Raw genomic sequence first — 57,671 nt, forward strand, 5'->3', positions numbered from 1 at the left:
GAAAGGGCCGGAGGGGGGGGGAGACCCCAAGGGGACAGGGGGGGGGGGGGGGGGTTCCCACTGTCTCCCTTGGACGGGTCGTTGTGGGGGGGGGGGGGGGGGGGTGGTTCGGCCCCCCCGCCCCCCCCGCCCGCCCCCCCACCGAAGTGCCGTCTACTTGGCGGCGGGGGTGCCGCCGCTCAGCGCGATCAGCGCGTTGACGAGCCGGCTGCCGTTGTCGTTGGCGCTGCCGATCAGGGTGCCCAGAGTGTCGGTGACCGATCCCATGTGTGCTCCTCAGGTGTGAACGTGCACGGCGCGCGCCGCGCACGGGTGAAAGAGTGGGGTGACGTTCGCGGTGCGGCGCGCGAGTGGTGGCCGCAGCGCTGAGAACTACGCCGGCGGGGCGCCGACGCTGCCCTCGGCGGACCCCATGAACAGCTCGAACAGGCCATCGGCCGCGATGACCGAGCCGAGTCCGGGGATGATTGCACCGATGACGCCTTCGAGTGAACCCACGTGTGCCTCCTAAGCGTTGAACTTCGGGCGGCGGTGCCGGGTCTGCAGGACACAGGCTCGTGCTCCGCTCATTCGTTACGACCGGTCGGTTCGCAACATCGGCACGGTAACAACTGTCTGTATGCAATGTAAGGAAAAACACACTATTCGTAGGGGTGTTTCGTCCGAATTATTCCGCCGCGGCCGCCGCCAGCTCGCCCAATGCCGCCGTGAGCAGGCGTTTGTACTCCTGTGGGTCGGGCATCATCGCGGTGTCGGTGCTGAAGGTCAGGTCCACCGCACTCGGCTCCGAGGACACGATCAGGTGACGCAGCCCGGATCCGTCGACGACGCCGAGCACGCCGAGGATGCGCACCACCGGCGCCCCCGCGAAGGCAAGGTCGGTGCCCGCCCACGGCACATTGCTCACCATCGTGTTGTACCCGGACACCGTCTCCCCGGTGTGCTGCTGCAGTCGGCGGGCGTAGCCGGTCAGCCGCAGCAGCCAGGCGGGCGAGGTCTCGATGCGGCGTGCCGCCCGCCGGACGTGCTCGTTGCCGTGCCGGGTCTTCTCGGCGCGGGCGGAGGACGCGATCGCGCGCAGCCGCTCGACCGGGTCCGCGACGTCGGTATGCAGGTCCACCGACAGCAGGCCGACGTGGGTGGCCCGCGGGCCGTCGGTGTCCGCGCCCGCTCCGGTTCCGGTGCCGCGCAACGACATCGGCACCATCGCGGCGAGTGACCCGGTCGGGGTCTCGCCGTGCCCGTCGAGGTAGCCGCGCAGCGCGCCCGCGACGGTGGCGAGCAGCACGTCGTTGACGGTGACGCCGGGCACCGCGGCGCGCACGGTGTCGATCGCCTCCCTCGGCAGCCGCACATGGTCGAACGTCGGCTCGGCGGCTAGGGCGCCGTTGAACCGGCACCGCGGGCGGGTCGCGGGTGGGGTGACGAACTCGCCCGCGGCGGACACCTCGCGGGCCCGGCGGTCGGCGTCGCCGGTGGCGCGCAGACCGAGGCCGAACCGCGTCAGCCGCAGCGGCAGGGTGGCGCCGGCCACCGCGAACTCGACGAGCGGATGCGGTGCCCGCACCGGCTCGGGCAGCCGGTCCGGGGCGGCACCGAACAGGCGGCGTCCGAGGTCCCGGGTGGCGATGCCGTCGCCCGCGCTGTGGTGGAACTTGAGCACCACCGCGGTCATCCGGTCCGGCGAGGCGTCGACGCCGGTGACCCCGGTGAGCACGTGCAACTGCCACGGCGGCCGCGTCAGGTCGATCGGCTCGGCGACGATGCCGGAGACGCGGCGCCGCACCGGCTCCCAGCCCGGTCCGTCGACGGCCTCGAGGTGCACGTGCCGGTCGAGGTCGAGGCGCGGGTCCGGCTCCCAGCTCGGCAGGTCGAGATCCAGTGGTACCCGGCGGATCCGGTGGGTGAACATCCGGGCCTGACCGAGGCGCTCGCGCATCCACCCGGTCACCGCGGGCCGGTCGGGGTCATCGCCGCCGGTCGCGTCGAACAGGTACACCGCCACGACGTTCGAGCGGTGCCGCTCGCTCTCGTTGTAGTAGTACTCGGCGTCCTGCGGGGCCAGGCGCGCGGGCGCGGGCCCCCCACGTAGAACGGTCACAGTGCTCCCCTTCCGGTTCCCGGTCCGGCAAGGGTAGATCCCGGACCGCTGACCGCGGCGCGAAAAGGGGAATGCCGGACGGCGGAACCGAACGGCCGCGGGTCGCGTCTGGGTAGGGGGAATGGATCGTTCGTGGAGGGGGTGTCCGTGCGCGGCATGATCGGCGCGACAACGGCTCAATGGCAGGTTGCCGCAGTGGAGTTCGACATCCTGTGGCGGCTGCATGGCCGGGACCGGTTGCCGTATCCGCTGCGGTGTCGCGGAAGCGCGGACACCGCGGACCGGCACCGCCGCGATCGCCGGGCCGCGGCGGCGCGGATGCGGGCCGTGCTCGACGAGGACCTCCATGAGGCGCTGACGATCCTGCTGGACCCGGCCGTGCGGGTGGAGGTGTGCGGATTCCACGGCGTCCGGCTCGGGTCGGTGACCCGGCTGCACGCGGGCATCCGGGGCGGGGTCGGGGCCCTCGCCGCGCAGGCGCCCGGCACCGACGCGGTGCGGATCTCGCTGCTGCCGGACCGGGCGGTCCCGGCAGCGATCGCCGGTGCGCTTCCCGCCGCGCCCCGAGGAACCGGGGGCGGGGTCACCGGGCGTCGGCGGGTGCCCGCGCCAGGAGCGGTGCTTCGCCCGATCGGCGACCGGGAGGCGGCGCTGGCGGCGTTCCTCGGGCTACCGCGGACCGGGATCGGGGAGATCGGCGTCCACCCCGGACCCGCGGTGGACTGGCGGCCCAGCCCGGATGGTGCCGTCGTGCACTGGATGGACCACCCCGACGGTCGCTACCTGGTCCGCGGATCGGACGCCGCCGAGGTGCTGCCGGTGTCGGAGGCGGAGCTGGCGGCGCAGTTGCGGGCGCTGATCGCCGCCGTCGGGTGACTCGCCGCGATCAGGGGAACACCACCAGCCACACCGCCACGTAGTGGCACAGGGCGGCAACAACCGTTCCGGCGTGGAAGAACTCGTGGTGGCCGAAGGTCGCGGGCCACGGATTCGGCCACCGCGTCGCGTAGAGGACCGCGCCGACGCTGTAGAGCACGCCGCCGACGGCAAGCAACACCAGCGGCAGCCACCCGACCTGCCGGACCAGATCGTCGGCGACCGGCACGATCGCCCACCCCAACAGCAGGTAGAGCGGCACCCCGACCCAGCGGGGCGCGGTGGGCCACAACATCTTCAGCGCCACCCCGGCCGCCGCGCCCGACCACACCACCGCCAGCAGGGGGCGGCCGGTGGCCGGGGGGAGGGCGAGCAGCGCGAACGGGGTGTAGCTGCCCGCGATGAACACGAAGATCATCGAGTGGTCGGCCCGCTTCATCCGGGTGCGCGCGCGGACCGTCGGCCAATGCACCCGGTGGTAGACGGCGCTGACGCCGAACAGGCCGCAGACCGTCACCGCGTACACCGTCGTCGCGGCCGCTGCCGTCGCGGACGCCGTTGCGGCGGCGGCAACCAGCACGGCGCCAGCGGCGACCGCCACCCCGAACGCCCACGCGTGGATCCACCCGCGCAGCCGCGGCTTCGCCGGTGCGGTGGTGTGGTCGAGGACGGTCATGGGTGCTCCCCGGGTCGGCGGACACCTAACCTACGGAACCGTAGGTTAGGTTGCGGGGCGACTGTACCCCGGCCGGACGCCCGCGCGACCGGGGTGCGACGGCGGTCACGTCCCGCCGGACAACCGGTGCCCGCGGACGCCGACCCGGCCCGGCGTAATGTGGCCTCTCGTGGTGCTCGGGAACTTGGCGGAGAAGACGCTGGTGATGTCCAGGTGAAGGTCTCGAACCTGCTGTACAGCCTCTACGAGCGCCGTCTTGCCCGGCAGCTCGGTGGTGTGCAGCGGCCGAGGCATGTCGCCGTCATGTGCGACGGCAACCGGAGGTGGGCACGGGAGAACGGCTTCACCGATGTCGCGCACGGACACCGGATGGGTGCCCTCAAGATCGCCGAACTGCTCCGCTGGTGCGACGAGGCGGGCATCGAGATGGCCACGATCTACCTGCTCTCCACCGAGAATCTGCGCCGCGACCCGGAGGAACTCGACACCCTGATCGAGATCATCACCGACGTCGTCGAGGAGATCTCCGGCCCCGACCAGAACTGGTCCGTCAAGATCGTCGGCACCCTGGACCTGCTGCCCGAGGACTCGGCTCGCAGGCTGCGGGAGGCGGCCGATCGCACCGCGGGGCGCACCGGCACCCATGTCAACGTCGCCGTCGGTTACGGCGGTCGGCAGGAGATCGCCGACGCGGTGCAGTCCCTCGTCCGCCGGAAGCAGGCGGAGGGTCTCGCCGGCGCGGACCTCGTCGAGGCGATCACCGTCGAGGGCATCAGCGGCAACCTGTACACCTCCGGGCAGCCCGACCCGGACCTGGTGATCCGCACGTCCGGTGAGCAGCGGCTATCCGGTTTCCTGCTGTGGCAGAGCGCCTACTCGGAGATCTGGTTCACCGAGGCCTACTGGCCGGAGTTCCGTCGCGTCGACTTCCTCCGGGCACTGCGGGATTACGCGGCCCGGCACCGGCGATTCGGAACCTGAGCTACAGCTTCCGCAGGCGCAGCCGGTTGATCGAATGGTCGGCGTCCTTGCGCAGCACCAGCGTCGCCCGCGGACGGGTCGGCAGGATGTTCTCCACCAGGTTCGGCCGGTTCGTCGAGTTCCAGATCTCCGACGCCGCGATGGTCGCGTGCTCGTCGGACAGATTCGAGTAGTGGTGGAAGTGCGCGTTCGGATCCGCGAACGCCGTCTTCCGCAGGGTCAGGAACCGTTTGATGTACCAGCGTTCGATGTCCTCGACCTTCGCGTCCACGTAGATCGAGAAGTCGAACAGGTCCGAGACCATCAGCCGGGGACCGGTCTGCAGGACGTTCAGCCCCTCCAGGATCAGGATGTCGGGCTGCCGGATGAGGTGATATTGGCCGGGCACCACGTCGTACAGTCGGTGTGAATACACCGGTGCGGCAACCTCTTCCGCGCCCGACTTCACCTCGGTGACGAAACGCAGCAGCTTCCGGCGGTCGTAGCTCTCCGGGAACCCCTTGCGGTGCATGATGCCCCGCCGGGTCAGTTCCGCTGTCGGATACAGGAACCCGTCGGTGGTCACCAGATCCACCCGGGGATGGTGGTCCCAGCGGGCGAGCAGCGCCTGCAGCACCCGGGCGGTGGTGGACTTGCCGACCGCGACCGACCCGGCGACACCGATCACGAACGGCACCTGCCGGTCCGGGTGCTTCTCGCCGAGGAACGTCGCGGTCGCGGCGAACAGCCGCTGCCGGGCCGCGACCTGCAGGTGGATCAGACGCGAGAGCGGCAGGTACACCTCCGCGACCTCGTCGAGGTCGATCTGTTCGCCGAGGCCGCGCATGCCCTGAAGTTCTTCCTCGGTGAGCACCAGCGGAGTCGACTTCCGCAGGGTCCGCCACTGTTTGCGATCGAACTCGACGTACGGACTGCTCTCGCTCACCTTCGCCATGCGCGCGTCCCGACCTCGTCCTGCACAGCCTCGATCTGCATAGGGGAATTGTGCGCGCCCACACACCGGCGCGCCGCGCCGGGTCCGGACACTAGGCTGCCCAGGTATGGACGCCGCCGCATTCGTACGTGAATATCTGCTGCTCGGGCTCGGTTTCGACCGGATCGAGGAGGGATTCGTCGACGCGTATACCGGCGACCCGGCCTTGCGTCGCCAGGTGGAGAACGCCCCGGCGCCCGAGCCGCGGGACCTGGCCCGCCGGGCGGCGCAGCTGCGCGCCGAGCTGCGCAGTGTCGAGCTGCCCGCCGACCGCGCCGAATTCCTCGACGTGCACCTGCGCGCCCTGGAGTGCTCGGCGCGCACGTTCGCCGGCGAGCGGATCGGATTCGTCGACGAGGTGCACGCCTACTTCGACGTTCGGATCGAGGAGGGCAATGTCGACGACTACCGGGACGCGCACCGGGCGATGGACGAGGTGCTCGCGGGCGGCGGCACCCTCGCGGAGCGGCTGCAGGCGCACCGCGCCGCCGACGAGATCCCGCCGGAGCGGCTCGCCGAGTGCGTCGACGCGTTCTCCTCGGCGCTGCGGGACCTGGTGCGCGCCCGCTACCCGCTGCCCGAGACCGAACGCGTCGAGTACGAGGTGGTCGGCGACAAGCCGTGGTCGGGCTTCAACTACTACCTGGGCGACTATCGCTCCAAGGTGGCGATCAACTCGGATCTCAAGCAGCACATGGCGAATCTGCCGCACCTGATCGCCCACGAGGCGTATCCGGGTCACCACACCGAGCACTGCCGCAAGGAGGCGGGCCTGGTCGATGCCGGGCAGGTCGAGCACACCCTCTTCCTCGTCAACACCCCGCAGTGCCTGATGGCGGAGGGCCTGGCGGACCATGCGCTGGGTGCGATCGTGGGGGACAGGAGCGGAGCCGGCGGAGCGACCCGGGGGGACAGGAGCGGAGCCGGCGGAGCGACCCGGGGACAGGGCTGGGGGAGGTGGGCGGAGCAGATTTATGCGGACCTGGGACTGCGGTTCGACGGCGAGCGCGCCGAGGCGCTGTCGACCGCGTCCGCGAAGCTGCTCGGGGTGCGGCAGGACGCGGCGCTGCTGCTACACGACCGTGGCCGCTCCCACGACGAGGTCGCGCGGTTCCTGCAGACCTGGAACCTCAGCACGCCGGAGCGGGCGCGGCAGTCGCTGCGCTTCCTGTCGTCGCCGCTGTGGCGGGCCTACACCTCCACTTACGTCGAGGGCTACCGGCTGCTCGGAGGCTGGCTGGACCGGGCCGTGGACGCCGACGACCGCGCGGACCGGTTCGGGCGGCTGCTCGACGAACCGCTGATCCCGTCCGCCCTGCGCTGACCGGCGTCGCCTACACTGGTCGCAGCTTCACGAGTGCCGTCGCCAAGCCCCGACTGGACGGCCGCCAACCCCACGCTCGCGGGTGGCTCGGGTGACGAAGCGGCCCGCACCGACCGGTGCAGGCAGGAGCGCCCCCGGATTCCGGGCGGCCCGAGGAACTCGGGAGTACCCCATGAACCAGTTGCCCACCGCCGTCCCCGCCGCGCCGCACGGCGTCGACGACACCGCCGTCGACGTGCTGGTCCTGGTGCAGTCCGACGATCGGATCCGGCTCGAATGGCCGGACGGGGTGGCGGTGCGCACGCATCCCGATCCGCGTCCGTTGCGGGCCGCGCTGCGGTCCACGGGCGGTTTCGCGCGGTGGCGGCCCGGCAGGCAGCTGCTGGCGGTGCCCGCAGGCCCCGGACGCAGCCTGCTGTTCGGGCTCGCCGCCCCCGCACCGGTGGTGCCGCGGTGACCAGCGGATTCGTCCGGTCCGGTCGCCCGGGCCCGGCGCCCTCCGCACCCGCGGCGAGATGCCACTGACCTGGCCCTAGAATGAGGGTGCCCCCTGCCCGGCCTTTCGCTTGGAGATCCCTCGATGACCGCTGTGCCCAGCACCGACGTCAACAACGCTTCGCTCGCCGAACTCGACCCCGAGGTCGCGGCGGCCATGAACGGTGAGCTGGCCCGTCAGCGCGACACCCTGGAGATGATCGCGTCGGAGAACTTCGTTCCCCGCGCGGTGCTGCAGGCGCAGGGCAGTGTCCTGACCAACAAGTACGCCGAGGGCTACCCGGGCCGTCGCTACTACGGCGGCTGCGAGCACGTCGATGTGGTGGAGAACCTGGCGCGCGAGCGCGCCAAGGCCGTCTTCGGGGCCGAGTTCGCGAACGTGCAGCCGCACGCGGGTGCGCAGGCCAACGCCGCCGTCCTGATGGCACTGATGAACCCGGGCGAGAAGCTGCTCGGCATGGATCTCGCGCACGGCGGTCACCTCACGCACGGCATGAAGCTGAACTTCTCCGGCAAGCTGTACCAGGTCGCGTCGTACGGGGTCCGTGAGGACACCCACGTCGTCGACATGGACAAGGTCCGTGAGATCGCGCTCGCCGAGCGTCCGCAGGTGCTCATCGCGGGCTGGTCCGCCTACCCGCGGCACCTCGACTTCGCCGCGTTCCGCGCGATCGCCGACGAGATCGACGCCAAGCTGTGGGTCGACATGGCGCACTTCGCTGGTCTGGTTGCCGCGGGCCTGCACCCGTCGCCGGTGCCGCATGCCGACGTCGTGTCCACCACCGTGCACAAGACCCTCGGCGGTCCCCGCTCCGGCATGATCCTCGCCAAGCAGGAATGGGCGAAGAAGCTGAACTCCGCGGTGTTCCCCGGTCAGCAGGGCGGGCCGCTGATGCACGCGGTCGCCGCGAAGGCCGTCGCGATGAAGATCGCGGGCACCGACGAGTTCAAGGCCCGTCAGGAGCGCACCCTCGCTGGCGCGAAGATCCTCGCCGAGCGTCTCGGAGGTTCCGACGTCGCGGGCAACGGCATCTCGGTGCTCACCGGCGGCACCGACGTGCACCTGGTGCTGGTGGACCTGCGGAACTCCGCGCTCGACGGCCAGCAGGGCGAGGATCTGCTGCACGAGATCGGTATCACCGTGAACCGCAACGCCGTTCCGTTCGATCCGCGCCCGCCGATGAACCCGTCCGGCCTGCGCATCGGCACGCCGGCGCTGGCCACCCGTGGTTTCGGCGACGCCGAGTTCACCGAGGTCGCCGACATCATCGCCACCGCCCTGGCGAACGGCACGAACGCCGACGTCCCCGCGCTGCGCGCGCGGGTGTCGAAGCTGGCCCTCGACTTCCCGCTGTACGACGGGCTCGAGGACTGGGGCATGCTCTCCAAGAACGTCTAGGCGACAATTGACGACGGCCCACACCCCGCGGGGTGTGGGCCGTCGTCGTGTTCCGGCGCCTATTTCATGGTGGCGAGCTGGATCAGATTCCCGCAGGTGTCGTCGAGAACGGCCGTCACGACCGGGCCGAAATCGGTTGCCTCCTGGGTGAACTCGACTCCGAGTGCGCGGAGGCGTTCGACCTCGGCGTATACGTCGTCGACGGCGAACTGGGTGTACGGGATGCCGTCGGCGACCAGTGCCTCCCTGAACGGGCGCGCCGCCGGGTGCCCGGCCGGTTCGAGCAGCAGCTCGGTGCCGTCCGGGTTCGCGGGGGAGACGACGGTGAGCCAGCGGGCGTCGCCGGTGGGCACGTCTGTCTTCTTCACGAAGCCGAGCTTCTCGGTGTAGAACGCGAGCGCCTTGGCCTGGTCGTCCACGAGCACGCTGGTGATGTTGATGCGGATCACGGGGTCGGTTCCTCTCGGTTGATGGGCCACCGTTCGACGATTGCGCGGAGCGGACCGGTGTCGATGTGGTGGAACTTGTATCGGCCCTGACGCCGGGTGTGCACCAGGCCCGACTGTTCGAGGACCGCGAGGTGCTGCGAGACCGCCTGACGGGATGAGGTGAGGCCGTGTTTCATCGTGAGCCTGCCGCAGATCTCGAACAGGGTCTGCCCGTCGCGGTCGATCAGCTCATCCAGGATGGTGCGTCGCGTCGCGTCGCTGATCGCCTTGAATAGGTCGGGTTCTGCGTCCACGAGCCAAGTATATGCAAGTCGGCACTTGCCTATCAAGCGTCGGCCCCGCCTTAACGCAACGTTCACCGTGTTGCTCACGGTGCGGCGCCCGCGGTGGACGTAGCGTTCGGATCAACGGGTGACAGGGGAAGTCGCCCGTCCGGGAGGTTCGAGTCGTGACTGACTTGTTCGGTGCGAGGGGACCGGCGCCCGGTCCCTGCGGGGCTCGGGCCTCGCGCGGACCCACCGGCCCAGCGAACCGCCGCCTGCGCGGGCGCCGCGTCGGCGTAGGAGCCACCGTGACCGCAAACCGCTCCGTCCGCACCTACGTTCTCGACACCTCGGTCCTGCTCTCCGATCCCTGGGCGGTCGCCCGGTTCGCCGAGCACGACGTGATCCTGCCGCTGGTGGTGATCAGTGAACTGGAAGGGAAGCGACACCACCACGAGCTGGGATGGTTTGCACGCGAAGCACTTCGGTTGCTCGACGACCTTCGGATCGAGCACGGCCGACTCGACCAACCCGTCCCGATCGGCACCGACGGCGGCACCCTGCAGGTGGAGCTCAACCACACCGACCCGTCGGTGCTGCCGGTCGGCTTCCGCACCGACTCGAACGACTCTCGGATCCTGGCGTGCGCGCTGAATCTCGCGGCCGAGGGGCGGGACGTGACACTGGTCAGCAAGGACATCCCGCTGCGGGTCAGGGCGGGCGCCGTCGGGCTCCCCGCGGACGAGTACCACGCCCACGACGTGGTGCCGTCCGGGTGGACCGGGATGACGGAACTCGACGTCGCCTCCGAGCGGATCGACGAGCTGTTCGCCGACGGTGTCGTCGAGCTCGACGAGGCGCGGGAGCTGCCGTGCCACACCGGGATCCGGCTGCTCGGCACCCGGTCCAGCGCGTTGGGGCGGGTCACCCCCGACAAGCGGGTGCAGCTGGTGCGGGGGGAGCGGGAGGCGTTCGGCCTGCACGGCCGGTCCGCGGAACAGCGCATCGCCCTCGACCTGCTGCTCGACGAGAGCGTCGGCATCGTGTCCCTCGGCGGCAAGGCGGGCACCGGCAAGTCGGCGCTCGCCCTCACCGCCGGGCTCGAGGCGGTGCTCGAACGGCGCAGCCACCGCAAGGTGGTGGTGTTCCGGCCGCTGTACGCGGTCGGCGGGCAGGACCTCGGCTACCTGCCGGGCAGCGAGAGCGAGAAGATGGGGCCGTGGGCGCAGGCCGTCTTCGACACCCTCGACGGGCTCGCTGGCCCCGAGGTGATGGAGGAGGTCATCGCCCGCGGCATGCTGGAGGTGCTGCCGCTGACGCACATTCGCGGCCGCTCGCTGCACGATTCGTTCGTCATCGTCGACGAGGCTCAGTCGCTCGAACGGAACGTGCTGTTGACGGTGCTGTCCCGGCTTGGCAGCGGATCCAGGGTTGTCCTTACCCACGATGTCGCCCAGCGCGACAACCTGCGGGTCGGTCGGCACGACGGCGTCGCCGCGGTGATCGAAAAGCTCAAGGGGCATCCGCTTTTCGCGCACATCACGCTGACCCGCAGCGAGCGGTCGCCGATCGCGGCGCTGGTCACCGAGATGCTCGAGGAGTTCGGCCCCACCCCCTAAGCGGCTCCACCTGTGAGTCCTTGTGGTCCCGTCAGGGACCAGAAGGACTCACAGGCGGCGGAGCCGCCTCCAGCGTTTGACGGCACGGTGCCCGTTGGTCAGGATGTGGTGTGCGCACTGTGATGCGGGTCATCTACGCGACCGTGGTGGCGACGGTACTCGCCCTGGTTGCGGCGCCGCTCGCGGCCGCGCAGGGCCCGTGGTTCGCGGACCGGGTCGGCGGAGCCAGCCAGGTGATCGCGGTCAACGGAACCGGTGGCACGCACGCGACACTCGAGGCGTGGCAGCGCTCGCCGGTCGGGTGGCACCGCATCACGCCGTCCCTTCCCGCGACGGTCGCCGATGATGGTGCCCTTGCCGCCGCGCGCGGGGTGTTCCGCCTCGAGGAGCAGGCAGGGGCAACCCCGTCCCCGGACGGCGGTCTGGCCTACCGCACGGCCGCGGCGGGCGGGGTTCCGGACGGCGCGGGAGAACCCGCCCTTGGCCGGGTCGCGGTGGACGCGACCGCCCTGCAGTGGCTGACCCGGTGGCTGCAGCCGGGCGCGGTGATCGCGATCGGGGCCTGACCGACCCGCTCAGCGGGCGCCGAGGACGCGCCGCAGCTCCTTGCGGCTGGTCTTGCCGACCCCGGTCTCCGGGAATGCGTCGAGCACCCGCACCCGGTCCGGGATCTTCCACGCCGCGAGGCCGCGTTCGCGCACGAACGCACGGATCTGGCCGGTCGTCGGCGGGTTCACCGGGTCGGCGGCGAGGACGAACGCGCAGGTGCGTTCGCCGAGATACTCGTCGGGGATCGCGACCACGACCACGTCCCGCACCGCGGGGTGCGCGAGCAGATGCTCCTCGACCTCCTCGGCGGACACCTTCTCGCCGCCGCGGTTGATCCGGTCCACCGCGCGACCGCACACGGTGATGTTGCCTCCGGGGTCGACCCGGACGACGTCGCCGGTGCGATACCAGCCGTCCGGGGTGAACGACCGCGCGTTTGCGTCGGCGTTGCGGTAGTAGCCGCGAATCGTGTAGGGGCCCTGGGTCAGGAGGGCGCCCTCGGTGCCCGGCGGGACGTCCTCGTCGTTGTCGTCGACGACCCGGATCCGGTCGAACGGCGACATCGGCCTGCCCTGGGTGGTGGTCACGACGTCGTCGGGGTCGTCGAGCCGGGTGTAGCAGACCAGGCCCTCCGCCATGCCGAACACCTGCTGGAGTCGGGCGCCGAGGGCGGGACCGATCCGGGCGGCCAGCTCGTCCGGGCAGCGCGCCCCGCCGACCTGGACCGTGCTCAGGGTGGCGATGTCGTGCGGATGCCCGCGCTCGGCGGTCTCGACCCACAGCCGGGCCAGCGGCGGCACCAGCCCGGTCATCGTCACGCCAGCACGGGCGATCATCGCGAACGCGGCGGACGGGCTCGGTGACGGGGTGAGCGCGATCGTCCCGCCCGCGGCGATGGCGCCGAGGATGCCGGGGGAGCTCATCGGAAAGTTGTGTGCCACAGGGAGAGTCGCCATGTAGACGGTGTTTGCGGTGACGCCGCAGAGCTCGTTGCTGCGGACCACGCTGTAGAGGTAGTCGTCGTGGGTGCGGGGGATCAGCTTGGGGACGCCCGTGCTGCCGCCGGACAGCTGCAGGAACGCGACCGCCCCCGGATCGGCGGGGGGGAACGTGCGCGGCGCGCCGCGGGTCTCGCCGAAGTCGACGGTGCCCTCCGGTGCGGCGGCGCCCGGATCGGGAATGCAGACGATGGTGCGCAGCGCGGCCGAGCCCGCCGCGACCTCGACGGCCAGTGCGGCGTGATCGAAGCCGTCGTGGTGGTGGGCGACGACGATCGCCACTGCCCCGGACGCCGCGGCGAGCGCGGTCAGCTCCGCGGACCGGTGCGCGGGGAGGCAGAACACCGGCAGCGCACCGATCCGGAAGAGCGCGAACACGGTCGCGACGTACTCGGCGCGGTTCGGCAGCTGGACGAGCACCCGCTCGCGCGGCGCGACACCGAGATCGGCGAGACCCGCGGCGAGGCCGTCGACCCGCGCGTCGAGCTCCCGGTAGGTCCAGCGGGTGTCGGCGTCGACCACCGCGGGGGAGTCCGGACGGGCCGCGGCGGACTCCCGGAGCACCTGGTCGAATGTCCTTCCGGCCCAGAGTCCCTCGGCGCGGAAGCGGGTGGCGTCCGGCGCGGGCCACGGGGTGAACTCGACCGGACCGGGCGAGGTCGTCGACACCACTGCACACTCCCCTCTCGGTGACTCGTCGGCACGAGGCAACGGGCATTAGGATAGCCTAGGCTCATGGCAGTGGAGGGAGTGGCCGGACGGTCCGTGCTGGTGACCGGCGCCGCGGGCGGCATCGGTGCCGCCGTCGCCCGGATCTTCGAGGAGGCGGGCGCGACGGTCGCCCGGTGGGACACCGCGGGCGTTGCCGGGGCCGACCTGCGCGCGGGCGGGACCCTCGCCGTCGATGTCACCGACGCCGACGCGGTCGCCGCCGGATTCACCGCCACCGAGGAAGCGGTCGGTCCGGTCTCCATCCTCGTCCACGCCGCGGGCGTGCTGCGTACCGGCTCCGGACTGGACCGCGGCGGCGACTGGGACACCTGCATGGCGGTCAACGCGACCGGCACCCGCAACGTGGCTGGCGAGGCAGCCCGGCGGTTCGTCGCCGCCGTCGCCGCAGGCGCCGACCCGGGCGTCATCGTCGGGGTGTCCTCCAATGCGGCGGCCACCCCGCGTGCCGCGATGGCCGCCTACGGCGCATCCAAGGCCGCGGCCACCGCCTACCTGCGCAGCCTCGGGCTCGAGCTGGCCCCGCACGGGATCCGGTGCAACGTCATCTCGCCCGGGTCCACCGACACGCCGATGCTGCGCGGCATGTGGGCGGCGGGGAGCGACGAGTCCGCGTCCGTGATCGCCGGCGACGCATCGGCCTTCCGGCTCGGCATCCCGCTCGGCCGGATCGCGCACCCGGACGACATCGCGCGCACCGCGCTGTTCCTCTGCTCGGACGCGGCCCGGCACATCACGCTGCACGACCTGCGGGTCGACGGCGGCGCAACCCTCGACATGTGACACCTGTAATCCCAACGCACACCGACGACCCCGAGGAGCAACCGGATGGCCATCCCGCCGATCGCGCCGTACGCACTGCCGAGCCGCGCCGAGGTGCCCGCCGACCGGGTGGACTGGGCGCTGGACTCGTCACGCTGCGCGCTGCTGGTGCACGACATGCAGCGGTACTTCATCGACGCCTACGAGCCGGGCACCGAACCGATCACGTCGGTGGTCGCGAACATCGCCGCGATCCGGGACGCGTGCGCCAGGGCCGGGATCCCGGTGATCTACACGATGCAGCCGGGCGACCAGCATCCGTCCCGGCGCGGCATCCTCGCCGACTTCTGGGGGGTCGGGATGGCCACCGGCCGCGACACCGAGGTGATCGACGAGCTGGCGCCCCGCGCGTCCGACATCCAGGTCACCAAGTGGCGGTATTCGGCGTTCCAGCGCACCGACCTGCGGCAGCTGCTCGGGCACTTCGGGCGCGACCAGCTGATCGTGACCGGGGTATACGCGCACATGGGGTGCATGCTCAGCGCCACCGAGGCGTTCATGAGTGATGTCGCCCCGTTCCTGGTGGTGGATGCCACGGCCGACTTCACCCGCGACGAGCATCTGATGGCGCTCGAGTACGTGGCCAAGCGCGCGGGCCGGGTGCCGACCACCGCGGAGGTGGTGTCCGCGATCGACGCGACGACCGCGGTGCGCGACCCCGAGGAGCGGGCCTCGACCACCGCATGAGCGGTGCGGGCCTGCGTCAGCGGGTGACCCCGAGCGCGGCCATGATGGTGCCGAATTTGGTTGTGGTTTCGTCGAGTTCGTCGGCGGGGTCGGAGCCCTCGACGATGCCACCGCCCGCATGGGCGATGACGGTCCTTCCGTCGGCGGCGATCTGCGCGCAGCGGATGGTCACCATCCATTCGCCGTCGCCGGAGGCGTCGGACCAGCCGACCGCGCCCGCGTAGAAGCCGCGGCCACCCTCGACCTCGAGAATCGTGCGCATCGCCTCGGCGGTCGGGGTGCCGCACACGGCCGGGGTGGGGTGCACCGCGAGGGCCAGGTCCAGCGCACCGATCGACCGGTCGCGCAGGGTCGCCCGGATGGGGGTGCCCAGATGCCAGAGGTGCGGTGTCGTGGTCAGGATCGGGGCGTCGGGGGCGTCGATGTCGGTGCACAGCGGTGCCAGCGCGTCCCGGAGTGAGGCGATCACGTAGGCGTGTTCGGCGAGGTCCTTCGCGGACGCGGCCAGCGCGCGTCCGCGGGCGGCGTCGGTCTCCGGGTCGTGGTGGCGCGGCGCGGATCCGGCGAGCGGGTGGCAGGTCACCGTGTCGCCCCGCCTGCGGATCAGGACCTCCGGGCTGGATCCGACCAGCCGCACACCGCAATGGCCGGGACCGGCAGCGGACAGGTCCACCGAGAACCCGTTTCCCGCGGGGTCCGCCGCGACCAGGCGGTCGAGGACGGCCTCGTGCTCGACCGTGGTTCCTGCGATCAACTCGACGGCGCGGGCGAGCACGACCTTGCGGAGGGTGGAGCTGCGCAGCGCCGCGATCGCGTCGGCAACCCGGCGGGCGTGCTCGGCGGGGGAGGGGAGGCTGCGGGCGATCGCGACGTCCCGCGGCGCGGCACGGTGCCGCTGCACCGGCAGCGGACCGTCGGTGACGTCGAGCCGGTGCGGCACGGTCAGCGCGGCGGGCTCCCGGACGTCGAAGGGCAGTGCCCCGACGATCGCCGGGGCGGTGCCCGCGCGCAGGAGGGCGATCGCGTCGCCGGGGTCGGTGAGGGTGTCGTCGACCCCGTACGCGAGGACCGTCCCGTGCGGGCGGGACAGGACGAAATGCGGTCGGGCCGGATCGGGTTCGTCGGTCGACGTGGCCTGGTTCGCAGCCGTGGCGGTTGTCATCTGTCGTTCCTCGCTGGTCGGCGTCCACCACCAACCCCTGTCGCACTGTACTTCGCTTAGGCTAACCTATCGGACGTGAACCGCATCATGCTCTCCGGGAAGATCCACCGCGCCACCGTCACCCAGGCCGACCTGCACTACGTCGGATCGGTCACCATCGACGAGGACCTGATGGACGCCGCCGACGTGCTCGAGGGCGAGCAGGTGCACATCGTCGACATCGACAACGGTGCCCGCCTCGAGACCTACGCGATCGCGGGCGCCCGCGGTTCCGGCGTGATCGGCATCAACGGTGCTGCCGCGCACCTGATCTCGCCCGGTGATCTGGTGATCATCATGGCCTACCGGCAGGTCGACGATCGCGAGGCCGCCGACCTGGTGCCCCGCGTCGTCCACGTGGACCGCGCCAACGCGATCGTGCAGCTGGGCTCCGACCCGGCCGAGCCGGTGCCCGGCGCGGAGGACCAGCTGGCCACCCGCTGACCCGTTAGGCGTGATCGCGACGTCGGTGATCCAGCGACTCGACGGCCTGGTCCCGCAGCGCCCGCACCCTCGCCAGCGCGCCCGTCGCGGGCAGCCGCCAGTAGCCGGACGCGTCGAGCAGGTCCCGCGGGATCCCGAGTTCCTTTGCCACTGAACGCAGTTCGCGCACAATCGCGGCCTCGCCCGCGATCCACATCCAGCCGTCGCCTGCGGTCGGGGCGAGGCGTCGCACCTCGTCCGCCAGCAGCGTCGCATCCGGGACCCCCGGACGGCGGTGCACCCAGGTGACCCCGGCCAGGTCGGCCTGTTCCTCGGCGGATCCGTCCACGAGGACCACCGCGTGCAGGGCGGCCGGATCGTCATGGGTGTCCACGTAGCGTCCGATCGCCGGCAGCGCGGTCTCGTCGCCCGCCAGCAGCCACCAGTCCGCGCCGACCGGCGGAATCGTCGACACCTTCGGGCCTGCCAGGTGCAGCACATCACCCGGCCGGGCGTCGCGCGCCCAGTTGCCCGCCACGCCGTGGCCGTGCACCACGAAGTCGAGGTCGAGTTCGCCGGTGGCCGGATCGAACCGGCGCACCGTGTATGCCCTGGCGACCGGCGCGGGCTTGCGGGGCCAGTGCAGGTGGCCGTCGTGCTGCTCCGGCAGCACCGGCGCGCTCTCGCCCTCCTCGGGAAGAAAGACCTTCACGTAGTCGTCGGCTCCCTCGGTGCGGAACGCGGTGACCTCGTACTTTCCGGACCGGAACGCCTCGAGCTGCTCGCCGCCGACGGTAATCCGGCGCATCCGTGGGGTTACCTCGGTGGTGCGGATGACCCGCAACTCCCGCAGCACGATCGGCAGGTCGAGCCGCCTGGACGGGGTGGTCACCGGCATGCGCTGGGTCCTTTCGTTGGCCGCAACCCACCTTGGGTAGGGTAGGTAATCCTAACCTGCTGGGGCCGGGGTGGCATCCCCGGGTTGCCCGAGAACGTTGAGGAGTCGTCGGTGGAGTCGAGTGTGCAGCACCCGCGGTCGTCCGTCCGGACCGCGCTGTCGTCCGCGCAGGCAGGCATGTGGTTCGCGCAGCAGCTCGACCCGGCAAACCCCACCTTCGTCACCGGCCAGTGCCTCGAGATCGTCGGGCCGCTCGACCCGGCCGTCCTCGCCAGCGCGGTCGACCGGGTCGTCGCCGAGTCGCCGGAACTGCGCACCCGCATCGACGCGGGCGACGAGATCACCCAGGTGCCCGGCGGATGGACGGTGCCGCCCACCGCCACCGTCACCGTCGCCGGGTGGGACGCCGCACTGACCCACATGCGTGCGCGGCTGCGCGAACCGATGGACCTGACCGCCGCCGCCGGGTTCGGTGCCACCGTCCTGGTGCTCGGCGACGAGCATCACGCCCTGTTCCTGCGCGCCCAGCACACCCTGCTCGACGTCTACGGCTACGGCCTGCTCGGCAGGCGCATCGCCGCCGTGTACAACGCCCTCGACGCCGGAACGCAGCCGCCGCCGCCCCGCTTCGACCCGATCGGGAAGGTCGTCGACGAGGACCGGGCCCGCGCCGGGTCGGACCGGGCCGCGGCCGACCGCGACTTCTGGACCGCGGAACTGCGCGGCGCACCCGACGCGACGACCCCCGCCCTCGCGCCTGCGCCGCCCGCGGCGGCGGTGGCGTCGGTGCTGCGCGCGCGGACCGTCACCGTCGGGGCCGACGTGGCGGACCTGCTCGACGGGATCGGCCGAGGGGTAGGCGGCGGCTGGGCCGACGCCGTCACCGCGACGATCGCGGGCCACCTCGCCAGGGTCACCGGGGAACTCGATGTGACACTGGGCTTTCCGTCGATGAACCGGATGGGCACCGCGGCGGCCAGGGTGCTCACCACGGCCGTCAACGTTGTCCCGCTGCGGGTGCCGGTCGACCCGGCCGCCGGGATCGCGGCGCTCACCGCGGTGGTGCGCGCCGCCGTCGCCAGGACCGCGCCGCACACCCGCTACCGCGGCGAGGACATCCACCGGGACCTGCGGTTGCCCGCCACCGCACCGGGACCGGTCGGGCCGACCGTCAACATCAAGCCGTTCGGCGACTCGCTGCGCTTCACCGGTGCCTCCGCGACGGTGCACTCCCTCGCCCGCGGACCGGTCCGCGACATCGCGTTCGTGGTGCGCAGGCTCGACCGCACCGGGGAACTCGAGATCCAGATCGACGCGGACGCGGCGCGGTACACCGACGCCGACCTCGCGCGGCACGCCGCGGGCCTGACCCGGATGCTGCACGCCGCCGTCGCCGCCGACCCGGCACTTGCCCGGGTGACGCTGCTGGAACCCGATGCGCCGCACGCCGTTCCCCGCGGATGGTCGGGTACGGCCGCGCACGACGAGTGCCCCGACGTGCTGTCCCGATTCGACGCGCAGGTCGCGGCCCGACCCGACGCGCCCGCGCTGGTCGCGGGCGCCGAGCGGCTGAGCTACCGCGACCTCGCCACCCGGGTCGGCGCCCTCGCCGCCGAGTTGCGCGGCCGCGGCGCCCGGCCGGAGTCGCTGGTCGCGCTCGCCCTGCCCCGCACCGCCGACGCGGTGGTGGCACTGCTCGCGGTGCTGCGGACCGGGGCCGGGTATGTGCCGCTCGACCCGCAGTTCCCCACGGCCCGGCTCGACCACATGCTCGCCGACGCCCGGCCGGCGATCCTGCTGGCGGCCGGTGACGTCACCGACCGGGTCGAGGTCCCCGAGACCACCGCGGTCGGCGTGCTCACCGGCGGCGCCCCGGTGTGGACCGCGGACCGCCCCGGCGGCACGGCCGGGGGTGGCGGACACCCGGCGACCACCGCGTACGTCATCTACACCTCCGGTTCCACGGGAAACCCGAAGGGCGTCGTGCTGGACCGGCGGGCGCTGGCCCGATTCGTGCACGCGGCAACCGAACTCACCGGAATCGACACCGCAACACGGCTGCTCGCGGTCACCACGCTGTCCTTCGACATCGCCGTGCTGGAACTGTTCGTCCCGCTGTGCGCGGGCGGCACCGTCGTCCTCGCCGACGACGACACCGCACGCGACCCGGCCGCGCTCGCCGACCTCCTCGCTGCCGAGGCGGTCACCGTCATGCAGGCGACGCCGTCGCTGTGGGGCGCGGTGCTCGACCACCCCGGCGCGGACCTGGCGTCGGTCGCGGTCCTGGTCGGCGGCGAGGCGCTGCCCGCCCCGGTCGCGGCCGGTCTCGCGGCCCGCGCCCGATCGGTGACCAACATGTACGGCCCCACCGAGGCCACCGTGTGGTGCACATCCGCGCCGGTACCGGCGCGCGGCGCGTGGTCCGGGTCCATCGGCGGCCCGTTCCCCGGCACCGAGGTCCGGGTGCTCGACCGGTTCCTGCAGCCCGCCGCGGTGGGGGCGGTCGGCGAACTGTACGTCGCGGGACCGCAACTGGCGCGCGGCTATCGGGGGCGGGCGGACCTGACCGCCGCCCGGTTCGTCGCGGACCCGGTGGGCGGCGGCCGGCTGTACCGCACCGGCGACCTGGTCCGCTGGAACGCGGACGGGCACCTGGACTACCTCGGCCGCGGCGACGACCAGGTCAAGATCCGTGGGCATCGCATCGAACTCGGCGAGATCGAGACCGTCGCCGCGACCCTCGGCGCGGTCGCGGCCGCGGTCGCGCTCGCGCGGCCCGACGCCACCGGTGCCGTGCACCTCGTCGGGTATCTCACCGCGGCCGACGGCGCCGTCGTCGACCCGGACGCCGTGCGGGCACACCTGGCCGCCGCGCTGCCCGGCTACATGGTGCCGACGGCGCTGATCGTCCTCGACGAATTCCCGCTGACCCCGAACCTGAAGATCGATCGGAAGGCGCTGCCCGCACCGGATTTCGGTGCCGTCGACACCGGACGCGAGCCCGCCACCGGCACCGAGCTGGCCCTGGCGGGCCTGTTCGCCGACCTCCTCGGCCAGGGCAGCCCCGGCGTCGACGCGGACTTCTTCACCCTCGGCGGTACCTCGCTGTCCGCGACCCGCCTGCTCGCCAGGATCGCGGCAACGCTCGGGGCGACCCTGTCGCTGCGGGACGTGTTCGAGGCGCCGACCGTCGCCGGGCTCGCCGCGCTGGTCGACGGCTCCGACGCACCGCTGACCGGACCCGCGGCACTGCCCCGTCCGGCCGTCGCCCCCCGCGCCGAACTGATGCCGCTGTCCGCGGCGCAGCAGCGACTGTGGTTCCTGCACACCGCGAACGGGCCCTCCGCCACCTACAACGTGCCGTTCGTGCTGCGGCTGCGCGGCCGGGTCGACGAGGACGCGCTGCGCCGGGCGCTCGCGGCGCTGATCGCGCGGCACGAGGTGCTGCGCACCGTCGTCGTCGACCGTGACGGCGCCGGTGCCGCCCGGATCCTTCCCGCCGACACCACGATCGACCTCCGGGTGGTCGACCTCGCGGACGCGGACCTGGAGGCGGCGCTGGCCGCGGCGGCGCGGGTGCCGTTCGACCTGTCCCACCAGATCCCGCTGCGTGCCCACCTGGTGCGCCCCGCCGCCGACCGGGCGGTGCTGCTGCTGGTGATCCACCACCTCGCGGGCGACGAGTGGTCGGCCCGTCCGCTGCTGTCCGACCTGGCCGCGGCCTACTCGGGCGCCGCGCTCCCGGACGCACCGGATCGCATCCAGTACGCCGACTACGCGGCCTGGCAGCACGGCACCCCGACCCGTGCGGAGTCGCTCGACTTCTGGCGGGCAACGCTGTCCGGGGCACCCGAGGAATCGGCGCTGCCCCGCGACCGGCCCCGGCCCGCCGTCCCGACCCACCGCGGCGACGACGTGTGGTGCCGCGCCGGCGCCGACATCGTCGCGGGCCTGCGCGGGCTCGCCGCGGCAACCGGAACGACGATGTTCATGGCCGCCCACGCCGCCACCGCGGTGCTGCTCGCAAAAGTCGGTGCGGGAGAGGACATCATCCTCGGTGCCCCGGTCGCCGGACGCGGCGTCGCCGGCGTCGAGGACCTCGTCGGACTGTTCGTCGACACCGTCGCGCTGCGCGTCGACCTCGCGGGCGACCCGAGCCTCGCCGACGTCCTGGCCCGGGTGCGGCGCACCGACCTCGACGCCCTCGCCCACCAGGACGCGCAGTTCGACGACGTCGTCGACGCGGTGGGCGGCACCCGATCCCTGGCCCGGCACCCGCTGTTCCAGACCCTCGTCCAGCACCGCACCCCGCACCGCGCCCCCGCCTTCGCCGGACTCGAGGTCGAACCGTCCTACCTCTCGACCGGCACCGCCAAGTTCGACCTCACCTTCGAGTTCGTCGAGTACCCGGACCGGCTGGACGTGCGGATCGAGTACGCCCTCGACCTGTTCGACCGGGCCACCGCGGAGGCGCTGGCGCGGCGGCTGCACGCGGTCCTCGCCGCGTTCGCCGCCGACCCCGCGGCGAGGCTGCGCGAGGTGGACGTGCTGCTGCCCGCGGAACGGGACGCGCTCACCCCGACCGCGACGCCCGGCGGGTCGACGCCGCTGCCCGCACTGCTCGACGCCGCCGACGCCGAGTTCGGCGAGCGGGTGGCCCTCGTCGCCGCCGGGGTCGAGCACGGCTACGCCGCCGTCGCGGCGCGGGCGAACCGGGCCGCACGGGACCTGATCGCCCGCGGCGTCGGCCCCGGCGACATCGTCGCGGTCGCCGCGTCCCGGACCGCGGCGACCGTCGTTGCCCTGCGCGCGGTGCTCGCCGCGGGCGCCGCCTACCTGCCGATCGACCCCACCTACCCGGCGGCCCGGATCGAGCACATGCTCACCGACGCGGCGCCTGCGCTGGTGCTCGTCGACGCGGGCAGCGCCGCGCTGATCGCGGCGCTGGCGGGCGCCGCACCGCTCGTTGCGCTGCCCGACCTCGAGGACGCCGCGGCGGGGCGGGCCGCGGGCGCGCTCGGCGACGATGAGCGGATCCGCCCCGTCACGGGCGCCGACCTCGCCTACGTGGTGTACACGTCCGGATCCACCGGGACCCCGAAGGGGGTCGCGGGAACCGCTGCGGCCCTGGCCAACCGGCTGCGCTGGCAGCGCGACCTGTTCGCGCACGACGGCGCGGACGTGCGGCTGGCGAAGAGCTCGCTGAGCTTCATCGACGGATCCACCGAACTGCTCGCGGGCCTGCTGTCGGGGGCGCGCCTGGTGCTTGCCGACGACGACACCGCTCGGGACGCCGCCGCGCTCGCCGCGCTGATCGCCGAGCACCGCGTGACCGGGGTGACCGCGGTCCCCGGGCTCGCCGCGGTCCTCGCCGAGCATGCGGCCGGGCCGACGGGTCTCGGCGTGCGGACCTGGTTCCTCAGCGGGGAGCCCCTCGAGGCGCGGGTGGTGGACGCCCTGGCGGGCGACGGCGTGACGATCCACAATTCGTACGGCTCCTCGGAGGTTGCCGGCGACGTGAACGTGTGGGCCGCGACGGGCACCGAGCGGGTGCTGATCGGCGCCGCGATGCCCGGGGTCGACGAGTACCTGCTCGACCCGTACCTGTGCCCGGTCCCGGACGGTGTGGTCGGGGAGCTGTACGTCGGCGGCGTCCAACTCGCCCGCGGCTACCTCGGCAGGCCCGACCTGACGGCGTCCCGCTTCGTCGCGAACCCGTTCGGTGGCGGCGACCGGCTGTTCCGCACCGGTGATCTGGTGCGCCGCACCGCCTCCGGTGCGCTCGCCTTCGTCTCCCGCGCCGACAACCAGGTGAGTCTGCGCGGGTTCCGGATCGAGCCGGGCGAGGTGGAGGCGGCACTGACCTCCCACCCCGCCGTCGACCGGGCGCTGGCGATGGTGCGGCGCGGGGCGACCGGAGCCGACCAGCTCGTCGGGTACGTGACCGGGGCCATCGACCAGGCGGCCCTGCGGAACCACCTGCGGAACCTGCTGCCGGACTACATGATCCCGTCGGTCTTCGTCGTGCTGGACGCGGTGCCGACGCTGCCCAACGGGAAGGTCGACCGGGACGCGCTGCCCGCACCGAGCCGGTCCGAGCAACGCCGCGAGCCGGCCACGGTGGCCGAGCGGGAGTTCTGCGCCGTGGTCGCGGACCTGCTCGGCCTGCCGGCCGTCGGCCCGGACGAGGACTTCTTCGCGCTCGGCGGCAACTCGCTGCTCGCCACCCGACTGTCGGCGTCGCTCCGGTCCCGGCTGGGCCGGGAGGTGAGCATCCGGGAGGTCTTCGACCTGCGCACCCCGGCCCGGCTCGCGGCGCAGACCGGTGCCGCGGCGACCCGGCCCCCGCTGGTGCCGCGCGAGCACGGCGACCTGTCCCCGATGTCCGCCGCGCAGGGCAGGCTGTGGTTCCTGTTCCAGCTCGAGGGGCCCAGCGCGACCTACTCCATCCCGTTCGCGATGCGGCTGCGCGGCGGGGTGGACGTCGAGGCGCTGCGGGGGGCCCTCGGTCATCTGCTCGCCACCCACGAGGGGCTGCGGACCGTCTTCACCGCGGGCGACGGCCACATCGGGTTCCAGCGGGTGCTCGAGGTCGACGACGTCGAGGTGCCGCTCATCGTCGCCGACGTCGCCGCCGCCGACCTCGACGCGCGCCTGGTCGCGGAGACCGGGTATCCGTTCGACATCACCACCGAGCTGCCGCTGCGGGCGGTGCTGCTGCGCACCGCCGCCGATGACGCGCACCTACTGCTGCTGGTGCACCACATCGCCGCCGACGAGTGGTCGGCGCGGCCGCTGATCGCCGACCTCGCCGCCGGGTACTCGCACCTGCGCGGCGCGGACACCGCGCTGCCGCTGCCGCCCCCGGTGCGGTACCGCGATGTCAGCGTGTGGCAGCCCGAGGTGCTCGGCGACCCGGATGACCCGGGCTCGCTGGTCGCCGCGCAGCTCGACCACTGGCAGTCGGTGCTCGCCGGGCAACCGGAGGAGCTGACGCTGCCGTACGACCGGCCCCGGCCCCCGGTGTCGAGCTACCGCGGCGGCGCGGTCCCGTTCGAGGTGGACCCGGGCACCACGCGCGCCCTGGACGCGGTCGCCGCCGCCGCTGGCGTCACCCGGTTCATGCTCGTGCACACCGCGGTCGCGGTGCTGCTGCGGGGTCTCGGTGCCGGGGACGACGTGGTGGTCGGCTCGCCGGTCGCGGGCCGCACCGACACCGCCGTCGAGCGGGTCGTCGGCTTCTTCGTCAATACCCTGGTGCTGCGCACCGACCTCGGCGGCGACCCGACCGTCACCGACCTGCTGGCCCGGATCCGCGCAACCGACCTGGATGCCTATGCGCACCAGGATGTTCCGTTCGATCAGCTGGTCGAGCGGATGGCGCCCGCCCGGTCTCTCGCCCGGCAGCCGCTGTTCCAGGTGCTGGTCCAGTACCGCGACGAGATCGACCCGATCACGATGGCCGGACTCGACGCGGCACCGGTGTTCGTCGAGACCGGCACCGCGAAGTTCGACCTGACCTTCGAGCTCGCCGCCGCGGACGGCGGCGGCCTGCGCGGGCGGGTCGAGTACGCGGACGACCTGTTCGACCACACCACCGTCGAGGCGTTCGCGGCCCGGCTGCGCCTGCTGCTGCGCCGGATCGCGGACCGTCCTGGGGCGCGGCTGTCGGCACTCGACCCGCTCACCGACGACGACCACACCGCGCTCGCCGGAGCGGAATCCGGTCCTGCGGTATCGGTCTCGGACCGGACGCTGCCGGAGCTGTTCACCAGGCAGGTCGCCGACACCCCGGATGCGCTCGCCCTGATCGTCGACGAGACCGGGCAGGAGCTGACCTACGCGCAGCTCGACGCGGCGGTCGCTGCCCTCGCCGGGCAGCTGACCGGCGCGGCGGGCGGCGTCGTCGCGGTCGCGGTGCGGCGCAGCGCCGCCCTGGTGGTCGCGCTGTTGGCGATCCACCGGGCCGGTGCGGCCTACCTGCCGCTGGATGACAGCTACCCGGCGGAACGGTTGTCCTACATGGTCTCCGACGCGGACCCCGCCCTGGTGCTGCGCGGGCCCGATGTCGCCCCGCTCGACGTCACGGCGCCGGTCCTCGAGATCGACGCGGACGGGCGGGTGCTGCGCGAGGCCCGGACCGGGGGCGGTGCGCGGCGCCCGGTGGTGCACCCCGACGCGGCGGCCTACCTGCTCTACACCTCCGGCTCCACCGGACGACCGAAGGGCGTGCTCGTCTCGCACCGCGCGATCGGCAACCGGCTGGCGTGGATGCAGGCCGAGTACGGGCTGGCCGCGGGGGATCGGGTGCTGCAGAAGACACCCTCCGGATTCGATGTGTCGGTCTGGGAGTTCTTCTGGCCGTTGATCACCGGCGCCACCCTCGTGGTGGCCCGGCCGGACGGGCACCGCGACCCGCGCTACCTGCGCGAGGTGATCGACCGCCGCGCGGTCGGCACCGTCCACTTCGTGCCGTCGATGCTGGCGGCGTTCCTCGACGAGCTCGCCGAATCCGGCGGACCGCGGCCGCGTCTGGCGCGGGTGCTGTGCAGCGGTGAGGCGCTCACCGCCGACCACCGGGAGCGGTTCCATGCGCTGGTCGACGCGGAACTGCACAACCTGTACGGGCCGACGGAGGCCGCGGTCGACGTCACCGCCGCCGCACTGGAACCCGCCGGAGCGGGCTCGTGGGTGCCGATCGGGCGGCCGGTGTGGAACACCCGGGTCGTCGTCCTCGACGACCGGCTGCGCCGGGTGCCGCCCGGGGTGGTCGGCGAGTTGTACCTGGGCGGCGTGCAATTGGCGCGCGGGTACCACGACCGGCCCGCGCTGACCGCCGACCGGTTCGTCGCCGATCCGGACGGCACGGCGGGGGAGCGGCTCTACCGCACCGGGGACCTGGTGCGGTGGCGGCCGACGACAACGGCGGGCCGGGAGCCGGTCCTCGCGCTCGACTACCTTGGTCGCACCGACGGCCAGGTCAAGCTCCGTGGCCAGCGCGTCGAACTCGGCGAGATCGAGTCGGTGCTGCTCGGCGACGAGGCGGTCGGGCAGGCGGTGGTCGTTGCCCGGGCCGGGCGCCTGTGCGCCTACGTCGTGCCCGCCGCCGGTCGCGCGGTTGCGGCGCCGGACCTGCTGGCCGCCGCCGCGATCTCGTTGCCGGAACACATGATCCCGACCGCCGTGACGGTCCTCGACGCGCTGCCGTTGACCGCGAACGGCAAGCTGGACCGGGCCGCGCTCCCGGACCCGGCGCTGCCCGACACCGCGCAGCGGCGCGCCCCGGACGGCCCGGCGGAACAGGCACTGTGTGCACTGTTCGCGGAGGCGCTGCGGCTGGACGAGGTCGGCGCCGACGACGACTTCTTTCTCCTCGGCGGGGACAGCATCATCTCGATCCAGGTGGTCAACGCGGCGGCCCGGCGCGGCATCAGCTTCGGGCCGCGGGAGATCTTCCAGTGGCGGACCCCGGCGGCGCTGGCCAGGGTCGCCGAGTTCGCGCCCGCAGCTGCGGGCGCCGACACCGGGCCCCGCGACGCCGCGGAGACCGGACCGCTGCCGGTCACCGCGCTGGTGCACCGGGCACGGGAGGCGGGCGTTGGCCCGGCCGGGATCGGGGCGGTCCTGACGATCGCGACCCCGGCGGGCGCGGGCCGCGCGGAGGTGCTGGCGGCGCTCGGTGCGCTGATCGACCTGCACGACGCGCTGCGGCTGCGACTGACCCGGGTGGCGTCGGTGCTGTGGTCACTCGAGATCGGGGAGCCGCCGCTCCCGGTGGAGGTGCTCGCGGACGGGGACCCGGCGCACCCCGGCCCGGACGCCCTGGTGGCGGGTCTCGACCCGGAGGCGGGCCGGATGCTGGCCGCCGCGTGGCGGGATGCGGGCGCCGACGGCGGCGAACTGCGGCTCGCGGTGCACCCGTTCGCGGCGGACGACCGGTCGCTGGCGGTCCTGCGCGACGACCTGCAGCGCCTGCTGCACGGCGAACCCGTCTCCCGGCCCGCCGCGACCGCGCATGGGCTCGCCCATCGGGTCAACGCGCGGGCCCAGGATCCCGCGCTGATGGCCGAACTCGCGCACTGGTCGCAGGTGCTCGCCCCCGGCGGTGCGCTGCGGCTCGGCGTGCCCGCGGTCCCGGTGCCCGGCCCGCGCGGCGAGGTCGTCGTCGCGGCGGACGCGCCGGACGTGCCCGCCGCGGACCGGGAGGCGCTGGCGTTGACCGCGCTCGCCGCCGCGGTCGCGGAGTGGCGGGGTGCGGCGGGGGAGCTGACCGTGGAGCTGCGGCGGGATGCGCCAGCCTCCGGCGAGCCGGACCCCGACGACACCGGCACGGTCGGGCCGTTCGAGGTCGGCGTTCCGGTCCGGCTTCCCGATCCGACCGGGCCGTCGGTGCTGGCCGCACTGGACGCGGCGCCGTCCGCCGCGGGTTACGGCATGCTCCGGTACCTGAATGCGCAGACGGCGCCGGTGTTCGCGGCGTTGGCGCGCCCGGAGGTGAGCCTGCGGGTGGCGGACGCTCGCCTGCCCGGGCAGGCGGCCGTCGACCCGCGCCAGCTGGACGTCACGGTGGCCTTCGCCGCGGATGGTTCTGGGGTGACCGTCCGGCTCGACCACGACACCACCGCGGTGCCGGAGGCGGACGCACGGGTGATCGCCGCGGCCGCTGCCGCGCGGATCGGGACGATCGGGACGATCGGGACGCCGGGGAGGGCGGGATTGAGTACCGTGTCCTAGTTTGGTTAGGCTAACCAGAACTTCTGGTGGGTGGTCCGTGCCCGGCGCGGCGGAGATGGTGGAGAGAAATACAGTGCAGTCGGCGTTTCCGGTGACCGCGGCCCAGCGCAGCATCTACTTCGGCCACCAGCTGGACCCCGTCGGGCACCTCTACAACACCGGCATCTACACCGAGACGCTCGGCGACGTCGACATCGACCGGGTGGTCGCCGCGTGCCGGTCCGTCCTCGACCAGGCCGAGACGCTGCACGTGAACTTCGACGTGGACGCCGACGGCGCGCTGGTGCAGATCCCCCGCCCCGGCCGGGACTGGGATCTTCCGGTGCTCGACTTCCGCGGCGAGGACGACCCCGAGGCCGCGTCGCTGGAGTGGATGCGCGAGGCGATGCGGACCCGCGTCGACCTGGCGACTGACCTGCTGTTCACCTTCGCCGTGCACCTGGTCGGCGACGAGACGATGCGGCTGTACCAGCAGTACCATCACATCGTCAACGACGGATACGGTATCTCGCTGGCGCTCAGCAGAATTCAACGCGCCTACGTGGAGGGCTCCGCGCCGGACCTGGCCGCCGAATGGTCCCTCGCCCGGTTCGTCGAGACCGACCTCGCGTACACCTCCGGCGCCCAGATCGGGGCCGACCGCGACCACTGGCTCACCGAACTCGCGGACCTGCCCGCCGTGCCCCGGCTGATCGACGCCGACCACCCGCCCGCGCCGGGTGTCACCCACACCACCGTCACCCTCGACGTCGATCGACGCCGCAGGCTGGAGTCGCACGCCAGGGCACACGGGCTGCGGCTGCCGGTGCTGATGATCGGACTGCTCGGCGGCTACGTCGCCCGTGCCACCGACACCACCGACGTCGTCCTCTCGCTGCCCACCACCGCCCGCGGCACCAGGGAACTGCGCGCCGTGCCCGGCATGGTCGCCAGCGTCCTGCCGATGCGGTTTGAGGTGCCCGCCGCCGCCCGCATCGCGGACGTCGCCGCCACCGTGGACCGGAAGATGTGGTCGCTGCTCAAGCACGGCCGATTCCGAGGCGAGGCGATCGGTCAGGCCCTCGCCGCCCGCAACCCGGACTGGCGCCCGCCGAGCATCGGCATCAACATCATGCCCGCGTCCACCTCCCGATTCCTGATCGGCCGCGAATCGCAGGCGCACATGCTCGCGTCCGGCCCGGTCGGGGAACTTGAGTTCATCGTGCTGCTGCACAAGGCGGGCGATCCGATCGAGATCGGCCTGCGCAGCCACCCGGACAACGCCGACCGCTGCGCCGAGATCGCCGACGACCTCACCGATTTCGTCGACGCGTTCCTCGACGGCGTCGACGAACCGGTGGGTGTGCTGCCCGCGGGCGGACCGGTCTCGACCGCGCCGCACGACGAGGACGGCGCCGGGCCGCTCGCGCTGCCCGCCGCGCTTGCCCGGCGCCGCGACGCGCAGCTCCCCGTCGACGCGACCCTGCGCAGCAGGCGCATCCCGCTCACCGAGTCACTCACCCGAGCGGAGCTGGTCGCCGCGGCCGGGGCCGTCCTCACCCGGCACCCCGCGCTCCGGGCGACGCTCACCGCGCCCGCCCCGATCCTCTGGCTGCTCGCGGTTCCCGACACGGTGGACGCCGAATCCCATGTGCATGACTGCGATCGGAACCCCGGCGTCCCGGTCGCGGACCTCGCGGCGCTCCCCGGGGTCGCCCCGGACCCGGCGACCGGTCACGTGCTGAGCATCGTCCGGGTGACCGGGGGCAGCGGCGAAGTGGTGCTGCTCGCGCCCGCCGGGCTGGTCGACGAGCGGTCCTGGGGCATCGTCACCGAGGACATCCGGACCGCACTGCGCTGCCTGCGCCGCGGTCGCGCCGTGACGCTGCCCGCCGTCCCGGTGTCCCTGAAGACCCACGTCCACCGGTTCACCGCGGAGGCGGCGCAACCGGCCCGGCTCGCCGAACTGGTGACCTGGATGTCGGTGCTCGGTCCGGGCGGCGAACTGGTGCCGCCAGGGACGGCGGGCGAGCAGGCGTCCGCCGCGGTGACGATCGGGGCCGACGCGTTCGCCGCGGCAACGACCGCGGTGCCCGCCCTGGTGAAGGGGGACCCCGTCGACGCCTGGGCGGCGGCGACCGCGCTTGCCGTCGCCCGCTGGGGCGAACGACCCACGGACGCAGGCGAACTGGTGGTCGACCTGTGGCGGGACGGGCGTGATCTTCCCGACACCGGCCGCACCGTCGGACCGCTGGACTGGACCGCGCCCGCGCGGCTGGTGCTTGCCGCCGACCCGCTCGACGCGCTGCGCTCCGCGAAGGAACGGATCCGCGCCGCTGGCTCCGCCGGGTGGCCGATGCTGCGGTACGCGAACGTGCAGGCGGGCCCCGCGCTCGCCGCCCTCCCCGCACCTCAGGTGTCGATCCGCACCGGAGGCGACCGGATCGGGACCCACGTCCTCGACGTGTGCATCCGACCCGACGCGGCGGGCGGCGCGCAGGTGCACTTCGCATCCGATCATGGGCTCGGCGGCGACGCCCTCGATCGGATCGCGTTGCTGTGGCGGGAGGCGGTGACCGACCTCGTCGCGCTCACCGGCACCGCGGCGCGCGGACTGACCCCGTCCGACCTGGCCCACATCGACCTCGGACAGCACGACATCGACCGCATCGTGGCGGTCGCCCCCGTTGTCGTCGAGGACATCTGGCCGCTGTCCCCGCTCCAGCGTGGCCTGTTCTTCCAGTCCGTGTTCGATTCGGGCCGGGACATCTACACCGCGCAGTTCTCCCTCGACTTCGGGCACCGGATCGACATCGCGCGGCTGCGGGCCGCGGCCGCCGCACTGCTGGAGCAGAATCCCACCCTGCGGGCCGGTTTCACCAACGACGGCCTCGCCGACCCGGTCCAGTTCATCGGCACCGGTCTCGAGGTGCCGTTCACCGAGGTCGACCTGTCCGAGCTGCCGCAGCAGGTGCAGGCGGCGCGGGCCGCGGAGCTGATGGCCGCCGACCGGGCACGACCGTTCGACCTGACCGCCCCGCCGCTGTGGCGGATGCTGCTGATCCACCTCGCAGGCGGCGTCGACCGCCTCGTCGTGAACCGTGAGTTCATCCTGTGGGACGGCTGGTCCGGTGCCCTGTTCGTGGACCAGCTGCTTGCCCGGTACGCGGGGGAGGCGGTCGCCGCGCCGGAAGCCGGGTTCACCGACTACCTCGCCTGGCTGGCCGACCGGGACCCCGACGCCGCGGCGGCGGCCTGGCGGGACACGTTCGCCGGGTTCGACACCCCGACCCTCGTCGCCGGCTCCGTCGCGGGCCGCGCCCCGGTCCAGCCGACCCGGATCGAATCCTGGGTGGACGCCGAGCTCACCGCCGCCCTGCGGGAGCGCGCCCGCACGGCGGGGGTGACCCTGAACGCGCTGATGAACGCGGTGATGGGCCTGCTGCTCGCCGCCGAGTCCGGCAGCACCGACGTCGTGTTCGGGTCCACCGTTGCGGGCAGGCCCACCGAGATCGTCGGCCTGGACCGGGTTCTCGGCATGTTCCTCAATACCGTCCCGGTCCGGGTCACCCTCGACCCGACGGAACGGCTGGGCGGGCTGCTGCGCCGGATGCAGGACGAGTACGCAACGCGCATGGACCACGAGTACCTCGGGCTCGGCGAGATCCAGCGCGCCACCGGGCACGGCGAGCTGTTTGACACGCTGTTCGTGCTGCAGAATTTCAAGAACGCCGCCGAGATGGCCGCGCAGTCCGCCAAGCACGACATCATCGCCGAGGACAGCCTCGACCACACCCACTATCCGCTCGCCGTCGTCGTGTCCCCCGGGGAGCGGCTGCACGTCAAGATCGATTACCGGTCCGACGTGGTCGACGCGGCCCGCGCACACGGCCTGCACGACCGGTTCGTCGACCTGCTCGGCATCGTCGCCCGCGACGCGGACCGGGTCGTTGGGTCGATCCCGACACTCAACGTCGCCGAACTCGCCGCGGCGGATGCGCGGTGGCGCCAGCCCCTTCCCTCCGTCCCGGACACCACGATTGCCGAGATGCTGATCGCGACGGCAGCCCGGATGCCGGACGAGGTTGCGCTCGTGTTCGAGGAGCAGCGGGTCACCTACGGGCAGTTGGCCCGTCGCGTCGAGGGCCTGGCCCGACACCTGATCGGCCGCGGCGCCAGGCCGGAGACCGTGGTCGCGCTCGCGCTGCCGCGGACGGTGGAGATGGTGGTCGCGTTGTTCGCGGTGCTGCGCACCGGCGCCGCGTACCTCCCCCTCGAACTGGATCAGCCCGACGAGCGGCTCGCGGTGGTCCTCGGCGACGCCCGACCCGCACTCGCCGTCACCACCTCGACGGTCGCGGCCCGGCTGAAATTGGACGCGGACAGCGCAATCCGGCTCGACGAGAACCACGAGTGGGACGACCGCCCGCTCGGCGCCGCGGACCTCGGTGCGTTCGCGCCGGGCCGCCCGCACCGGCTCGACCATCCCGCGTACGTCATCTACACCTCCGGGTCGACCGGGAAGCCGAAGGGCGTCGTCACCCCGTACCGCGGCCTGACCAACATGCAGCGCAACCACCAGCAGGAGATCTTCGATCCGGTCGTCGCCGCGGCAGGGGGACGACGGATGCGGGTGGCGCACACCGTGTCCTTCGCGTTCGACATGTCCTGGGAGGAACTGCTCTGGCTGGTCGAGGGCCACGAGGTGCACATCTGCGACGAGGACCTGCGCCGCGACGCGCATGCCCTCGTCGGGTACTGCGACCGGGAGCGGATCGACGTCGTGAACGTGACGCCGACCTACGCCGCCGCGCTGTTCGCGGATGGGCTCCTCGACGAGGGCGTCCGGGCCGACGGGGCCGCCGCGCACCGGCCGCCGCTGGTGCTGCTCGGCGGTGAGGCGGTGCCCGACTCGGTGTGGAACCGGTTGCGCGACACCGACGGAACCCTCGGCTACAACCTGTACGGACCGACCGAATACACGATCAACACCCTCGGAGCGGGCACCGCGGACAGCGACACCCCCACGGTCGGGGTGCCGATCCGCGCCACCCGCGGACACATCCTCGACCGGTGGCTGCGTCCCGTCGTGGACGGGGTCGCCGGTGAGCTGTACATCTCCGGCGCGGGCCTGGCCCGCGGCTACCTCGGCCGCGTCGACATCACCGCAGACCGGTTCGTCGCGAACCCGTTCGAGCCGGGCGCCCGCATGTACCGCACCGGCGACATCGTGCGGCGCCGCGTGCACGGCATGATCGACTACCTCGGCCGCATCGACGACCAGGTCAAGATCCGCGGCTACCGCGTCGAACTCGGCGAGGTCGAGTCCGCCCTCGCCGGCGTCGACGGGGTTGCCCAGTGTGCGGTCCTCGCGCTGCCCGGTCCCGGCGGGCTCGCCCGCCTCGTCGCCTACGTGGTGCCCTCCGGGCCCGTGAGTACTTCTGGTCCCCAGGAGGGCCGAAAGTACTCACAGGCGCTGCGGGCCCTGCTGCCGGACTTCATGGTGCCCAGCGTGTTCGTGGAGATCGACGCGATCCCGATGACCGTCAACGGCAAGCTGGACGCGAAGGCGCTCCCCGTTCCGGAGGTGCGGGCCACCGCGGACGGCCGGGCGCCGGAGACCGAGGCCGAGCGGGTGCTGTGCGCCCTGTTCGCCGAACTGCTCGACCTGGAGACGGTCGGCGCCGACGACGACTTCTTCGACCTCGGCGGACACTCGATGATCGCGATGCGGGTGGTCAGCCGGGTCCGCGCCGCGTTCGACGTGCAGCTGACGATCCGGGACCTGTTCGACGCCCGCACCCCGGCGCAGATCGCGCGGCTGCTGCCGACCGCGGCAACCGCGCTGCCCGCGATCACGGCAGGCAACCGGCCCGACCGGATCCCGCTGTCCGCGGCCCAGGAACGGCTGTGGCTGCTCGCCGAACTGTCGGGCGGCGCGACGGGGCCCGTCCCGGAGAGCCTCGGCTACCACTACGCGCACGTCGCCCGGCTCGACGGACCCGTCGACGCCGACGCACTCGCCGCGGCGGTGCGGGACCTGACCGCGCGGCACGAGACCCTGCGCACCGTCATCGAGGTCACCGACGGCGAACCGCACCAGGTGATCCTGCCCGCGGGAGGGGAGCTCGAGGTCGTCGACGCCGCGTCCGACACCGTCGACGCGCTCGCCTTCGCCCGGCTGACCGCGAACTTCGACCTGCGCACCGATGTACCCCTCCGGGTCACCCTGCTGCGGGAGGGACCGGAGCGCGCCGTGCTCGTCGTGGTGCTGCACCACATCGCCACCGACGAGTGGTCCGACGCCCCGCTGCTCGGCGACCTCACCCGCGGCTACCTGGCCCGCGCCGCAGGCGAGGCACCGGACTGGTCACCGCTGCCGGTGCAGTACGCCGACTACGCGCTGTGGCAGCGGGACGTCCTTGGCGAGAAGGGGATCGAGGGCCAGCTCGACTTCTGGCGGCAGACCCTCGCCAGCCTGCCCGAGGAGATCACGCTGCCCACCAGCCGCCCACGGCCCGCGCAGCCGACCGGGCGGGCGGGCAACGCCAGCACCGTCCTCGCGCCGGAGGTGACGCGCCGGCTGCGGGAGGTCGCCGAATCCCGCGGCGGCACCATGTTCATGGCGCTGCACGCCTTGACCGCCGCGGTGCTGTCCCGGCTCGGCGCGGGCGACGACGTCGTGGTCGGCAGCCCGGTGTCGGGGCGGGCCGACACCGCACTCGACGACCTCGTCGGCTTCTTCGTCGGCACCGTCGTGCTGCGCACCGACCTGTCCGGTGACCCGAGCTTCGACGCCCTGCTCGACCGGGTGCGGGAGGCCGACCTGGCGGCGATGTCGCACCAGGACGTGCCGTTCCAGCGGCTCGTCGAGGAGTTCGCGCCGGCCCGCGTTGAGGGCCGCAACCCGCTGTTCCAGGTGATGGTCGGCTACCTGCAGCGCCCCGCGGTGCTGCCGGACCTGCTCGGCGTGCCGACGACCTGGCAGCCGCTGACGAACGTCCGGGCGAAGTTCGACCTGAACGTCACCTTCGTCGAGGCGCCCGACACCGGCGAGATCACCGTCTCCGCCGAGTACGCAGCGGACCTGTTCGACCCCGCCGCCGCGCAGACCATCCTGGCCGCGCTGGTCGCGGCCGCCGCCGACGTGGCCGCAGACCCGGCGGTCCGCCTCGCGGACCTGACGCTGCACGACCCGGACGCCCGTCGGCGGCAACGGGCGATCGGTGTCGGCGCGACCGCGGTGTACCCCGACCTGACCGTCGCCGACCTGCTCGCCGGGCAGGCCGCGCGCACCCCCGACGCGCTCGCGCTGACCTCCCGCGCCGATACCCTCACCTACGCGGACCTCGAGCTGCGCTCGAACCGGCTGGCGCGCCTGCTGATCGCCGACGGCGCCCGGCCCGGCGACCTGGTCGCCGTCGCGGTGCCCCGATCGGTCGACCAGGTCGTCGCGATCCACGCGGTCGTGAAGTCCGGTGCCGCCTACCTGCCGATCGACACCGGGCTGCCCGCCGCCCGCATCGAGTACCTGCTCGACGACGCGGCACCGGTCCGGGTGCTGACCACCGCGGCGACGGTGCTGCCCGATGCCGCGGCCCGCACCGACCTCGACGATCCCGCGGTGCTGGGACGGCTCGCCGACCTGTCGGACGCCCCGGTCACCGACCGCGACCGGCGCGGACGCCTGACCCCCGGCCATCCGGTCTACGTCATCCATACCTCCGGCTCGACCGGCAACCCGAAGGGCGTCGTCGTCGCGCACCGCGCGGTGGTGAACCGGCTGCACTGGGTGCAGGACCGGCTTCCGCTCACCGCCGCCGACCGGGTGGTGCTCAAGACGCCCGCGACGTTCGACGTGTCGGTGTGGGAACTGTTCTGGCCCAGCGTGAACGGTGCCGTGACCGTCGTCGCCGGTCCGGACGACCACCGCGACCCGGCCGCGCTGGTGCGGCTGCTGCGCGAGCAGGCGGTCACCGTCGCGCACTTCGTCCCGTCGATGCTCGATGAGGCGCTGACGCTGCCGGTGTTGGATGAGGCGCTGACGCTGCCGGTGTTGGACCTGCCCGCGCTCCGGCGCGTCGTGTGTTCCGGTGAGGCCCTGCAGTACCGCACCGTGCAACGGTTCGCTGCGGCGCTGCCCGGCGCGGGGATCGACAACCTGTACGGCCCGACCGAGGCGGCGGTCGAGGTCACCCTCGCCGCGGATCTGTCCGCGCGGACCGGCGCCGACGGCGCCTGCGAGATCGGCGGGCCCGGCGCGAACGTGTCCCTGTACGTACTGGATTCGCGGCTGCGGCCGGTTCCGTCGGGGGTGGTGGGGGAGCTGTACCTCGGCGGCGTCCAGGTGGCCCTCGGCTACCTCGGCCGCCCCGCGCTGACCGCGGAACGCTTCGTCGCGGACCCGTACGGGGAGCCGGGCGCCCGCCTGTACCGCACCGGTGACCTGGTGCGCTGGACCGCGTCCGGTGAGCTCGGCTACCTGGGCCGGATCGATGACCAGGTCAAGATCCGCGGCATGCGGATCGAACTCGGCGAGGTGGAGGCCGCGCTCGAGTCGCTGCCCGCGGTGCTCCGCGCGGTGGCGGCCGTCGTCCCCAACGCGAGTGGCGACCCGGTCCTCGTCGGGTACGTGCTTCCCGCTGCGGGAACGGCCGTCGACCCGGCCGCGGTGCGCGGCGACCTCGTCGGGACCGTCCCCGATCACCTGATCCCCGCGCTGATCACGGTCATCGACACCGTCCCCGTCGGCTTCACCGGCAAGCTGGACCGGAAGGCGTTGCCCCGGCCGGTCTTCGACACCGCCGCCGCGTCGCGGGCACCGCGCACCGAGTTCGAGGGACGGGTGTGCGGGGTCTTCGCCGCCGCCCTCGGAGTGGACACGGTCGGCATCGACGACGACTTCTTCGCGCTCGGCGGCCACTCACTGACCGCGATCCGCCTCGTCAACGCGCTGCGCAGCGAGCTGGGGGTGGAGCTGCCGGTGCGGGCCGTGTTCGAGGCGCCGACCGCCGCCCGGCTCGCGCCGCTCGCGCAGCGGTCCGGCCGCGGGGCACGTCCGGCGCTGGCGTCGGGGGAGCGGCCCGACCCGCTGCCGCTGTCGTTCGCGCAGCAGCGGATGTGGATCCTGGACCGGCTCGGTGCGGGTGGCGCTGCCGGCGCATACAACGTGCCGATCTCGTGGCGGGTGGCAGGCGCGGTGGACGTCGTCGCGCTCGCGGAGGCGGTGCGGGACCTGATGATCCGGCACGAACCGCTGCGCACCGTGTTCGCCGAGGCGGACGGGCGGCCGCGCCAGGTGATCCTGCCCGCGGAGGACATCGAGGTGGACCTCGAGCGGTGCACTGTGCGCGCCGAGGACGTCGCGGCCGCCGCGGCTGCTGCCGCGGCGCACCGGTTCGACCTGGAACATCGGGCGCCGCTGCGCGTCACCGTGATCGAGACCGGCGACGACACCGTCGTGGTGCTGGTGATCCACCACATCGCGACCGACGAGTGGTCCACCAGGGCACTGCTCACCGACCTGATGACCGCATACGCCCAGCGGCAGCAGGGCCGGGCCCCGCAGTGGTCGCCGTTGCCGGTGCAGTACGCCGACTACACGCTGTGGCAGCGCGAGATGCTCGGCGACGGCGCCGAACCGGGGAGCGTCGCGGCGCGGCAGGCCGCCTACTGGCGGGCCGCGCTCGCCGGCCTGCCCGAGGAGTTGCCGCTGCCCACTGACCGCGTCCGGCCCGCCCGCGTCAGCCATCGCGGTGGCGCGGTGTACCTCGCGCTCGACGCGGACGTCGTCGCCGGGCTGCGGGAGGTCGCCCGCGCGCACGGGGTGAGCATGTTCATGCTCGTCCAGGCCGCCGTCGCGGTGCTGTTGCACAAATCGGGTGCCGGCGTGGACATTCCGCTGGGCACGCCGGTGTCGGGGCGCACCGACAGCGGGCTCGAGGACCTGGTCGGGTTCTTCCTCAACACGATGGTGCTGCGCGCCGACCTGTCCGGTGACCCGACCGTCGCCGAACTGCTCGGCCGGATCCGGGACACCGACCTGGCGGCGTTCGAGAACCAGGACCTGCCGTTCGAACAGGTCGTCGACGCGGTTCTCGGTGCCGGCGCCCGCTCCCGGTCGGTGCACCCGCTGTTCCAGACGATGATCGTGTACCTCACCGAGCCGCGGCCGGGCGAGGGATTCGGCGGCCTCGTCCCCGAACCGATCGAGGTCACCACCGCGAAGTTCGACCTGTCCTTCGACTTCGTCGAGTACGCGGGCACCGACACCGTCGTCGGGATGGTCGAGTACAGCTCGGATCTGTTCGATCGCCGCACCGCCGAGCGTCTCGCCGCCGGACTCGAACAGGTGCTTCGGGAGTTCGCCCACCGCCCCGGCGAGTATCGGCTGGCGCAGATCGACGCGATCCCTGCCGCGGATCGGGTGGCGATGACCCGGCAGTGGAACACGAACCCGATCGACGCGCTCGCCACGACGGTGCCCGCGCTGTTCGGGGACGCCGCGCAGCGCTACCGAGCCGAACCTGCGCTGCTCGCCGGCGACGAGGAATGGACCTTCGGGGACCTCGCGGATCGCGTCAACCGGCTCGCCCGGCTGCTGATCGCGGGCGGTGTCGGTCCGGAAGTGCCGGTGGCGCTGATGCTTCCGCGCACCGCGGACGCGGTGACGGCGATGCTGGCCGTGCTCACGGCGGGCGGCGCCTACCTGGCGTGCGATCCGCAGGCCCCGGCGGCGCGGACCGCGGCGATCCTCGCCACCACCGCACCGGCGATGGTGCTGACCACCGCGGCGCTGGCCGAGCGGTTGCCGGACACCACCGCGACGGTGCTCGCCCTCGACGATCCCGGCGTCGCCGCCCGGATCGCCGACCGGGATCCGGCGCCGGTCAGCGACCGGGACCGGATCGCGTCGCTGCGCCCCGAGCATCCCGCGTACATCGTCCACACCTCCGGATCGACCGGGACACCGAAGGCCGTCGTCGCGGTGCACCGCGGGCTGGTCACCCTGTTCCACAGTCACCGCACCGACCTGTACCGGCCGACGCAGCGCCGGTCCCGGCGGCAACGCCTCAGGGTCGGCCACGCCTGGTCGTTCGCGTTCGACGCGTCGTGGCAGCCGCAGCTGTGGCTGCTCGACGGGCACGCGCTGTGCCTGGTCGACGAGCAGACGCAGCGCGACCCGCGGAAGATGGTGGCGCAGGCCGCTGCCCAGGGTTGGGACTTCGTCGAGGTGACCCCGTCGCACCTGGCGCAACTGCTCGACGCGGGCCTGCTCGACGGCGACCGGGCTCCGTCGTCCCTCGGCTTCGGCGGGGAGGCGGTGTCCCAGCAGCTGTGGGAGCGGCTCCGCGCGGTCGACGGAACGGAGTCGTACAACCTGTACGGCCCCAGCGAGAGCACCGTCGACGCGCTGGTGGCGCGGGCGTCGGACGCCGGTGTTCCGGTCGCGGGCAGGCCCGTCGGCAACACCCGCGCCCACATCCTGGATGCGACGCTGCGGCCCGTCCCGGTCGGCGTTGACGGGGAGCTGTACCTCGCCGGAGACGGCCTCGCCCGCGGCTACGGCGGCGAATCCGGCCGTACCGCTGAACGTTTCGTCGCCGACCCGTTCGGGGCCCGCGGAGCCAGGATGTACCGGACCGGCGACCGGGCCCGGTGGACCGCCGACGGCCACATCCAGTACCGGGGACGCGGCGACGACCAGGTCAAGATTCGTGGGCATCGCATCGAGCCCGCCGAGGTGGAGGCCGCGCTGCTCGCCGACCCCGCGGTCGCCGAGGCCGTGGTGCAGGCGCGGACCGACACCGGATCCGCGGTGCTCGTCGGCTATGTGGTCGCCGCCGAAGGCGGGGACATCGAGGCGGCCGCGGTGCGGCGCAGGCTGGCCGCGATCCTCCCGGACTACCTGGTGCCGACCTCGATCGTCGTGCTGCCCGCGTTGCCCACCCTGCCGAACGGCAAACTCGACCGGTCCGCGTTGCCGCGTCCGGAGCTCCGGGCGGCCGGTGCTCAGCGCGCGCCGCGCACCGCGACCGAGCGGGTGCTCTGCACCGTCGTTGCCGCGCAGCTCGGTGCCGACCGGGTCGGCATCGACGACGACCTGTTCGCGCTCGGCGTCGACAGCATCGGGGTGATGGAGTTGCTGAGCAGGCTGCGGGCCGCCGGAATCGAGGCCGACGCCGCCCAGGTCTTCGCGGCCCCCTCGATCGAGGATCTCGCTGCCGACCTGGACCGGACCGGAATTCACCGATGAACCACCGCACCACCACACGTCAGGATGAAGGGACTCAGATGAACGCTCGATGGACCAGACGGATCGGGGCCGCGCTCGCGGCGGCGACCGTGATGCTCGGGGTCGCCGCGTGCGGCTCGGATTCCGGCTCCGCCGACACCCCGACCGGTGCGGACACGGCGTCGGCGCAGTTCCCGGTGACGGTGTCCGGCAAGTTCGGCGAGTCGACCATCGAGGCGCAGCCGGTGCGCGCGGTGCCGCTGTCCCCGCAGGACGCGGACATCCTGCTCTCGCTCGGCGTCACCCCCGTCGCGTTCCCCGTCGACGCCCAGAACCGGGCCGCCACCGGCGGATCCGGCATCTGGCCGTGGCAGCGCGAGGCGCTCGGCGGGGCGCAGCCGGAGACCCTCGACATGGACACCGGGGCCGACTCGATCGCCGAGAAGCTGGCCGTCCTGCAGCCGGACATCATTGTCTCCACCGGCTTCTGGGGCCTCGACCAGTCCATCTTCGACCAGCTCAGCACCCAGTTCCCGGTCGTGCACTTCGACACCAAGGCCAACGGGGAGCCGTGGCAGGACTCGACCCGCAAGGTCGCGACCGCGCTCGGCATCCCGGCGAAGGCGGATCAGGTGATCGCGGACGCCGAGGCGCGACTGGACGCGGCGAAGGCCGCCAACCCGGCGATCGCGGGCAAGACCTACAACGCGGTGATCGGCGACACCGGCGGCCAGCTGTCCGTGCTGGCCTCCGACGAGCGCGGCATCGGCCAGTTCCTCACCTCGCTCGGGCTGGTGCTGAGCCCGTACGCGACGACGCTGCCGGTCGACGCCGACGGCCGGGGGGTGCTGTCCTACGAAAACATCAGCGAGATGAACGCCGACGTGGAGGTCGTCGTGTCGCCGACCGGTGACCTCGGCTACCTGACGAAGTTCGCGGCCTGGAACGCGCTGCCCGCCGTCCAGGAGGGCGCCGTCGTGTCCCTGGCCCGCACCACCGGTCTCCCGAACGCGGTCGGGTTCCCGTCGGCGCTCTCGCTCGGCTGGGCCACCGACCAGGTGATGCCGATGATCTCGGACGCCGTCGCCAAGAGCAACGCGGGCTGACGATGAGTGAACGCGGCGTCCTCCTCGACCTGCGGCCGCTGCGCGAGAGCGCACCGTTCCGGCGGGTGTTCATCGCCCGCACCATCTCGATCTTCGGGATCGGGATGCTGATGGTCGGGGTGCCCCTGCAGATGTACGACCTGACCGGATCGACATTCCTGGTCGGGCTCGTCGCCGCGGTCGAGGGCGCCGCGTCCATGGGCGGCATGATGATCGGCGGCACCCTCGCCGACCGATACGACCGCAAAAGGCTGATCCTGTTCGCCCGCACCGTGTCCGGGCTGACGTTCGTCGGGCTCGCCGTCAACGCGATGCTCGCGGACCCGTCGTGGCAGGCGATCATCGTGCTGTCGGTGATCAACGGGCTGATCGGATCGATCAGCATCGCCGCGCTGTTCGCGGTGGTGCCCACCCTGGTCCCGCGGGACCAGCTGGTCGGGGTCGGCGCACTGAACGTGCTCGGCGCCCGCGTCGGTGCGGTCGTCTCGCCCGCGCTCGGCGGCCTGGTCATCGCGGCGTTCTCGGTGTCCTGGAACTACTGGGTAGCCGCGATCGGCACCGCGATCACGATCGCGCTGCTCGCCGGGCTGCCGCCGCTGCCAGCACCGACGGCCACCGAACCGGATCGGCGCGGCGACGCGCCGCAGCCGGTGTCGATGACGCGGTTCATCCTCGAACACAGGGTGATCGGTGGGGTGATGGTGGCGGGCGTGATCGCCATGCTCGGCAGCGGAGTGCTGGTGCTGGTGCCCGGCCTGGTGGACGAACAGTGGGCAGGAGACTCCAGGGCCGCCGGTCTGCTCTACGCGGCCAGCGCGGTCGGAGCGGTGATCGCGACGGTGACCAGCGGATGGCTGAACCGCCTCACCCGGCCGGGGACGGTGCTGCTGGTCGCCCTCGCGGCCGGCTTCGCGGCGCAGGCCCTGGTCGGGTTCACCGGGGCCCTCGTCGTCGCGGTGCTGGTGCTCGTCGCGGTCGGCGCGATCGCCTCCGTCCAGGAAGTGTTGCGGTACGCCCTCATCCAGACCCACACACCCGAACATCTGCTGGGGCGGGTGAACGGTCTCTGGTCGGCGCAGGAGGTCGCCGGTGTCTCGGTCGGCGCGTTGATCGCCGGGACGTTCGGCGGGGTCGTCGCCCCGTCGTCGGCGGTGGTCACCTACAGCCTCACGATGTGCGCCGTCGCGGTGGTCTTCCTCGTCGTACTCGGGTCCCTGCGTCGCACCGTCGCCGACCCGGCCGACGCGGCGACCGCGGTGCCCGCCTGACCCACCCGACCCCCGCCCGACCCCCGCCCACACTGCGAAAGACCCCACCACATGAGCACTGCACTGACCAGGGACCGCGTGATCGCGGACCTCGCCGCCCTGCTGGACCTGCCCGCCGACGAATTCACCGACGAGGCCGATCTCCTCGATCTCGGCCTCGACTCGGTCCGGCTGATGTCGCTGGTCGAGCGGTGGCGCTCCGAGGGCGCCGTCGTCGACTTCGTCGACCTCGCCTCCGATCCGCACCTCGGCGCCTGGGTCGAGGTCCTCGGTGCGAGCTGAGTGTCACCCGTGACACCGCGAGAGGCGGTGCGCCGCATCTGCTTCGGCGGTGGCGTCGGGGCGGTCGCGGTCGCCGCGCTCGGCGTCCTGGTGCACTACATCGGGCCGGAGAGCAACACGCTGATCATCGCGTCGTCGTTCGTGCCGGTGCTGCTCGCGGTCGGCGTGGCCGGGGTGGTGGCGCTGGCAGCGGTGCGAGCCAGGCGGACCCTGCTCGCCGGGCTGCTGGTGCTCCTCGCGGGCATCGTCACCCAGGCACCGCTGTTCGTCCGGAACGCTCCAGCCGCGGCCGCGGCGGACGGGCAGATCCGGGTGCTGCAGGCGAACATTCGGCTCGGTGAGGCGGACCCCGACGCCCTCGTCGACCTGGTGCGGTCGCGCCGGGCCGATCTGCTGACGGTCGAGGAACTCACCGACGCGGCGGTCACCCGGCTGCGGGCGGCGGGACTCGAGGATCTGCTGCCCGTCACGTTCCTGAAACCGAAGGAGTCGGGCGGCGGCGGCACCGGCATCTACAGCCGGTTCCCGATGCACGATCCGCGGATGCTGGGACGCTTCTCGATGGCGAACCTGGTCGCCGGAATCGACGTCGGGGAGGGGCGCCGCGTGACGGTGGTTGCGGTGCACCCGATGCCGCCGTACCCGTCGCCGTCCTGGATGTGGGCGGCGGAGATGTCGAAGCTCACCGGACTGCTGCACCGGATCGGCGGGGAGGGCGACCCGGTCATCGTCAGCGGCGACTTCAACTCGACGTACTCGCACAGCCGGTACCGCAGCATCCTCACCGGCGGCTTCGTCGACGCGGGTGAGCAGGCGGGCGCCGGGCTGGTGCCGACCTACCCGGCGGACCGGTGGTATCCGGCGATGCTCGCGATCGACCGGATCGTGCTGAGGGACGCGGTGGTGGGGGAGTACGAGCGGGTGGACCTGCCCGGCTCCGATCACCACGGCATCTTCGCCACCGTGACACCGCAATTCGACGGGACGGGGTTCGACGGGACGGGGTTCGACGGGACGGGGGCGAAGCGGTGACCCGGGTGAGTGTGGTGGTTCCGGTGTACCGCTGTCTGCCGTACGTCGAGGGCTGCCTGCGGTCGGTGCTCGCGCAGACCCGGCCGGTGGACGAGATCGTCCTCGTCGACGACCGCGGCGGTGACACGTCGATGGCGGTCGCCGAGCGGTACCTGACCGAACGGGGCGCACCGCTGCGCACCGTCGTGCACGACCGCAACCGCGGCCTTGGTCGGGCTCGCAACTCCGGCCTCGCCGCCGCAACCGGGGACCTGATCTGGTTCCTCGACAGCGACGACCAGGCCGACCCCCGGTTCGTCGAACTCCTCGCCGCGGCACTGGAGGACGGGTCCGCGGACTTCGCCTGCACCCGCACCCTGCGGGTCGACGAGGACGGTCGGGTGCTGCAGGTCGACGAGGAGCCGTACGGCGCGATGGTGGTGTCCGGCACCGACTTTGCGCACCGACTGGTCACCGGTCGGGCGAAGGCGTACGCATGCACCAAGCTGTTCCGGCGCGCGGTGCTCGGGGACCGGCCCTGGGACGAGGACCAGGGCTACGAGGACATGGCACCGCTGATGCGTATGTCGTTGGCGGCCGCGCGGGTCGCGCTCGTCGACGAACCGCTGTACCGGTACCTGTACCGGGAGGGATCGATCAGCACCTCGCTGAGCACCCGGACCCTCGACCTGTTCACGGTCGACCGGGACGTGCGGGCCGCGGTCGCCGCCGCCGGGCTGAGCGGGCGCTGGGCTCAGGAGCTGCTCGGGTTCCGGTACCGCGAGGTGCTGCGGTCCGTTGCGCATGTCGCGATGCGCGCCGACCACGTCGCCGCGTCGCGGCCGGAGCTCTACGACACGGCTCTCGGCAGGGTGCGCGGCGTTGTCTCGGTGCGCGACATTGTCCCGTTGGCGCGGACCGGGCACCGCAGGGAGGCGGTGTTCGCCGCGCTGCTCGCGGTGGCGCCCCGGCTGTACTCGACGATCCTGAGGTATCGATGAATGTGCCAACGGTGACCGTCCTCGTCCCCGCCTACAACGCGGGTCGCTACCTGCGTCCGATGCTGGATTCGGTGCTGTCCCAGGACTTCCGGGACTTTGAGCTGCTGGTGATCGACGACGGTTCCACCGACGACACCGCCGCGGTCCTCGCTGCGGTGCGCGACCCTCGGCTGCGGGTGGTGCGGCAGACCAACACCGGCCTGGTCGGCGCGCTCAACCGGGGGCTCGACGAGGCCCGCGGCGAGTTCCTGGCCCGGATGGACGCCGACGACCTGATGCCTGCGGGCAGGCTGTCCGCGCAACTGCGGGCGATGCACGACGACCCGGCGCTGGTCGTGTGCGGCACCGACTACGAACTGTTCGGTGCGCTCACCGGCCGGGTCCGGATGCCGCGGACCGACGCCGCGTGCAGGCAGCGTCTGCTGCTGTCGAGCTGCCACTGTGGTGCGTCGGTGATGATCCGCCGGTCCGTGCTGGACCGCAGCGGCGTCCGGTTCCGACCCGAGTTTGCGCACGCGGAGGACTACCGGATGTGGGCGGAGTTGTCCGAGCACGGCACGCTCGGCAACCTGCCGATGCTCGGGTACCGGTACCGGATCTACCCCGAGCAGGTCAGCGCCGTCCACGCCGAGGAGCAGCGGCGCGCGCACCTGCGGATCGCGCGCGAGCACGCGCTCGCCGCCGGGGTGCGCCCGCTGCCCGACCGGACGCTCGGCACGCTGCTGTGGCCGCGGCCCCCTGCCGGGGTTGCGGTGATCCCGGCGGCGGCAAGGACGGTCGCCGCGCTGGCCGGGCCGTCCGCCGCCGCGCTCGTCCGGCGCCCCGGAGTCGAGACGGCCAGGTTCACCGGGCGCAAGGTGGTGGAGGCGCTGGCGGCGGTCAGGAGGGGCCGGTAGCCGCGGCGACGGTCAGGGTGTCACCGGCGACCTCGACGGTGCGCCGCGGCAGCGGCTGCTGAGCGGGGTTGCGCACCACCGAACCGTCGGTGACCGAGAAGGAACTGCCGTGGCAGCCGCAGACGATCCGCCCGTTCCGGATCGACGAGACCAGGCAGCCGTCGTGCGTGCACACCGCGGAGAACGCAAGGAAGACCCCGGGTTCCGGTTGGGTCACCACCACCTGGTCGGCGGCGAGAATGACGCCCCCGCCGACCGGGACGTCGCCCACCGGGATCCGGACCGGGCCGGAGCGGGCTTGCGTTGGCTCGGTGCCGCCGCTCGCGCAGCCGGCGACGGCGAAGCAGCCCGCCGCGCACGCTCCGGTGACGAACGCGCGGCGGGTCAGGGGCCGGCCCGGTGCAGTCATGGTCCACCACTCTAGTGGCGCCGGGAGGACTCCCCGGCCGCGCCCTCAACCACGGAACTGTGCGTGAGTTTTCCCCCGATCGGGGTAAAACTCACGCACGGGCGCGGAGCGCACGAGATCGGTGATCGCCCGCCGGAGCGGGACCGCCAGCACCGCCACCGCGACGAGTTGGGCGGTCAACGACCCCCACCCGACACCGATCAGGCCCAGCCTCGGCACCAGGGCCAGCGTGACCGCGAGCGTGGTCGCCACGATCAGGATCTGGATGACGAGCATCAGCCGCAGCCTCCGCAGGATCTGGGCGAGCAGGAAATACAGCAGCACCACGGTGCCGACCAGGGAATCCGCCGCCATCACCAGCACCAGCCCGGTGGCCGCGTGGAAGTATGCCGGGCTCACCAGGTACAGCACCAGCGGCCCGCCGACCGCGAGGCCAGCGGCGGACACCACCGCGACCGCCCCCAGCATCCGGAGCAGCCTGCGCAGCAGCGCTGCCCGGTCCGCATCCGGCGCGGACGCCTCCACCACGAACGACGATCCCACCGCGCTGCGCAGCAGGCCCACCGCCGAGCACATCGTCCACGCCAGGTTGAAGTAGGCGTTCTGCTCGGTTCCCAGCTGCGACACCACGATCAGCGGCAGCATCAGCGGCGTCACCGTCAGCACCAGGGTCATCGTGAAGTAGACGCCCTGGAACGCGATCAGTTCCCGCCCCGGCGGCAGCTGCGGCGCGATCTCCCCGCGACCGCGGGCAACGCGGAGCAGGTGAAACACCGCGACCGCCGTCACCCCGAACGCCAGCACCGCCCACGATCCGCTGAGCGCCATCGCCGATCCGGCCCCCGCCAGCGCGACGACCGGAACGATCTTCAGCACCGACAGGGCGATGTTCTTGACCGCAACCGCCTTCGCGAGCCGGAGCCCGGTGAGGATCGGATCGGTCAGCGCGTACACGGCGAACGCGACGACGAGGAACGGGAACGCCACGTACTCGGCGGTGGCGGCGAACAGTCGGGTATTGGACGGATTCAGCAGCAGGAACAGCACGCCGAGCAGGGCAGCCACGGTGGCGGTCACGGCGAGCCCGCCGACGATCAGCCGAGCCGACGCGCGGCCGGCGACCGGAAGGAACCGCTGATAGGCGCCGCCGAGGGACAGGCAGGACACCGAGGCCAGCATCGTCGCGGTGCTGATCACCGCCGACGCCCGCCCCACCTCCGCGGTCGCGAAGAACCGTTCCGCGACGGCCCAGTACACCAGGCCGAGCGCCCCGGTCACCACCGACGACAGCATCAGCGCCGCGGCATTCGACTCCAACGCGGTGAGCCGCGTCGCCCGCGGGCTCACCGCGGCCCCGCCGGGTTCGCGGCGAACGCGTCAATCAGCGCCAGCGAGGAGTCGTCGACCTTGCGGGCGAACAGTGCCGGTGAGGCCCGCAGCGATGCCTCGTCGGGGGCGCCGAGCACGCGGGGGCTGATCGCGGCGGGGTCGGACCAGTCGATGTGGTGCAGGCCGTGCACCGGGTCGCTGCCGTCGGTGGCGCCCGGCCTGCCCAGCGGCTGGGCGATCCGATGCGCCACCGGGGACGCCGCGACGATCGAGTGGAAGACCACCTCGTCCGGGCACCGGGTGTGCCGGTGGAACCGCAGCCATGCCGGGTTGGCGGCGAGGAATCCGTGGACGTGCTCGACCGCCGCGTCGGTCAGCGACCACCACTGCGAACCCTGGAGCAGGTCAACGGTGTCGTCGACGCGGCGCGGGATCCGGCCGTCGAGGAGCTGGCGCCACCGGACCCGGTCATCGGGGAAGTGGCGGCGCGCGATCTGCCTGGCGCGCACGGTCCCCGGCTCGCGGACCCGGCGGTCGATGCGCAGGTATTCGGTGCGCCCGGACCACACCCGCAGCACCGTGTCGAGCGGGGCGATCAGCAGATCTTGCCCCGACAGCAGTGTGAACCTCCGGTAATGCGATTTCGAATCGGCTGCTGCGGCAAGCAGATCCAGCGTGGCTAGGACGACGCTCCTGCCGCCCCAGCGGACCGGCCGCCTGCCCCGCAGGTACGTCAGCCCCGCCCGCTGCGGTGCGGCAGCGAGGAACGGGTCGAGGTCGGAGTCGGCATCGACGTGCACGTACACGTCGATCGCCGGGTGCCGCAGCGACGCGAGGAGCGCGGCGAGCACCCGCGGCTGGTGGTGCGCGAGGACCAGCACCGCGAACCGGTCCGTCATCGGGTCGGCTCCAGGGCGGTGCGGACCAGCGCCGCCGTGCGGGCCACGTGCGGGGCGCGCAGCATTCCGACGTGATCGCCGGGAACCCGGTCCACCGCAACCACGTTCGGCGCGACGATCGGCCACCAGGCCGGATCGTCCGGGTTGTCCTCGGCCATCACCACCGCGACCCGGCCGTGCCACGGGCGGAGTCGGTGCAGCAGCGCCACCCGCCGACCCACCTCGTGGAACAGGTCCCACTGCTGCTGGGCGGGCCGGGGCACGAGGCCCGCGGTGACCAGTCGGAGCCGGGTGCGCCACAGGTCATGGCGGGACGGCGGCGCCGCCGCCACCGCGGGCGGAGTGTCCGCGGTCCGGGGCAGATTCGGCCCGCCGACCGAGAGCGGTCCGCCGAGCAGGGTGTCCAGGCACACCACCGCGTGCACGGTGTCCTCGGCCGCCTCCAGTCGCCGGGCCACCTCCATCGCGATCACACCGCCGAGGGAGTGCCCGACGAGGGTGTACGGGCCGCGCGGCTGCACCCTGCGGATCTCGCGCAGGTAGCGGCGGGCGGCGGCGGCCACCGTCCAGTCCGGCAGCCCGCGGCCCTCGAGGCCGTGCGCCTGCAACCCGTACACGGGGCGGTCGAGTTCGCGCGCGAGGGGCAGCAGCGCCAGTGCGGTGGAGCCCGCCCCGGCGACGGCGAACACCGGGGTGCCGGTCCCGGTCGGGGACAGCGGGACCAGCACCGAGCCACCCGCGCCCCCGGCGTGCGCGTCGAGGTGCCCGGCGAACCGGTGCAGGGTGGGATGGTTCGCCAGCGTCGCGGACGTGAGCGCCACCCCGAACCGTTCACCTGCCCGGGTCAGCATCTGCTGGGTTTGCAGCGAGTCCCCGCCCAGGGCGGTGAAGTCGTCGTCGCGGCCGACCCGCTCGACGCCGAGGATCTCCGCCCACAGGGCGGCGAGGTCGGTCTCGGTGCCTGCGGCGGGCGGGACCACCGGCGGCCGCGGCGCGGGCCCGGGCAGCGCGGACCGATCCACCTTGCCCCGCTCGTTGCGCGGCAGCGCGGGAAGCAGGACCAGGTGCGCCGGGATCATCCAGTCCGGCAATGCGGCCCGCAGGTCCCGTCGCAGATCGGCCGCAGATGGCGCCCGGCCGTCCGGCCGGACCGCGGCATAGCCGACCAGCGCGGGCCCGGCATCGGTGCTGCGCGCGAGCACCACCGCCTCGTTCACCGCGGGCAGCCTGCGCAGCGCCGACTCCACCTCCGCTGGCTCGACGAGATAGCCGCGGACCTTGACGGCGTCGTCGCCGCGCCCGACCAGATGCAGGTCCCCGTTCCCGTCGAACCGGCCAAGGTCGCCCATCCGGAAGTACCTGGCGCCTGCGGCGGTCACACCGAACCGGTCGACGTCGGCGCCGGCCCCGCCGTCGCGGTCCACGTGATAGCCCTCGGCGAGGTAGTCGGAGTCGACGACGATCTCCCCGACCTCCCCCGGCCGGACCGGCGTGTCGTCGGGGCCGAGCAGGCGAACCGTCTTGTTTGCGGCAACCACCCCGACCGGGAGGACCCGGTCCGGGATCGGCCGCTCCGGCGGAAACACATTGAACGCCAGGTTCCCGGTCTCCGACGAGCCGGACAGGTTGCAGTAGACACTGTGCGGCCCCAGCTGTGTGCGCAGCGCGGTCACATCGTCGCCGTGCACCGCCTCGCCGCAGGTGGTGACCAGTCGGAGCCTGCCGAGCGCGGGTCCGCCCGCGCACACCGTCAGCACCGCGCGCAGCAGCGACGGGGTGGCGTGCAGGGTGGTCAGCGCTTCGCCGGGGATCCACTGCGGCAGTGCGTCGCTGCCGATCTCGCGCGGGTCGAGGTAGTGCAGCGTCGCGCCGTTGAGCAGCGCGCTGACCACCACGTCCATGCCGCCGCCGAAGCTGATCGGCAGGGCCATCCCGACCCGGTCGCCCGCACCGATCCCGAGGGTGGTGTGAAAGTCCGCCGCCTGGTTCAGCCACTGCCGCTGCCCCTGCCGCACCGCCTTCGGCCTGCCGGTCGACCCGGACGTGAACAGCAGCACCGCGGTATCGGTGCGGGCGACGGCGGGCAGCGGCGCGCCCGCATCGGCCGGTTCGAGGTCGGCGGCCCGGTAGCGGAGGGCGCCGCTGCGGGCGAGGATGTCGGTGCGGCGCTCGTCAGGAAGTCGGGAGTCCAGCAGCACCAACGGATTCCCCGACAGCAGGATGGTCACGATCGTGACGACGCAGTCGAGGCTGCAGTCGGTGTCGATCGCGACGGGTCGGCGCACCCCGCCCAGCCGGGACACCAGGGCGCGGGCCCCGGCCGCCGCCCGCGCGTGCAGCGCCGCGTAGGTGATCGACTCGCCGCGGCAGACCACCGCCAACTCGTCGGGCAGGGCCGCCGCCACCACCGCGAACCGCTCCCGGATCGACGTCCACGGCACCGCGAACGGCGCGTAGCCGCGCTGCGGCGTCGCCAGGTCCGGCGCCCCCCGGTGAAGGGCACCTGTGACCGGTTGGACGGGGTGAACGGCACCGTCACCGGGGAGCTCAGACACCGGTGCGGATCCCGAGTCGGGGAAAGAGCAGTTCCGCAACGGCCCGGGCCTCGTCGATCAGCGGCCACCCGGACAGGATCCAGATGTCGATGCCCAGCTGCTCGGACAGCTCCCGGATCCGGGCGGCCACGTTGTCGGCGCTGCCGACCAGGTAGTTGCCGGTGCCCTTGCCCGCCACGTCGAACGGCGGCTCGGCCCCGGTCCAGGTGGTCAGTCCGGCGGCCTGGTTCGGCGCGTACTCCAGCTCGGCCCGGGTCGGCAACCGCCCCGCGCGCAGCGCCGCGATCCGCGCCCGGACCTGCGGGTCGTCGGAGGTCAGCTCCGCCAGCGGGGGGAACCCGAAGCTGGTGAGGTTGCGGTCCGCGGTGGCGAGCACCGACGCCGGATCGGTCTGCGCGAGTTGCCATTCGAAGCGTTCCCAGGCCGCCTCCTCGGTCTCCCGGACCAGCACGCTCGCCAGCACCCCGAACCGCAGTTCCCGACCCGTGTCGGCGGCGGCCGCGCGGACCCTGCTGAACACCGTGTCCATCGCCTGCGCCGGGCTCATGAACATGAGGTACGCGTCGAGCACCTGCGCGGCGTGCGCGATGCCCTCCGGCGACGCGCCGGTGCCCCACAGCGGGACACCGCCGGGCTGCCGGGGCCCGGCGATCGCGGGCTTGTACCGCGGGCCGTACTCGAAGTGCGTTCCGGCGTGGGCGTCGGTGTCGTCGAGGTAGAGCCGCCTGACCAGCGACCAGTACTCCGCCGACATCGCGTAGCGCTCGGACTTCGAGTGGAAGCGGCCGTACCGGGACAGCACCGGGTCGGCACCGTTCACCTGGTTGTAGATCAATCGTCCGCCGGAGTACTGGTCGAAGACCTGCGCCTCCTCGGCGAGCAGTGCGGGCGGCTTGACGCCCGGGTACTCGGGGACCAGGAACCGCAGCCGCTCGGTGTCGGCGACCAGGGAGATCGCCTCCCGCGCGGTGGTCAGGGCGCCGAAGTACCCGAGCCGGTCGAGAGTGTGGGCCTGCTCACGCAGCGCGGCGAAGGACGGCGGGAAGCGATGCCGCGGATCCCACGGCGCCGCACCGTCGTTCGCCCCGATGTACCAGAGAACCTCGGGCGTCGTCGTGCTCACGGTCCTAACGCTCGTCGCAGAACTCGGTGATCGGCAGTCCCACATGCCTGGCCTCGGTCGGGACGTAGCCGAGCAGGGTGTCGCCGGGGGCCAGTTCGGTGACGTTGTTGACGCTGCCACCGGGGCCGAGCAGCCGCACGTGCCAGTCGTCCTGCGCGATCACGTTGACGTTCTTTCCGTTCGGCGCGACCGCGGTGATCGAGATCAGCGGGCGCTTCTCGATCTTGACCCGGCCGATCCGCACCTCGCGGACGCTGCCGTCGGTGCGAACGGCGAGGATCGGGAAGCCCGCCTGCAGTTCGCTGACGTAGCGGGTGCGGTTGTCCGGCCCGAGCACGTACGAGTGCACCGCGCCCGCGTTCCACCGGAACGGTCGGGTGGGCATGTACGGCAGGGGGTGGGTCTCACTGCAGGACAGGAACATGCCGGTGGAGAAGGACCCGATCAGGCAGCCCTCGTCGAGCTCGAGGAGCGAGCAGGTGTCGATGCAGGCGCGGTCGCCCATGCCGATGTGCTCGACCTTGGTGACGACCAGTTCGGAGAGCTCCATGCCCTCGAGCCGGTGGTCGACGATGCGCGCCAGCTTCACCACGTCGTCGGCGGTGCGGGGCGCAAGCAGCAGTCCGTCGGACCCGTGCTCGAGGACGAGCTTGACGATCTCGGCGTCCTCGATGTCGGTGACCGTGGTGATCGTCCGGCCGCCGGAGTTCTCGGCGGCGGCGATGACAATCTCGAGCGGGATCTTGGTCGGGTCGGTGAAGGTGAGCAGCGTCCACGGAACCTCGCGGACCACCTCGCACGCCACCTGCAACGTCGGGGCGTCCGAGACGATAACGTGCACACCGCGGTCGGGGGTGTGCCCGATGTGCGGGGAGTGCACGTCGGCGCGGTCGGCGACGACCACCAGATCCACCGCGTCGTACGGGAAGTCCGCGGCGACGGGGGCGGCGACGGCGAGGATGCGGCGCACCGTCGGCGGCAGTCCCTCGAACGTCGCGACCGAGTCGGACAGGATGCCGTCGATCCGGTGGTGCAGTGCCGCCTGAACGATCGCGGGTAGCAGGTCCCGGTCCACCGCGCGCACGTCGAGCCACGCGAAGTGGCCCTCCCGGCTGATCGGAGTGCGGCGGGTGTCCGAGCCTGCGCCCGCTGCGGGGACGATCTGGTCGGTGACGATGGTGCTGTCCATGTGCGGACGGGTTCCCTTCGGGTCGTGGAGCGGTGGGTCGGCTGCCGTCAGGCGCTTTCGAGTTCGACGGCGACGGGGGAGTGGACGAGCCGGGCGAGCGCGGCGGTGACGCCGTAGGGGTCCCGTGCCTCGAACACGGTGCGGCCGAAGCTCAACCCGGCGACGCCGGACGAGAGCACCTCCGCGCCGAGCGCGATGGTCTGCTCATCGCCGCCGGATCCGGGACCACCCGCGACGCAGATCGGGATGGGGCAGGACTCGACAACCCCGCGCATCGCGTCCGGGTCACCGCAGTAGTCGAGCTTGACCAGGTCGGCGCCGAGATCGGTTGCGATCGCGGCCAGGTGGGCCAGTTCGTCGGTGTCCGGGGGGAGATCCGCGCGCAGCGGTCCGCGGGCGTACATCATCGCAAGCAGGGGGACGCCGAGCAGGTCGCACTCCCTCGACACGGCGCCGAGGTCGGTGAGCTGCTCGCGTTCGGTGGGCGACCCGATGTTCACGTGCACGCTGACGGCGTCGGCTCCCGACCGCACGGCGTCCTCGACGCCGGCGACGAGCACCTTGGCGTGCAGGTCGATGCTGCGGGTGGTCCCGGCGGACAGGTGCACGATCAGCCCCATCCGGGAGAACGACGACGGGTCGACCAGCTTGGCCCGGCCGCGGTGCAGCACGACGGCGTTGGCCCCGGCATTGGCGAGGGTGCGGACGAGGCTGTCGGTGTGGTCGGCGCTGCCGAGCGGTCCGACGGTGACCGAGTGGTCCATCGGCACGATCATCGTCCGCCCGTGGTCGGTGATCCGGGACATGCGAATGCCCTTGCCGCTCAGGGGCTGAGTGCGGTGGGGCGTGGGGAAGCTGAGCATCGACCGGACTCCAATTCGGACAGCACGCATGCGTGGGAACGGCCCGGGGGCCTCGCGTAATTAGGGTAGGCTACACAAACGCCAGCGGGGAGGGTAGCGGGCCCTCCCGGATCACGCTCAGGCGGCCGGGTGCCGCCACGGGGTGGGGAACGGAAGGCCGAGGTAGACCTCGCCGAGCGCGGCCTGCTCGGCCTCCGACTCCACCCAGCGCGCCAGCCGGGCCCGACGCAGCGGCCAGTCCATCGGGTCGTCCGAGATGGCGTGCAGGGTCGTGGTCAGGGTCCACGAGAAGTGTTGCGCCTTCCAGACCCGGGGCAGGCACGTCTGGCTGTAGGCGTCGAGATGGGCGCGGGTCCCGGCCCGGTACCACCCGCCGAGGGCGTGGGAGAGGACGCAGGCGTCGGAGACCGCGAGGTTGAGGCCCTTGGCGCCGGTGGGCGGGACGATGTGGGCCGCGTCGCCAAGCAGGAACAGCCTGCCGTGCTGCATCGTCTCGCAGACATACGACCGCAGCGGCGCCAGTGAGCGGTCGACGACCTCGCCCCGCTCCAGTTCGGGGTGGTCGTCGCTGGCGCTGCGGACCGTCAGCTCGTCCCAGATGCGGTCGTCGGGCCAGTCGGCGAGATCGGTCCCGGCCGGAACCTGAAGGTACTGCCGGGTGATTCGCGGTCCGCGCATGCTGTGCACCGAGATGCCGCTCTCGTGCGCGCAGTACATGCCCTCCGGGGTGGTCGGCGTGGTGTGGGCCAGGATGCCGAGCCAGGCGACCGGGTAGGTGCGGGTGAACTCCCGGAGTCCTGCCGCGGGAAGGTGCGCACGGCTCACTCCGTGGAAGCCGTCGCAGCCGGCGACGAAGTCCGCGGTCAGCTCCGTCGTGGTGCCGCGGTGATCGAGTCGCAGGCGTGCCTCGTCCGCGGTCGTCTCGATCGCGGTCACCGCGGTGTCGAACAGGATCGGCCCGCCCGCGGCGAGCCGGTGGGCGACGAGATCCTTGACCACCTCCTGTTGCGGATAGACGGTCGCGTTGCCGCCGATCAGTCGGTGAAAGTCCAGGTGGTGTGTGCTGCGGTCAAAACGAACGTAGAAACCATTGTGGGACAGGCCCTCCCGATTCAGGCGGTCGGCCACTCCGAGTTCCTCGAACAGTGTGACGGTCGGCTGCTCGAGAATGCCCGCTCGGGTGCGGGTCTCGATGTGCTCGCGGCCGCGGCATTCGATCACCACCGAGGAGATGCCCTGGAGGTGGAGCATGTGGGCGAGGGTGAGGCCGGCGGGGCCCGCGCCGATGATCGCTACCTGGGTGTGCACGCGGCCTCGCTCCTCGTCTGCTGTGTGACAGTCGTCACATGGGGTACCTGTCGCTTTGCTTAGGCTTGCCTACCTTCTACTGTATGACACGCGGTTCGACGAACTGCGGGACCCCCGAATCGACCAGCGGGCAACGAGATTGCCCGGACTCGCCGATACCTGGCGGGGTCGTCCCCCTGATCACGACTGGAGCTATCGACTTGAGCACCACGACACCGACCGACGGTTCCGGCGCGGACGCGGGCACCACCGCCCCGCCCCCGGTCGAGGGCCTCGCCGGGCGCGGCACCGGTCGGCCGACGGTCTCGGTCATCATCCCGGCCATGAACGAGGCGAAGAACCTGCCGTTCGTTGCCTCCCGGATGCCCGACGGAATCGACCAGATCGTGTTCGTGGACGGCAATTCCACCGACGACACGGTGTCCGTCGCGCGCGAGCTGTGGCCGGACGCGACCGTCGTGACGCAGACCCGCAGCGGCAAGGGCAACGCCCTCGCCTGTGGCTTCGCCGTCGCGACCGAGGACATCATCGTGATGATCGACGCCGACGGATCCACCGATCCGGCCGAGATCCCGCTGTTCGTCGAGGCGCTCGTCGGCGGTGCCGACCTGGCGAAGGGCAGCCGCTTCGTCGGCAGCGGCGGCAGCTCCGACATCACCACCCTCCGGAACCTCGGCAACAAGGGCCTCAACGGCCTGGTCAACATCATCTTCCGGACCGACTTCTCCGACCTCTGCTACGGCTACAACGCCTTCTGGCGCAAGCACGTCCCGCTGATCGAACTACCGCCCGTCGAGTACCAGCGGGCCCAGTGGGGTGACGGCTTCGAGATCGAGACCGTCATCAACGTCCGCCTCGCGACCGCCGGACTGGTCATCGCGGAGGTCGGCAGCTTCGAGGGACCCCGCATCCACGGTCGGAGCAACCTCAACGCCTACAGCGACGGCATGCGGGTGCTGCGCACCATCGGCCAGGAATGGCAGCACTGGCGCGACACCAAGCACATTCGCAAGGAGTCGGCGCGTGCCGACGTGCGCGAACTGATGCGGTGACCGCGGCGGCGCCACGGTCATCGCCGACGACGCTCGTCGACACCACCGACCGCACCGCGGTCGGTGCCGGTCCGGGCAAGAGCCTCGAGCGCAACAGCCTCGCACTGACCGTGTCCGCCGCGCTGACCGGCGGGCTCGGCCTCGCCTACTGGGCGGTGCTCGGACGCCTGTACCCGGCGAGTGAGGTGGGTGCCGCGTCGGCGGTGATCACCACCGCCACGATGCTGTCGGCGTTCGGAAACCTTGCTCTCGGTGCACTGTTCGAGCGGTTCCTGCCGCTTGCCGGCGCCAGGGCGGCCACCCTCGTCCGGAACGGCTTCGCGATCGGCGGGTGCGGCGGGCTGCTGCTCGGTGCATCGTTCCTGGTCTGGGGGCCGACCGACGAGATGTTCGCCCACCCGCTGCAGGCGGCGTCCTTCCCGCTGGTCGTTGCGGTCTTCTCCTGGTTCGCCCTGCTCGACCACACCGCCGTCGGGTTGCGGGAGGCCGGGTGGGCCGCAACCAAGAATGTGGTCCACGCGGCGGTCAAGCTCGTCGCCGCGGCCGCGCTCGCGTTCACCGCGTCGCGAGTGGCGATCGTCTGGACCTGGACGGTGCCCGCGTTGATCGGCGCTGCGGTGCTCGGCGTCGCCGTCGCCCGTCGGCTGCGTGGACCCGGGTTGAGGGACGTCCCGCCCGCGCTGCCGCCCGCCCGCGAGATGGGTACCTACCTCGCCGGATCCTATGGGATCTACGTGGTGGGAGCGCTTGCGCCGCTGATGCTTCCCCTGATTGTCGTGACCCGGCTCGGCGCGAACGCCAACGCGCACTTTGCGATCGCCTGGTCGCTCGTCTCGGCGGTGCTCGTCCTGATGACGATGCTGATGGGCCCGTACGTGTCCGGCGTTGCCGCCGACCCGGACCGGGTGCGGGAATTGACCCGCCGATTCCTCCTGGTGCTCGCCGCGGTGACGGCCGGAGCGGTGGTAC

Annotated in this window: 37 protein-coding genes and 1 riboswitch (1 of these 38 only partly in view); of the genes, 20 read left to right on the forward strand and 17 right to left on the reverse strand. The window is 72.7% G+C overall.

The window, feature by feature from the left end; translation table 11 throughout:
* Window positions 1-372: 372 nt before the first annotated feature.
* Both ACFWQG_RS01115 and ACFWQG_RS01120 read right to left on the reverse strand, forming a co-directional pair.
* The gene (locus ACFWQG_RS01115; protein WP_378505723.1) at window positions 373-498 is read right to left on the reverse strand and encodes a hypothetical protein; all 126 of its coding nucleotides are present in this window, start codon (window positions 496-498) and stop codon (window positions 373-375) included.
* Window positions 499-667: 169 nt separating this feature from the next.
* Window positions 668-2,101 (reverse strand): wax ester/triacylglycerol synthase family O-acyltransferase, encoded by a 1,434-nt coding sequence (locus ACFWQG_RS01120; RefSeq protein ID WP_378505724.1) that lies wholly within the window; start codon window positions 2,099-2,101, stop codon window positions 668-670.
* A 132-nt stretch (window positions 2,102-2,233) separates the two neighbouring features.
* On the opposite strand from ACFWQG_RS01120, the gene ACFWQG_RS01125 reads away from it, so the two are divergent.
* Complete coding sequence (locus ACFWQG_RS01125; protein WP_378505725.1) at window positions 2,234-2,977, forward strand: ESX secretion-associated protein EspG; 744 nt, start codon at window positions 2,234-2,236, stop codon at window positions 2,975-2,977.
* 10 nt (window positions 2,978-2,987) lie between these two features.
* On the opposite strand, the gene ACFWQG_RS01130 is transcribed toward ACFWQG_RS01125, so the two are convergent.
* Window positions 2,988-3,653, reverse strand: coding sequence for a hemolysin III family protein (locus ACFWQG_RS01130; protein ID WP_378505726.1), 666 nt, complete (start codon window positions 3,651-3,653; stop codon window positions 2,988-2,990).
* Between the two features lie 213 nt (window positions 3,654-3,866).
* Here ACFWQG_RS01130 and ACFWQG_RS01135 point away from each other — a divergent pair, with 213 nt between their 5' ends.
* Complete coding sequence (locus ACFWQG_RS01135; RefSeq protein ID WP_378505727.1) at window positions 3,867-4,634, forward strand: isoprenyl transferase; 768 nt, start codon at window positions 3,867-3,869, stop codon at window positions 4,632-4,634.
* 1 nt (window position 4,635) lies between these two features.
* On the opposite strand, the gene coaA is transcribed toward ACFWQG_RS01135, so the two are convergent.
* Window positions 4,636-5,568, reverse strand: a complete 933-nt coding sequence (coaA, locus tag ACFWQG_RS01140; protein WP_378505728.1) for a type I pantothenate kinase — start codon at window positions 5,566-5,568, stop codon at window positions 4,636-4,638.
* Window positions 5,569-5,674: 106 nt separating this feature from the next.
* On the opposite strand from coaA, the gene ACFWQG_RS01145 reads away from it, so the two are divergent.
* The 3 genes from ACFWQG_RS01145 to glyA all read left to right on the forward strand — a co-directional run bounded on the left by ACFWQG_RS01145 (window position 5,675) and on the right by glyA (window position 8,825).
* Window positions 5,675-6,931 carry a DUF885 domain-containing protein gene (locus tag ACFWQG_RS01145; protein WP_378505729.1) on the forward strand — a complete coding sequence of 419 codons (1,257 nt, stop codon included), beginning with the start codon at window positions 5,675-5,677 and terminating at the stop codon, window positions 6,929-6,931.
* A 25-nt stretch (window positions 6,932-6,956) separates the two neighbouring features.
* A riboswitch (SAM riboswitch) is annotated at window positions 6,957-7,066 on the forward strand.
* Between the two features lie 37 nt (window positions 7,067-7,103).
* Entirely contained in the window at window positions 7,104-7,388 is a 285-nt protein-coding gene (locus ACFWQG_RS01150; RefSeq protein ID WP_378505730.1) for a hypothetical protein, read from the forward strand.
* A gap of 123 nt (window positions 7,389-7,511) precedes the next feature.
* Window positions 7,512-8,825: a serine hydroxymethyltransferase gene (gene glyA / locus ACFWQG_RS01155; RefSeq protein WP_378505731.1), complete on the forward strand. Its 1,314-nt coding sequence runs from the start codon at window positions 7,512-7,514 to the stop codon at window positions 8,823-8,825.
* Window positions 8,826-8,884: 59 nt separating this feature from the next.
* Here the strand turns inward: glyA and ACFWQG_RS01160 are convergent, their stop codons facing one another.
* Both ACFWQG_RS01160 and ACFWQG_RS01165 read right to left on the reverse strand, forming a co-directional pair.
* The gene (locus tag ACFWQG_RS01160; RefSeq protein WP_378506035.1) at window positions 8,885-9,271 is read right to left on the reverse strand and encodes a VOC family protein; all 387 of its coding nucleotides are present in this window, start codon (window positions 9,269-9,271) and stop codon (window positions 8,885-8,887) included.
* A complete protein-coding gene (locus ACFWQG_RS01165) occupies window positions 9,271-9,567 on the reverse strand; it encodes an ArsR/SmtB family transcription factor (RefSeq protein WP_378505732.1) in 297 nt (98 codons plus the stop codon). Before ACFWQG_RS01165 ends, ACFWQG_RS01160 begins: the two co-directional genes overlap by 1 nt.
* Window positions 9,568-9,845: 278 nt before the next feature.
* On the opposite strand from ACFWQG_RS01165, the gene ACFWQG_RS01170 reads away from it, so the two are divergent.
* Entirely contained in the window at window positions 9,846-11,156 is a 1,311-nt protein-coding gene (locus ACFWQG_RS01170) for a PhoH family protein (RefSeq protein WP_378505733.1), read from the forward strand.
* A gap of 110 nt (window positions 11,157-11,266) precedes the next feature.
* Window positions 11,267-11,722, forward strand: coding sequence for a hypothetical protein (locus ACFWQG_RS01175; RefSeq protein ID WP_378505734.1), 456 nt, complete (start codon window positions 11,267-11,269; stop codon window positions 11,720-11,722).
* A gap of 9 nt (window positions 11,723-11,731) precedes the next feature.
* Here ACFWQG_RS01175 and ACFWQG_RS01180 read toward each other — a convergent pair whose 3' ends face one another.
* Complete coding sequence (locus ACFWQG_RS01180; RefSeq protein WP_378505735.1) at window positions 11,732-13,375, reverse strand: (2,3-dihydroxybenzoyl)adenylate synthase; 1,644 nt, start codon at window positions 13,373-13,375, stop codon at window positions 11,732-11,734.
* 63 nt (window positions 13,376-13,438) lie between these two features.
* Here ACFWQG_RS01180 and ACFWQG_RS01185 point away from each other — a divergent pair, with 63 nt between their 5' ends.
* Together ACFWQG_RS01185 and ACFWQG_RS01190 are read left to right on the forward strand one after the other, a co-directional pair.
* On the forward strand, window positions 13,439-14,215 hold the full coding sequence (locus ACFWQG_RS01185) for an SDR family oxidoreductase (RefSeq protein ID WP_378505736.1): 777 nt from the start codon (window positions 13,439-13,441) through the stop codon (window positions 14,213-14,215).
* 45 nt (window positions 14,216-14,260) lie between these two features.
* Window positions 14,261-14,941, forward strand: a complete 681-nt coding sequence (locus tag ACFWQG_RS01190) for an isochorismatase family protein (protein WP_378505737.1) — start codon at window positions 14,261-14,263, stop codon at window positions 14,939-14,941.
* A gap of 16 nt (window positions 14,942-14,957) precedes the next feature.
* Here the strand turns inward: ACFWQG_RS01190 and ACFWQG_RS01195 are convergent, their stop codons facing one another.
* On the reverse strand, window positions 14,958-16,103 hold the full coding sequence (locus ACFWQG_RS01195; RefSeq protein WP_378505738.1) for an isochorismate synthase MenF: 1,146 nt from the start codon (window positions 16,101-16,103) through the stop codon (window positions 14,958-14,960).
* A 75-nt stretch (window positions 16,104-16,178) separates the two neighbouring features.
* Between ACFWQG_RS01195 and panD the strand changes: the two genes are divergently transcribed.
* Window positions 16,179-16,586 (forward strand): aspartate 1-decarboxylase, encoded by a 408-nt coding sequence (panD, locus tag ACFWQG_RS01200; RefSeq protein ID WP_378505739.1) that lies wholly within the window; start codon window positions 16,179-16,181, stop codon window positions 16,584-16,586.
* A 4-nt stretch (window positions 16,587-16,590) separates the two neighbouring features.
* Here panD and ACFWQG_RS01205 read toward each other — a convergent pair whose 3' ends face one another.
* Entirely contained in the window at window positions 16,591-17,463 is an 873-nt protein-coding gene (locus tag ACFWQG_RS01205; protein ID WP_378505740.1) for a siderophore-interacting protein, read from the reverse strand.
* An 84-nt stretch (window positions 17,464-17,547) separates the two neighbouring features.
* On the opposite strand from ACFWQG_RS01205, the gene ACFWQG_RS01210 reads away from it, so the two are divergent.
* From ACFWQG_RS01210 to ACFWQG_RS01245, 8 genes are read left to right on the forward strand one after another with little or no spacing between them, the layout of a single operon-like run.
* Complete coding sequence (locus ACFWQG_RS01210; protein ID WP_378505741.1) at window positions 17,548-28,197, forward strand: amino acid adenylation domain-containing protein; 10,650 nt, start codon at window positions 17,548-17,550, stop codon at window positions 28,195-28,197.
* A 55-nt stretch (window positions 28,198-28,252) separates the two neighbouring features.
* On the forward strand, window positions 28,253-40,432 hold the full coding sequence (locus ACFWQG_RS01215) for an amino acid adenylation domain-containing protein (RefSeq protein WP_378506036.1): 12,180 nt from the start codon (window positions 28,253-28,255) through the stop codon (window positions 40,430-40,432).
* Between the two features lie 38 nt (window positions 40,433-40,470).
* Window positions 40,471-41,517 (forward strand): ABC transporter substrate-binding protein, encoded by a 1,047-nt coding sequence (locus ACFWQG_RS01220; RefSeq protein ID WP_378505742.1) that lies wholly within the window; start codon window positions 40,471-40,473, stop codon window positions 41,515-41,517.
* 2 nt (window positions 41,518-41,519) lie between these two features.
* Window positions 41,520-42,785, forward strand: a complete 1,266-nt coding sequence (gene entS / locus ACFWQG_RS01225; RefSeq protein WP_378505743.1) for an enterobactin transporter EntS — start codon at window positions 41,520-41,522, stop codon at window positions 42,783-42,785.
* A gap of 51 nt (window positions 42,786-42,836) precedes the next feature.
* Window positions 42,837-43,067, forward strand: a complete 231-nt coding sequence (locus ACFWQG_RS01230) for a phosphopantetheine-binding protein (RefSeq protein ID WP_378505744.1) — start codon at window positions 42,837-42,839, stop codon at window positions 43,065-43,067.
* Between the two features lie 9 nt (window positions 43,068-43,076).
* Window positions 43,077-44,099: an endonuclease/exonuclease/phosphatase family protein gene (locus tag ACFWQG_RS01235; protein ID WP_378505745.1), complete on the forward strand. Its 1,023-nt coding sequence runs from the start codon at window positions 43,077-43,079 to the stop codon at window positions 44,097-44,099.
* A gap of 5 nt (window positions 44,100-44,104) precedes the next feature.
* Complete coding sequence (locus ACFWQG_RS01240) at window positions 44,105-45,079, forward strand: glycosyltransferase family 2 protein (RefSeq protein ID WP_378505746.1); 975 nt, start codon at window positions 44,105-44,107, stop codon at window positions 45,077-45,079.
* Between the two features lie 11 nt (window positions 45,080-45,090).
* Window positions 45,091-45,975 carry a glycosyltransferase family 2 protein gene (locus ACFWQG_RS01245; protein WP_378505747.1) on the forward strand — a complete coding sequence of 295 codons (885 nt, stop codon included), beginning with the start codon at window positions 45,091-45,093 and terminating at the stop codon, window positions 45,973-45,975.
* Here the strand turns inward: ACFWQG_RS01245 and ACFWQG_RS01250 are convergent.
* From ACFWQG_RS01250 to ACFWQG_RS01285, 8 genes are all read right to left on the reverse strand, one after another.
* A complete protein-coding gene (locus ACFWQG_RS01250; protein WP_378505748.1) occupies window positions 45,959-46,384 on the reverse strand; it encodes a Rieske (2Fe-2S) protein in 426 nt (141 codons plus the stop codon). The two genes, ACFWQG_RS01245 and ACFWQG_RS01250, sit on opposite strands and share 17 nt — an antisense overlap.
* Window positions 46,385-46,429: 45 nt before the next feature.
* Window positions 46,430-47,731, reverse strand: coding sequence for a lipopolysaccharide biosynthesis protein (locus tag ACFWQG_RS01255; RefSeq protein WP_378505749.1), 1,302 nt, complete (start codon window positions 47,729-47,731; stop codon window positions 46,430-46,432).
* A complete protein-coding gene (locus ACFWQG_RS01260) occupies window positions 47,728-48,612 on the reverse strand; it encodes a beta-1,6-N-acetylglucosaminyltransferase (protein WP_378505750.1) in 885 nt (294 codons plus the stop codon). The genes ACFWQG_RS01255 and ACFWQG_RS01260 overlap by 4 nt, the downstream gene beginning before the upstream one ends.
* Window positions 48,609-51,167 (reverse strand): AMP-binding protein, encoded by a 2,559-nt coding sequence (locus ACFWQG_RS01265; protein WP_378505751.1) that lies wholly within the window; start codon window positions 51,165-51,167, stop codon window positions 48,609-48,611. The genes ACFWQG_RS01260 and ACFWQG_RS01265 overlap by 4 nt, the downstream gene beginning before the upstream one ends.
* The gene (locus ACFWQG_RS01270) at window positions 51,160-52,290 is read right to left on the reverse strand and encodes an LLM class flavin-dependent oxidoreductase (protein ID WP_378505752.1); all 1,131 of its coding nucleotides are present in this window, start codon (window positions 52,288-52,290) and stop codon (window positions 51,160-51,162) included. Before ACFWQG_RS01270 ends, ACFWQG_RS01265 begins: the two co-directional genes overlap by 8 nt.
* A 4-nt stretch (window positions 52,291-52,294) precedes the next feature.
* Entirely contained in the window at window positions 52,295-53,479 is a 1,185-nt protein-coding gene (locus ACFWQG_RS01275; RefSeq protein ID WP_378505753.1) for a 3-dehydroquinate synthase II family protein, read from the reverse strand.
* A gap of 47 nt (window positions 53,480-53,526) precedes the next feature.
* The gene (locus tag ACFWQG_RS01280; protein ID WP_378505754.1) at window positions 53,527-54,342 is read right to left on the reverse strand and encodes a 2-amino-3,7-dideoxy-D-threo-hept-6-ulosonate synthase; all 816 of its coding nucleotides are present in this window, start codon (window positions 54,340-54,342) and stop codon (window positions 53,527-53,529) included.
* Between the two features lie 117 nt (window positions 54,343-54,459).
* A complete protein-coding gene (locus tag ACFWQG_RS01285) occupies window positions 54,460-55,650 on the reverse strand; it encodes a 4-hydroxybenzoate 3-monooxygenase (protein ID WP_378505755.1) in 1,191 nt (396 codons plus the stop codon).
* A 200-nt stretch (window positions 55,651-55,850) separates the two neighbouring features.
* Between ACFWQG_RS01285 and ACFWQG_RS01290 the strand changes: the two genes are divergently transcribed.
* Together ACFWQG_RS01290 and ACFWQG_RS01295 are read left to right on the forward strand one after the other, a co-directional pair.
* Window positions 55,851-56,702 carry a glycosyltransferase family 2 protein gene (locus ACFWQG_RS01290; protein WP_378505756.1) on the forward strand — a complete coding sequence of 284 codons (852 nt, stop codon included), beginning with the start codon at window positions 55,851-55,853 and terminating at the stop codon, window positions 56,700-56,702.
* On the forward strand, window positions 56,699-57,671 hold the 5' portion of the coding sequence (locus ACFWQG_RS01295) for a lipopolysaccharide biosynthesis protein (protein ID WP_378505757.1). The gene runs 362 nt beyond the window's last position; the window shows 973 of its 1,335 coding nt (coding positions 1-973); it begins with the start codon at window positions 56,699-56,701; its stop codon lies off the right edge, out of view. The genes ACFWQG_RS01290 and ACFWQG_RS01295 overlap by 4 nt, the downstream gene beginning before the upstream one ends.

It is taken from the genome of Rhodococcus sp. NPDC058532 (assembly GCF_042719255.1).
GTDB lineage: Bacteria > Actinomycetota > Actinomycetes > Mycobacteriales > Mycobacteriaceae > Rhodococcus_G.

Bases quoted from the DNA above. Each gene is read 5' to 3' on its own strand.
- ACFWQG_RS01130 (WP_378505726.1), bottom strand. From the start codon at position 3,653: ATGACCGTCCTCGACCACACCACCGCACCGGCGAAGCCGCGGCTGCGC.
- coaA (WP_378505728.1), bottom strand. From the start codon at position 5,568: ATGGCGAAGGTGAGCGAGAGCAGTCCGTACGTCGAGTTCGATCGCAAA.
- ACFWQG_RS01145 (WP_378505729.1), top strand. From the start codon at position 5,675: ATGGACGCCGCCGCATTCGTACGTGAATATCTGCTGCTCGGGCTCGGT.
- ACFWQG_RS01150 (WP_378505730.1), top strand. From the start codon at position 7,104: ATGAACCAGTTGCCCACCGCCGTCCCCGCCGCGCCGCACGGCGTCGAC.
- glyA (WP_378505731.1), top strand. From the start codon at position 7,512: ATGACCGCTGTGCCCAGCACCGACGTCAACAACGCTTCGCTCGCCGAA.
- ACFWQG_RS01185 (WP_378505736.1), top strand. From the start codon at position 13,439: ATGGCAGTGGAGGGAGTGGCCGGACGGTCCGTGCTGGTGACCGGCGCC.
- ACFWQG_RS01190 (WP_378505737.1), top strand. From the start codon at position 14,261: ATGGCCATCCCGCCGATCGCGCCGTACGCACTGCCGAGCCGCGCCGAG.
- ACFWQG_RS01195 (WP_378505738.1), bottom strand. From the start codon at position 16,103: ATGACAACCGCCACGGCTGCGAACCAGGCCACGTCGACCGACGAACCC.
- ACFWQG_RS01205 (WP_378505740.1), bottom strand. From the start codon at position 17,463: ATGCCGGTGACCACCCCGTCCAGGCGGCTCGACCTGCCGATCGTGCTG.
- ACFWQG_RS01215 (WP_378506036.1), top strand. From the start codon at position 28,253: ATGGTGGAGAGAAATACAGTGCAGTCGGCGTTTCCGGTGACCGCGGCC.
- ACFWQG_RS01220 (WP_378505742.1), top strand. From the start codon at position 40,471: ATGAACGCTCGATGGACCAGACGGATCGGGGCCGCGCTCGCGGCGGCG.
- entS (WP_378505743.1), top strand. From the start codon at position 41,520: ATGAGTGAACGCGGCGTCCTCCTCGACCTGCGGCCGCTGCGCGAGAGC.
- ACFWQG_RS01230 (WP_378505744.1), top strand. From the start codon at position 42,837: ATGAGCACTGCACTGACCAGGGACCGCGTGATCGCGGACCTCGCCGCC.
- ACFWQG_RS01250 (WP_378505748.1), bottom strand. From the start codon at position 46,384: ATGACTGCACCGGGCCGGCCCCTGACCCGCCGCGCGTTCGTCACCGGA.
- ACFWQG_RS01260 (WP_378505750.1), bottom strand. From the start codon at position 48,612: ATGACGGACCGGTTCGCGGTGCTGGTCCTCGCGCACCACCAGCCGCGG.
- ACFWQG_RS01275 (WP_378505753.1), bottom strand. From the start codon at position 53,479: ATGGACAGCACCATCGTCACCGACCAGATCGTCCCCGCAGCGGGCGCA.
- ACFWQG_RS01280 (WP_378505754.1), bottom strand. From the start codon at position 54,342: ATGCTCAGCTTCCCCACGCCCCACCGCACTCAGCCCCTGAGCGGCAAG.